At 69.3% G+C, this 49,260-nt stretch carries 51 protein-coding genes (1 of these 51 only partly in view); 34 read left to right on the top strand and 17 right to left on the bottom strand.

Annotated features, from left to right (window positions below; all coding sequences use genetic code 11):
- From ON19_RS18530 to ON19_RS18520, 3 genes are all read left to right on the top strand, one after another.
- The coding region (locus tag ON19_RS18530; protein WP_043693905.1) for an endolytic transglycosylase MltG at positions 1-1,217 on the top strand (1,217 nt) is incomplete at its 5' end.
- On the top strand, positions 1,207-2,034 hold the full coding sequence (locus ON19_RS18525) for a shikimate dehydrogenase (RefSeq protein WP_043693902.1): 828 nt from the start codon (positions 1,207-1,209) through the stop codon (positions 2,032-2,034). The genes ON19_RS18530 and ON19_RS18525, both read left to right, overlap by 11 nt.
- Positions 2,035-2,082: 48 nt before the next feature.
- On the top strand, positions 2,083-2,541 hold the full coding sequence (locus tag ON19_RS18520; RefSeq protein WP_043694037.1) for a B-4DMT family transporter: 459 nt from the start codon (positions 2,083-2,085) through the stop codon (positions 2,539-2,541).
- Positions 2,542-3,151: 610 nt separating this feature from the next.
- On the opposite strand, the gene aroB is transcribed toward ON19_RS18520, so the two are convergent.
- From aroB to ON19_RS18490, 5 genes are all read right to left on the bottom strand, one after another.
- Positions 3,152-4,273: a 3-dehydroquinate synthase gene (aroB, locus tag ON19_RS18510; protein ID WP_043693896.1), complete on the bottom strand. Its 1,122-nt coding sequence runs from the start codon at positions 4,271-4,273 to the stop codon at positions 3,152-3,154.
- A complete protein-coding gene (locus tag ON19_RS43850; RefSeq protein ID WP_043693893.1) occupies positions 4,270-5,151 on the bottom strand; it encodes a shikimate kinase in 882 nt (293 codons plus the stop codon). The genes aroB and ON19_RS43850 overlap by 4 nt, the downstream gene beginning before the upstream one ends.
- Positions 5,148-6,356: a chorismate synthase gene (aroC, locus tag ON19_RS18500; protein ID WP_043694034.1), complete on the bottom strand. Its 1,209-nt coding sequence runs from the start codon at positions 6,354-6,356 to the stop codon at positions 5,148-5,150. The genes ON19_RS43850 and aroC overlap by 4 nt, the downstream gene beginning before the upstream one ends.
- 97 nt (positions 6,357-6,453) lie before the next feature.
- Positions 6,454-7,335 (bottom strand): universal stress protein, encoded by an 882-nt coding sequence (locus ON19_RS18495; protein WP_043693890.1) that lies wholly within the window; start codon positions 7,333-7,335, stop codon positions 6,454-6,456.
- 207 nt (positions 7,336-7,542) lie between these two features.
- Positions 7,543-8,007: a prepilin peptidase gene (locus tag ON19_RS18490; protein ID WP_043694032.1), complete on the bottom strand. Its 465-nt coding sequence runs from the start codon at positions 8,005-8,007 to the stop codon at positions 7,543-7,545.
- Between the two features lie 223 nt (positions 8,008-8,230).
- On the opposite strand from ON19_RS18490, the gene ON19_RS18485 reads away from it, so the two are divergent.
- Genes ON19_RS18485 through ON19_RS18470 form a run of 4 tightly spaced genes read left to right on the top strand, consistent with a single transcriptional unit; the run spans position 8,231 to position 10,774 of the window.
- Positions 8,231-9,358, top strand: a complete 1,128-nt coding sequence (locus ON19_RS18485; protein ID WP_227954694.1) for a M24 family metallopeptidase — start codon at positions 8,231-8,233, stop codon at positions 9,356-9,358.
- A gap of 48 nt (positions 9,359-9,406) precedes the next feature.
- Positions 9,407-9,970: an elongation factor P gene (gene efp / locus ON19_RS18480; RefSeq protein WP_039798939.1), complete on the top strand. Its 564-nt coding sequence runs from the start codon at positions 9,407-9,409 to the stop codon at positions 9,968-9,970.
- A 34-nt stretch (positions 9,971-10,004) separates the two neighbouring features.
- The gene (gene nusB / locus ON19_RS18475; protein ID WP_043694029.1) at positions 10,005-10,514 is read left to right on the top strand and encodes a transcription antitermination factor NusB; all 510 of its coding nucleotides are present in this window, start codon (positions 10,005-10,007) and stop codon (positions 10,512-10,514) included.
- Positions 10,511-10,774, top strand: a complete 264-nt coding sequence (locus ON19_RS18470) for a YciI family protein (RefSeq protein WP_043693883.1) — start codon at positions 10,511-10,513, stop codon at positions 10,772-10,774. Before nusB ends, ON19_RS18470 begins: the two co-directional genes overlap by 4 nt.
- 327 nt (positions 10,775-11,101) lie before the next feature.
- Here the strand turns inward: ON19_RS18470 and ON19_RS18465 are convergent, their stop codons facing one another.
- Entirely contained in the window at positions 11,102-12,376 is a 1,275-nt protein-coding gene (locus ON19_RS18465) for an ArsB/NhaD family transporter (RefSeq protein ID WP_227954695.1), read from the bottom strand.
- A 190-nt stretch (positions 12,377-12,566) separates the two neighbouring features.
- Between ON19_RS18465 and ON19_RS18460 the strand changes: the two genes are divergently transcribed.
- From ON19_RS18460 to ON19_RS18445, 4 genes are all read left to right on the top strand, one after another.
- Positions 12,567-13,055, top strand: a complete 489-nt coding sequence (locus tag ON19_RS18460; protein ID WP_043693880.1) for a DMT family transporter — start codon at positions 12,567-12,569, stop codon at positions 13,053-13,055.
- A 63-nt stretch (positions 13,056-13,118) separates the two neighbouring features.
- Positions 13,119-13,622 carry a DMT family transporter gene (locus ON19_RS18455; protein ID WP_043693878.1) on the top strand — a complete coding sequence of 168 codons (504 nt, stop codon included), beginning with the start codon at positions 13,119-13,121 and terminating at the stop codon, positions 13,620-13,622.
- A 97-nt stretch (positions 13,623-13,719) separates the two neighbouring features.
- Positions 13,720-14,253, top strand: coding sequence for a DUF4334 domain-containing protein (locus tag ON19_RS18450; RefSeq protein ID WP_051169031.1), 534 nt, complete (start codon positions 13,720-13,722; stop codon positions 14,251-14,253).
- A gap of 120 nt (positions 14,254-14,373) precedes the next feature.
- A complete protein-coding gene (locus ON19_RS18445; RefSeq protein WP_043693875.1) occupies positions 14,374-15,606 on the top strand; it encodes an FAD-dependent oxidoreductase in 1,233 nt (410 codons plus the stop codon).
- A 193-nt stretch (positions 15,607-15,799) separates the two neighbouring features.
- Here the strand turns inward: ON19_RS18445 and ON19_RS18440 are convergent, their stop codons facing one another.
- Positions 15,800-16,966, bottom strand: a complete 1,167-nt coding sequence (locus ON19_RS18440) for a serpin family protein (protein ID WP_043693870.1) — start codon at positions 16,964-16,966, stop codon at positions 15,800-15,802.
- A 45-nt stretch (positions 16,967-17,011) separates the two neighbouring features.
- Positions 17,012-17,992, bottom strand: coding sequence for a quinone oxidoreductase family protein (locus ON19_RS18435; protein ID WP_043694020.1), 981 nt, complete (start codon positions 17,990-17,992; stop codon positions 17,012-17,014).
- Between the two features lie 84 nt (positions 17,993-18,076).
- Between ON19_RS18435 and ON19_RS18430 the strand changes: the two genes are divergently transcribed.
- On the top strand, positions 18,077-18,652 hold the full coding sequence (locus ON19_RS18430; RefSeq protein WP_043693867.1) for a TetR/AcrR family transcriptional regulator: 576 nt from the start codon (positions 18,077-18,079) through the stop codon (positions 18,650-18,652).
- A 206-nt stretch (positions 18,653-18,858) separates the two neighbouring features.
- On the opposite strand, the gene ON19_RS18425 is transcribed toward ON19_RS18430, so the two are convergent.
- From ON19_RS18425 to ON19_RS18415, 3 genes are all read right to left on the bottom strand, one after another.
- Positions 18,859-19,572 (bottom strand): HD domain-containing protein, encoded by a 714-nt coding sequence (locus tag ON19_RS18425; protein WP_043693864.1) that lies wholly within the window; start codon positions 19,570-19,572, stop codon positions 18,859-18,861.
- Between the two features lie 43 nt (positions 19,573-19,615).
- Positions 19,616-20,065 carry an SgcJ/EcaC family oxidoreductase gene (locus ON19_RS18420; RefSeq protein ID WP_043693861.1) on the bottom strand — a complete coding sequence of 150 codons (450 nt, stop codon included), beginning with the start codon at positions 20,063-20,065 and terminating at the stop codon, positions 19,616-19,618.
- Between the two features lie 76 nt (positions 20,066-20,141).
- Positions 20,142-20,768 carry an alpha-ketoglutarate-dependent dioxygenase AlkB gene (locus ON19_RS18415; protein ID WP_043693858.1) on the bottom strand — a complete coding sequence of 209 codons (627 nt, stop codon included), beginning with the start codon at positions 20,766-20,768 and terminating at the stop codon, positions 20,142-20,144.
- Positions 20,769-20,845: 77 nt separating this feature from the next.
- On the opposite strand from ON19_RS18415, the gene ON19_RS18410 reads away from it, so the two are divergent.
- The 14 genes from ON19_RS18410 (at position 20,846) to ON19_RS43845 (ending at position 37,501) form a co-directional block, all read left to right on the top strand.
- Entirely contained in the window at positions 20,846-21,373 is a 528-nt protein-coding gene (locus ON19_RS18410; RefSeq protein ID WP_051169030.1) for an SAM-dependent methyltransferase, read from the top strand.
- Between the two features lie 138 nt (positions 21,374-21,511).
- Positions 21,512-22,144 carry a bifunctional pyr operon transcriptional regulator/uracil phosphoribosyltransferase PyrR gene (gene pyrR / locus ON19_RS18405; RefSeq protein ID WP_043693855.1) on the top strand — a complete coding sequence of 211 codons (633 nt, stop codon included), beginning with the start codon at positions 21,512-21,514 and terminating at the stop codon, positions 22,142-22,144.
- 37 nt (positions 22,145-22,181) lie between these two features.
- Positions 22,182-23,141 (top strand): aspartate carbamoyltransferase catalytic subunit, encoded by a 960-nt coding sequence (locus tag ON19_RS18400; RefSeq protein ID WP_043693852.1) that lies wholly within the window; start codon positions 22,182-22,184, stop codon positions 23,139-23,141.
- Positions 23,138-24,466 carry a dihydroorotase gene (locus ON19_RS18395; protein WP_043693849.1) on the top strand — a complete coding sequence of 443 codons (1,329 nt, stop codon included), beginning with the start codon at positions 23,138-23,140 and terminating at the stop codon, positions 24,464-24,466. Before ON19_RS18400 ends, ON19_RS18395 begins: the two co-directional genes overlap by 4 nt.
- Before the next feature lie 39 nt (positions 24,467-24,505).
- Positions 24,506-25,027, top strand: a complete 522-nt coding sequence (locus ON19_RS18390; RefSeq protein ID WP_043693847.1) for a PH-like domain-containing protein — start codon at positions 24,506-24,508, stop codon at positions 25,025-25,027.
- Positions 25,024-26,163, top strand: a complete 1,140-nt coding sequence (gene carA / locus ON19_RS18385; protein ID WP_043693844.1) for a glutamine-hydrolyzing carbamoyl-phosphate synthase small subunit — start codon at positions 25,024-25,026, stop codon at positions 26,161-26,163. Before ON19_RS18390 ends, carA begins: the two co-directional genes overlap by 4 nt.
- The gene (gene carB / locus ON19_RS18380) at positions 26,163-29,471 is read left to right on the top strand and encodes a carbamoyl-phosphate synthase large subunit (RefSeq protein ID WP_043693840.1); all 3,309 of its coding nucleotides are present in this window, start codon (positions 26,163-26,165) and stop codon (positions 29,469-29,471) included. Before carA ends, carB begins: the two co-directional genes overlap by 1 nt.
- 25 nt (positions 29,472-29,496) lie before the next feature.
- Positions 29,497-30,321, top strand: a complete 825-nt coding sequence (pyrF, locus tag ON19_RS18375) for an orotidine-5'-phosphate decarboxylase (protein ID WP_043694015.1) — start codon at positions 29,497-29,499, stop codon at positions 30,319-30,321.
- Positions 30,322-30,889: 568 nt separating this feature from the next.
- Positions 30,890-31,210 carry an integration host factor, actinobacterial type gene (gene mihF / locus ON19_RS18370; protein ID WP_028476708.1) on the top strand — a complete coding sequence of 107 codons (321 nt, stop codon included), beginning with the start codon at positions 30,890-30,892 and terminating at the stop codon, positions 31,208-31,210.
- Between the two features lie 8 nt (positions 31,211-31,218).
- Positions 31,219-31,803 carry a guanylate kinase gene (gene gmk, locus ON19_RS18365; RefSeq protein WP_043693836.1) on the top strand — a complete coding sequence of 195 codons (585 nt, stop codon included), beginning with the start codon at positions 31,219-31,221 and terminating at the stop codon, positions 31,801-31,803.
- 26 nt (positions 31,804-31,829) lie between these two features.
- Positions 31,830-32,111, top strand: coding sequence for a DNA-directed RNA polymerase subunit omega (gene rpoZ, locus ON19_RS18360; protein ID WP_039798918.1), 282 nt, complete (start codon positions 31,830-31,832; stop codon positions 32,109-32,111).
- A 43-nt stretch (positions 32,112-32,154) separates the two neighbouring features.
- A complete protein-coding gene (coaBC, locus tag ON19_RS18355; protein ID WP_043693833.1) occupies positions 32,155-33,378 on the top strand; it encodes a bifunctional phosphopantothenoylcysteine decarboxylase/phosphopantothenate--cysteine ligase CoaBC in 1,224 nt (407 codons plus the stop codon).
- A gap of 228 nt (positions 33,379-33,606) precedes the next feature.
- Positions 33,607-34,818: a methionine adenosyltransferase gene (gene metK / locus ON19_RS18350; protein WP_043693830.1), complete on the top strand. Its 1,212-nt coding sequence runs from the start codon at positions 33,607-33,609 to the stop codon at positions 34,816-34,818.
- Positions 34,819-34,864: 46 nt separating this feature from the next.
- Positions 34,865-37,501, top strand: coding sequence for a primosomal protein N' (locus ON19_RS43845; protein WP_498043917.1), 2,637 nt, complete (start codon positions 34,865-34,867; stop codon positions 37,499-37,501).
- Between the two features lie 198 nt (positions 37,502-37,699).
- Here the strand turns inward: ON19_RS43845 and ON19_RS18340 are convergent, their stop codons facing one another.
- Positions 37,700-38,542, bottom strand: a complete 843-nt coding sequence (locus tag ON19_RS18340; protein WP_043693827.1) for an NAD(P)H-binding protein — start codon at positions 38,540-38,542, stop codon at positions 37,700-37,702.
- Between the two features lie 73 nt (positions 38,543-38,615).
- Between ON19_RS18340 and ON19_RS18335 the strand changes: the two genes are divergently transcribed.
- From ON19_RS18335 to ON19_RS18315, 5 genes are all read left to right on the top strand, one after another.
- Positions 38,616-39,194, top strand: coding sequence for a TetR/AcrR family transcriptional regulator (locus ON19_RS18335; RefSeq protein WP_083899459.1), 579 nt, complete (start codon positions 38,616-38,618; stop codon positions 39,192-39,194).
- 103 nt (positions 39,195-39,297) lie between these two features.
- The gene (locus tag ON19_RS18330; RefSeq protein WP_043693824.1) at positions 39,298-39,951 is read left to right on the top strand and encodes a PadR family transcriptional regulator; all 654 of its coding nucleotides are present in this window, start codon (positions 39,298-39,300) and stop codon (positions 39,949-39,951) included.
- Between the two features lie 60 nt (positions 39,952-40,011).
- Entirely contained in the window at positions 40,012-41,019 is a 1,008-nt protein-coding gene (locus ON19_RS18325) for an esterase/lipase family protein (RefSeq protein ID WP_051169029.1), read from the top strand.
- Between the two features lie 127 nt (positions 41,020-41,146).
- The gene (locus tag ON19_RS18320) at positions 41,147-41,725 is read left to right on the top strand and encodes a TetR/AcrR family transcriptional regulator (RefSeq protein ID WP_043693821.1); all 579 of its coding nucleotides are present in this window, start codon (positions 41,147-41,149) and stop codon (positions 41,723-41,725) included.
- Positions 41,722-42,945 (top strand): NADH:flavin oxidoreductase, encoded by a 1,224-nt coding sequence (locus tag ON19_RS18315; RefSeq protein ID WP_051169028.1) that lies wholly within the window; start codon positions 41,722-41,724, stop codon positions 42,943-42,945. Before ON19_RS18320 ends, ON19_RS18315 begins: the two co-directional genes overlap by 4 nt.
- A gap of 59 nt (positions 42,946-43,004) precedes the next feature.
- On the opposite strand, the gene ON19_RS18310 is transcribed toward ON19_RS18315, so the two are convergent.
- Complete coding sequence (locus tag ON19_RS18310; RefSeq protein ID WP_043693819.1) at positions 43,005-43,289, bottom strand: hypothetical protein; 285 nt, start codon at positions 43,287-43,289, stop codon at positions 43,005-43,007.
- Between the two features lie 162 nt (positions 43,290-43,451).
- A complete protein-coding gene (locus ON19_RS43840) occupies positions 43,452-43,574 on the bottom strand; it encodes a hypothetical protein (protein ID WP_255218397.1) in 123 nt (40 codons plus the stop codon).
- A gap of 169 nt (positions 43,575-43,743) precedes the next feature.
- Here ON19_RS43840 and mbp1 point away from each other — a divergent pair, with 169 nt between their 5' ends.
- A complete protein-coding gene (gene mbp1 / locus ON19_RS18305) occupies positions 43,744-43,989 on the top strand; it encodes a microaggregate-binding protein 1 (protein WP_043693815.1) in 246 nt (81 codons plus the stop codon).
- A gap of 111 nt (positions 43,990-44,100) precedes the next feature.
- Here the strand turns inward: mbp1 and ON19_RS18300 are convergent, their stop codons facing one another.
- Together ON19_RS18300 and ON19_RS18295 are read right to left on the bottom strand one after the other, a co-directional pair.
- The gene (locus ON19_RS18300) at positions 44,101-44,316 is read right to left on the bottom strand and encodes a hypothetical protein (protein ID WP_157229752.1); all 216 of its coding nucleotides are present in this window, start codon (positions 44,314-44,316) and stop codon (positions 44,101-44,103) included.
- 116 nt (positions 44,317-44,432) lie between these two features.
- Positions 44,433-45,635 (bottom strand): acyl-CoA dehydrogenase family protein, encoded by a 1,203-nt coding sequence (locus tag ON19_RS18295; RefSeq protein WP_043693809.1) that lies wholly within the window; start codon positions 45,633-45,635, stop codon positions 44,433-44,435.
- A gap of 158 nt (positions 45,636-45,793) precedes the next feature.
- Between ON19_RS18295 and ON19_RS18290 the strand changes: the two genes are divergently transcribed.
- Positions 45,794-46,678, top strand: a complete 885-nt coding sequence (locus tag ON19_RS18290) for a TetR-type transcription factor C-terminal domain-containing protein (RefSeq protein ID WP_051169027.1) — start codon at positions 45,794-45,796, stop codon at positions 46,676-46,678.
- Positions 46,679-46,788: 110 nt separating this feature from the next.
- Complete coding sequence (locus ON19_RS18285) at positions 46,789-47,745, top strand: alpha/beta fold hydrolase (RefSeq protein ID WP_051169026.1); 957 nt, start codon at positions 46,789-46,791, stop codon at positions 47,743-47,745.
- Between the two features lie 30 nt (positions 47,746-47,775).
- Here the strand turns inward: ON19_RS18285 and ON19_RS18280 are convergent, their stop codons facing one another.
- On the bottom strand, positions 47,776-49,260 hold the 3' portion of the coding sequence (locus ON19_RS18280) for an acyl-CoA synthetase (protein ID WP_043693806.1). It continues 48 nt past the right edge of the window; only the last 1,485 of its 1,533 coding nucleotides appear in the window; its start codon lies off the right edge, out of view — the gene reads right to left on this strand; the stop codon is at positions 47,776-47,778.

Below are 49,260 nucleotides of genomic sequence, written 5' to 3'. Positions count from 1 at the left end.
CCGGCCGCTCGCAGCGCGGCAAGCGATCCAGGGTCGCCTCGCGCAAAGCCGCCGAGCGCAAGCGGCGCCGCCGGACCCTATGGATCTTCGGGGGCGTCTTCGCGCTGCTGTTCACCGGCGCCGTGGTCTTCGCGGGCATGAAGCTGATCGCCAGTTTCGGCCCGCCGGAGGACTACGCGGGTCCGCCCGGACCGTTGGTGATCGTGCAAGTGCACGACGGCGACACCTCCACGCAGATCGCGGCGACCATGCACGAGAAGGGCGTCGTCAAGAGCACCGGTGCGTTCATCGAAGCGGCCGTGCGGAATTCGAACATGAGCGCGGTGCAGCCGGGCTTCTACGCGATCCCGAGCCGCAGTCCCGCCGTGGAGGCGGTGGCCGCGCTGGTCGGCAAGCAGTCCAGGGTCGGCAACCTGGTCGTCTCCGAGGGGCGGCTGCTGCACGACCAGCACGACATGAGCACCGGCGGGCGGTATGACGGCATCTACCGCAAGATCGCGGAGGCCAGCTGCATCGGCACCGGCCCCAGCCAGAAGTGCGTGACCTACGAACAGCTCGACGCCGCGGGCGCGAGCCTGGACCTGTCCGCGCTCGGGGTGCCCGCGTGGGCGATGCAGGGTGTCAAGGACTGCCCGGACCGGACGAGGCAGCTGGAAGGGCTCATCGCCGCGGGCACCTGGGATTTCGATCCCAGCGGCACCCCGGAACAGATCCTGCGGCAATTGGTGAGCGCGAGCGCGAAGAGCTATGAATCCACCGGACTGCTGCAGTCCGGCGCCGACACGAAGCTGACCCCGTACGAGACGCTGGTCGCCGCCTCGCTGGTGGAACGCGAGGCGAAACCCGAGGACATGGGCAAGGTGGCACGGGTGATCGTCAACCGGCTGCGGGTGGATCAGATGCTGCAATTCGACTCGACGGTGAACTACACCCTGGATCGCACCGAGGTGGCTACCACCGACGCCGACCGTGCCCAGGAAACCGCGTGGAACACCTATGCGATGCGCGGCCTGCCCAGGACCCCGATCGCCGCGCCGTCGTTGAACGCGTTGCGTGCCATGGAGAATCCGGAGGCGGGGCCGTGGCTGTACTTCGTCACCGTCGACAAGCAGGGCACCACCCTGTTCACCGACGACTATCAGGAGCACCTGCGCCTGATCGCACGGGCGCAGCGCAGCGGCATCCTCGACAGTTCCAAGGACAGCGGTGGCCGATAGTCGCAAGGCGGCGGTGCTCGGCAAGCCGATCGCGCACTCGCGATCGCCGCAGCTGCACCTGGCCGCGTATCGCGCACTCGGGCTGAACTGGAGCTACGAGCGCATCGAATGCTCGGCCGAGCAGCTGCCCGGGTTGGTCGACGGGCTCGGCCCGGAATGGGTCGGGCTCTCGGTGACCATGCCCGGCAAGGAAGCGGCACTGGCCTACGCGGACGAGCGCACCGACCGGGCCGTGCTGGTGGGATCGGCCAACACCTTGGTCCGCACCGACGCGGGCTGGCTGGCTGACTGCACCGACGTGGACGGAGTGCTCGGCGCGCTGCGCGGCGGTGGTGTCACCGACCTGACCGAGGGCGTGGTCTTGGGCGCGGGCGGAACCGCGCGGCCCGCCCTGCTGGCGTTGTCGGAGCTCGGCGCGAAGTCGGTCACCGTGGTGGCGCGGGACGCCGGGCGGGCGCGCGGCGCACTCGACCTCGCCGAGCGGCTCGGGATGATCCCGGCACTGGCCGGATTCGACGCCAGAACCCTTCAGGGGATCTGTGCGGCGGCAGGCGCAGTGGTGAGCACCGTTCCCGCCACGGCGGCCGCGGTCGTCGCCCCTTCGGTGGCAGCGGCCCCGGTGGTCCTCGACGCGATCTACAACCCCTGGCCCACCCCGCTGGCCGAGGCGGTGGCGCGGGCCGGGCACACGGTGGTGAGCGGTCTGGAGATGCTGCTGAACCAGGCGTACGGGCAGGTCGAGCTGTTCACCGGGCGGCAGGCGCCGCGCGCGGAGATGGCGGCCGCGCTGGACGAGGGACATCCACCCGAAAATTGATACAAGTTCTAGTTCGGTTCGGCGTGGCGCAGGGTTAGGGTGGTGCGCATGAATGCTTGGGTGTTGCGGGCCATCCTGCTCGGTGCGCTGGTCGTCTTCCTGCGCGCCGCGCTCGGGTTCGCGATGGTGTACTGGCCGACCCACGGGGCGTGGATGCGCGCGCTCGCACTGATCGTGCTCGTGGCGGCCATCCTGTCCTGGGGTTTCCTGGACGGGCGCAAGGACAGGACGGCCCACCCCGATCCCGAGCGCGGCACCGACCTGACAATGCTGTGGCTGAAGGCCGCCGTGGTGGCCGGTGTCGGCAGCGGCCTCGGCGCCTGGTTGCTCGACTGGCTGCCCAGGTTCGATCTCGGGGACAACGGCCTGCTCTTCGAACTCACCGGGGCCGCGTCGTTCATCGTCCTGCTGATCTTCATCCCCGCCCTCATCGGCGTCGGCATCGGCCGCGCCCTCGCCGACCGCGCCGCCACCAAACGGTCCGCCACCGCCCACACCCCCGCCTGACCCGAACTCGCGGCTCGCGCACTGACGAATGCCCGCCATGACCGGGCATATCCCGGTTCTCAGATCGTCCAGCACGCACGGTCTGCCGCACAGTCGGCAGTGGCCATCTGCCGACGTGTAGGTCCGGTCCGTCCATATGCTCTCCGCTAACGTGACCGCCGTATTATTCTGCTGTCCAATGTATTTCAAGGGAGGGGAGCATTATGTTCATCAGGATCGGGGTTACCGCGGTCATGGCTGTCGCCGCGTCCGTGTTCGTGTTCGGCGGACAGTCGGCGGCGAAAGCCGATGGCTGCGCATCGGCGCAGCCGACTTGGGGGTTCCAATGCGTGGGTTCGGCGTCGAACGTCTCGCTGGCGAGCTGCATGAAGGACGCGCCGCTGTGGAGCGATCGGGCGCAGTGCATTCCGCGAAACGACGGTAGTGGGAGGTACGACCTCTGGGTTCCGTCCAACTGAGACGTCTGTGCGAACCCGATGATCACCGGTCGGTTCGAGGTCGGTCGAACAAGCCGCCACGCCGGCCTGCCGTACCAGCGAAACGGCGCACCCTCCGAGAGGGTGCGCCGTTGTCGTTCGCTCGGAATCCCGGCGCTGGCCGGGCGGTGGCGCTACAGCAGGACCGCGCCGCCGCTCGGGCTGTCCTCCCGGGCGATCGCCGAGTAGGCGGCGGCCAGCAGGGTGGGATCGGGTCCTTCCAGGCGGCCGGGCTTGGCCAAGCCGTCGAGCACGACGAAGCGCAGTACGCCGGAGCGGGTCTTCTTGTCCGTCTGCATGGCGTCCAGCAGCTGGGGCAGCGCGTCGGCGTCGTAGCTGGTCGGCAATCCGACGGCGGACAGGATGGCGCGGTGGCGGTCGGCGGTGGCGTCGTCGAGACGGCCCGCGAGCCGACCCAATTCGGCGGCGAACACCAGTCCGACGGCGACCGCGGCGCCGTGCCGCCACCGGTAGCGCTCCCGCCGCTCGATGGCGTGGCCGAGGGTGTGGCCGTAGTTGAGGATCTCGCGCAGGCTCGACTCCTTCAGATCGGCGGCGACGACGTCGGCTTTCACCTGGATCGCGCGGCGGATCAGCTCGGGCAGCACGTCGCCGGACGGGTCGAGGGCGGCCTCCGGGTCACGCTCCACCAGGTCCAGGATCACCGGGTCGGCGATGAAGCCGGCCTTGATGATCTCGGCCATGCCCGCGACGATCTCGTTGCGCGGCACGGTTTCCAGGGTGGCCAGGTCGACCAGCACGGCGGCGGGCTCGTGGAAGCAGCCGACCAGGTTCTTGCCCGCCTCGGTGTTGATGCCGGTCTTGCCGCCGACCGCCGCGTCGACCATGGCGAGCAGCGTGGTGGGCACGTGCACGATGCGCACGCCGCGCATCCAGGTGGCGGCGACGAACCCGGCCAGGTCGGTCGCCGCGCCGCCGCCGAGGCTGACCACGACGTCGTTGCGGGTCAGACCGATGCGCCCGAGCACCTCCCAGCAGAACCCGGCGACGGCCAGGTCCTTGCCCGCTTCGGCGTCCGGGATCTCGACGCGGTGCGCGTCGATGCCGGTGTCGGCCAGCGCCTTCCGCACCACTTCGGCGGTCTCGGTGAGCGGCGGCTGGTGGAAGATGGCCACGGTGCGCACGCCTGTGGTCGCGCCGCTGACCGACTCGACCAGTTCACCGAGCAACCCGCGGCCGATGATCACCGGGTACGGGTCGGCGGTCCGGACTTCGAGACGACTCGGCTCTGTCACGTGGCTTGCTCCGATTCTGTTGGTGCTGTTGTCGACTGCTGACGTGCCCGGGAACGGGCACGGCGGGAGCGGGCGCGCCTGGATCGGCTGCCTGCGGTCTCGCCGCTGCCCGCTGCGGTCGCGGCTTCGGGTTCGCTCGTAACGCTCCTGCGGGTGCGGCGGGATCGAACGGCTGCGACCGCGGATTCCGGTGCGGGACCGGCGGCGGTGTCGTTGGGCTCGTCCTGATCGGCGTCCTTGCGCCGGGACGTGGCCCTGGCTCGGGCGCGACGGCGGGCCCGGGACCGGCTGCTGCCCTGCGGGATTCCGCTGGGCGGTGGCCGGAGGTCCGCCTCGGCGCGCTCCGCGGGCTCCATTCCGAGCCTGGTCATGATCATCCGCACCACCCGGCCCGGGCTGCGGCCGTCGGTGCGGACCCGGACGGTGGCCACCTCCCGGTAGAGCGGGCGGCGGGTGCGCATCAGCTCCCGGTACTTCGCGCCCGGGTCCGCGGCGTTGAGCAGGGGCCGCTGGGTGCTCGCTCCGGTGCGCCGAAGGCCCTCGGCCACACTGATCTCCAGGTAGACGACGGTGCGATTGCGCAGAAGGGCCCTGGTGTTCTCCGACAGCACGGCGCCGCCGCCGAGCGAGACGACGCCGCGCTCGGCGAGCACGGCGCGGCGCACCACCCGCTCCTCGATTCTGCGGAACTCGGGCTCACCGTCTTCGGCGAAGATCTCCGGGATCGTGCGACCGGTCTCCCGCTCGATGCCCGCATCGGTGTCGTACAGCTCGACACCGAGTTCCCTGGCGAGCTTGCGGCCGATCGTGGATTTCCCCGCCCCGGGCGGTCCGACCAGCACCACGCGCGGGGCGCGCGGATCGGTCTGCACGATCATTGCGACCGACTGTCCGCGGGCACGTGGGGACGGGTGCTGATGCGCTTGACGTAGCTGGTGATGTTCTCGACGGTCTCGGTGATCGAGTCGCCGCCGAACTTCTCCAGCGCGGCCTGCGCGACGACCAGCGCCACCATGGATTCGGCGACCACGCCGGCGGCGGGCACGGCGCACACGTCCGAGCGCTGGTGGATGGCCACGGCCTCGCCGCCGGTGGTCATGTCGACGGTGGACAGCGCGCGCGGCACGGTGGAGATCGGCTTCATCGCCGCACGCACACGCAGCGCCTCGCCGTTGGTCATGCCGCCCTCCAGGCCGCCTGCGCGGTTGGTGGAGCGCAGCACGCCGTCGGGGCCGGGCCGCATCTCGTCGTGCGCCTGGCTGCCGCGGCGTCGCGCGGTCTCGAAGCCGTCGCCGACCTCGACGCCCTTGATGGCCTGGATTCCCATGAGCGCGGCCGCGAGCCGGGAGTCCAGCCGGTTCTCGCCACTGGTGAACGAGCCGAGACCGACCGGAAGCCCATCGATGACCACCTCGACCACGCCACCGAGGGTGTCGCCGTCCTTCTTGGCCGCCTCGATCTCCGCGATCATCGCGGCTTCGGCGTCCTTGTCGAACGCGCGCACCGGGCTCTCGTCCACCACGGCGAGGTCGGCCGCGGTCGGCACGATGCCCGAGGTGTTCTGCGCCGTGCCGATCGAGACGACGTGCGAGACGACCTCCGCGCCGAACGCCTGGCGCAGGAAACTGCGCGCGACGGTGCCCGCCGCGACGCGGGCGGCGGTCTCCCTGGCGCTGGCCCGCTCGAGCACGTTGCGGGCGTCGTCGAAGTTGTACTTGAGCATGCCGGAGTAGTCCGCGTGCCCGGGCCGGGGCCGGGTCAGCGGGGCGTTGCGGGCCAGCTCGGCGAGTTCGGCCGGATCGACCGGGTCGGCGGACATCACGGTGGTCCATTTCGGCCACTCGGAGTTGGCCACCTCGATGGCGACCGGACCGCCCATGGTCCTTCCGTGCCGTACGCCACCGACGATGGTGACCTTGTCGGCCTCGAACTTCATCCGCGCGCCGCGGCCGTATCCCAGCCTGCGACGGGCCAGCTGCGTGGAGATCTCGTCCGACGTCACCTCGACGCCTGCCACCATCCCCTCCAGGATGGCGACGAGAGCGGGACCATGGGATTCTCCGGCAGTTATCCAACGCAGCACGTCGTTCATCTTCCCATGTCGACGCCGGTGCCCGGGAACGCGGCCCGCCGTGATCACGCGCACGCAGGGGGCGGACCGGATACCAGGGCCGAGGCGCTCAGCGTGCTATCACGATGGGGCGATCCACCGACCGCAGCAACGCGTCGCCGACCGACCCGAACAGCAGCCGGTCCAAAGTACCTCGGCCGCGGTTGCCCACCACGAGCAGCTGCCCGTCGCGGGAGCGCTCGAGCAGCCGCCGCTCCGGACGGTCCCGGACCACCTCGCGCCGGATGGTCACCTCGGGGTACTGCTCCTGCCAGCCGGCCAGGCTCGTGGCCAGCAGCGCTTCCTCGGTCCGGCGTAGCGCGGCCCAGTCGGTGCCGATCGCGGCCAGCGGCTCGATCTCGCCCCAGGTGTGCACGGCCACCAGCTCGACCCCGCGCAGCGACGCCTCGGTGGCAGCCACCTCGATGGCGGCTTGCTCGGCGGTGGAGCCGTCGACCCCGACGATCACCGGGCCGGTGCTCATCGGATCCCACAGCGGTGTCTCGGCGGGCACCACCGCGACGGGGCAGTCGGCCTCCCTGGCGACGACGGCGCTGACCGATCCGAGCAGGACACGCTGGACGCGGCCGATGCCACGGGTGCCCACCACGAGCATGGCCGCGCTGCGGGAGCGCTCGATCAGGGCGGTGGCGATGTGCGCGGTGCGGATCTCGGTGCCGATGGCAATGTCGCGCACCGCATGTGCGGCCGCTACGGCGGCCTCCGCGGCGCGCTCGATCGCCTCGTCCGCCTCGCGTACCCGCAGCAACGCCGCCGGACGCGGCGGATCGTCGTCGGCGGCGCCGAGCGAGGACTCGACGACGAGCGAGATGTGCAGGGGCGCGTCGTGCAGCGCGGCGGTCTGCGCCGCCCAGCGCACCGCGACGACCGACTGGGCGGAACCGTCGGTTCCCACGACGATCGGCTTCCGCGACGGTTGCCTCGGATTCACTCGGCGGCTCCTTCTCGACCTGCATCGCTGGCATGGCGCACTCGAGGGGGCAACTCACCGCGCGGCCACATTCCCGGTACAGAGCCAGGCGGCAGCTCGGCAGGTCGTTGCCCGCGGTAATGCTACCGATGGATTGCGGTTGATTTGCTGGCTTTGTGATCCAGTCCAGCCGCCCGCTGCGAGGTTCTCCGGCCCGGACCGGCGAACTCAAGTCGAGTCCAAGGCTGCCGGCAACAAGGCGAGCAGGGTCGCCGAGCACATCGCGGGCCCGTGCGGCACGGTAGTCGGGCAGTCGTCGCGGACGGCGGTGGACGCGCGGCGCCAGGCCAGAACGCCGACCGCGAGGCAGGCTGTGAGCGCTGGTGCCCCGATCGCCGCCCATACCCACGTCCGAGCGTCGCCGAGCGCGGCCGCCGCCCCCAGTGTGACCGCGAGCTTGACATCGCCCGCGCCCAGCGCGGCAGGCGCGAGGAGGTGCACCAGGAGGTACGGCGCGGACAGCAGCAGTGCGCCCAGGAGTGCCACAGTGAATTGCTCTGTGAACAGGGCATATCCGAGAACAGCCAGAACGCCCGAACCGGTCGATCTGTTCGGTAGGCGCCGTTCGCGCACGTCGGACACCGTCAGGAGCGCGCACCACACGGCGAGCGCAACGAACGCAAGAGGAGTCATGTCCCCACCTTCGCCCGGTCGCGGCGCGAAAAGGCCGCGCAGCCCGGGAATGTGCACAACATGGGGGAATGTGAACAGGTGCATGGTCATCTTTGGCATCAAGGACGATAAAGATTGGGCGACAACGGTTTTCGACTATTCGCAGGCGCATCGATCCGGGCCGACGGCATGCTGAACACGTGTTGCCCGACCGTTCGCGGTGCGTCGGCGGTAGTTTTGACACATGTGTGCTGATCACCAGGGTCATGTGCCGGACTACGCGGCGCGGCGTGGCGCGCTGCGCAGCCTGCTGGTGGAGAACAGGGTGGACGCCCTGCTGGTCACCGATCTGGTGAACATCAGATATCTGACCGGGTTCACCGGCTCCAACGCGGCGCTGCTGGTGCACTCCTGGGACACGCGCACCGCCGAGGACCGGACCGTGATCGGCACCGACGGCCGGTACCGGACCCAGATCGCCGAGCAGGCGCCCGACCTGCGGGCGGAGATCGCGCGGGCCACCACGCGGCGCATCGTGCAACTGGCCGGGGAATGGCAGCTCGGCCGGGTGGGCTTCGAAAGCCATGTCGTCACCGTCGACCAGCACCGCGGTTTCCTCGAACAGCGCACCGGCCTGGAGTTCGTCGCCTCTCCCGGGCTGGTCGAGCAGTTGCGCATGGTCAAGGACGCCTACGAAGTGGAGCGGTTGCGCGCGGCCTGCGTGGCGGGCGACGCGGGCCTGGCCGCGCTGCTGGAGCGGGGCGGACTGCGTCCCGGCCGCACCGAGCGTCAGGTGGCCAGGGATCTGGAATGGGCCATGTTCGAACACGGCGCCGAAGCGGTGTCGTTCGAGACCATCGTGGCGACCGGCGCGAATTCGGCTGTCCCGCATCATCGCCCCACCGACGCCGTGCTGGCCGCGGGCGATTTCGTCAAGCTGGACTTCGGCGCGGTGGTCGGCGGCTACCACTCCGACATGACCCGCACGTTCGTGCTCGGCACGCCGACGGACTGGCAGCGCGAGGTGTACGAGCTGGTCGCCACGGCGCAGCGAGCCGGGTGCGCGGCGCTGCGACCAGGGGTTCCGGTGGCCGACGTGGACGCCGCGTCGCGGGCGGTGATCGAGGCCGCCGGACACGGCAAATTGTTCGTGCACGGTCTCGGCCACGGGGTGGGTCTGCAGATCCACGAAGCGCCCGGAATCGCGAAAACCGGAACCGGTACACTTCTGACTGGCGTGGCGGTGACCGTCGAACCAGGTGTGTACTTTCCCGGCCGCGGCGGGGTCCGGATCGAGGACACGCTCGTGGTGCGCGAAGGGGGCCCGGAGCTGCTCACCCACACCAGCAAAGACCTGACCGTCGTCGACTGACGCCGGTCTACCCGAGACCAAGCGGTAGAACGAGGAGATCCGAAGACAGTGGCGGACACCAGCGACTTCAAGAACGGCCTTGTGCTGAAGATCGACGGTCAGCTCCAGCAGATCATCGAGTTCCAGCACGTCAAGCCGGGCAAGGGCCCCGCGTTCGTGCGGACCAAGCTGAAGAACGTCGTGTCCGGCAAGGTGGTCGACAAGACCTTCAACGCCGGTGTGAAGGTGGAGACCGCCACCGTCGACCGCCGCGACATGACCTACCTCTACCACGACGGCTCGGACTACGTCTTCATGGACGGCGAGACCTTCGACCAGATCTCCATCTCCGAGGCCACCATCGGCGACGGCGCCCGCTTCCTGCTGGAGAACATGACCGTACAGGTCTCGATGCACGAGGGCGCGCCGCTGTACGTCGAGCTCCCGGTCTCGATCGAGCTCGTGGTCCAGCACACCGACATCGGCCTGCAGGGCGACCGCTCCACCGGTGGCACCAAGCCCGCCACCCTGGAGACCGGCGCCGAGGTGCAGGTCCCGCTGTTCATCAACACGGGCGACAAGCTGCGCATCGACTCGCGCGATGGCAGCTACCTCGGCCGGGTCAACGCCTGATCCGGCCGACCGGCCGATTCGGGATGATGTGACCGTGGCTGAACAGCCCGTGGACAAGAAGTCCACGTACAAGAAGCTCGGTGCGCGGCACAAGGCCCGCCGCCGTGCGGTCGACCTACTGTTCGAGGCGGAGGCGCGGGACGTCGACGCCGCCGAACTGCTCGACGAGCGCGCCGAGCTGGCCACCCGCGACCAGTCGGTCGCGCCGGTGCACCCCTACACCCGCACCTTGGTCTCGGGCGTAGCCGACGACCTCGACCGGGTGGACGGCACCATCGAGTCCTACCTGCAGGACTGGACCCTCTCGCGTCTCCCCGCCGTGGATCGCGCGATCCTGCGCATCGCGGTCTGGGAGCTGTTCCACGCCGCCGACGTCCCCCCGGTCGTCGCCGTGGACGAGGCGGTGGAGCTGGCCAAGGAGCTGTCCACCGACGACTCGCCGTCCTTCCTCAACGGTGTGCTCGGTCAGGTCGTCCTGGTGGCACCGCAGGTGCGCGCCGCGGCGGCCGCGACGAGGGCTCCGCGCCCGGAAGCCGAGTCGTGAACAAGTACCTCGTCCTGGTGATGCGCACCCCGCGCTTCGACTCCGCCGTGATCGAGCCGCACCGGCTGTTCCTGCGGTCCCTGCACGACCGCGGGCAATTGCAGGAGAGCGGGCGTTTCACCGACGGCACGGGCGGTGCGTACGTCATCTACGCCGAAAGCCTCGATGCCGCACGGGAAATCGCGTTCACCGACCCCGTGCACACCACGGGCGCTTCGGAACTCACCGTCTACGAGTGGGAAATCACGGCGGTGAACTGAGTTCGGTTCCGCCCTGAACTCCGCTTCTTTTTTGGTCTGTGCGATAGCAGGGTCCGGCGAGGCTCACGGACCGGCGCGGTCGTTCGCGCGGCTTCGGCTGTACGGGCATGCGGCAGCACGATTCGGAACTCGGGACTCCCGCTGGTGGGTGTACGGATGACCAGCGGGAGCCCCGGGGAGCCGGGTGACTCCAGACGTGAGGTCGAATCGCCTCGATCCGGCCTCGGTGCGATCCTCCAACCTCGACCGCGCTCGAGGTCAAGGCAGCAGATCCGCGCCACCCGCACTCGACCGGCTCTGCTCGACGTGCACGCTCAGCGGTTGCGACTACTGACCCAGGACCAACAGCGCGGCCACCGCGCCCGCGGTGGCGATCATCGCGAGGACGAAACCGGTCAGAACGAAACGCGTCATGGGGACGCGTACGTCGTGGCTGCGGCAGAATTCCAAGCACAGCAGCGTGGCGAGCGAGCCCCACGGCGTGACGATCGGGCCGACATTGGTGCCGATCAGCAGGGCGAGCAGCTGGTCGCCGTTCTGTGCGGGGATCACCGCCTCGCCCGCGGTGTAGGCCGGCAAGTTGTTCGCGATATTGGACAATCCCGCGCCCGCAGCGGCGGCGCGGAACGCGCCGGACGTGCCCGGGTCGGTGCCGATCACGGTGTGCATCACATCGCCGAGGCCGAATCGGGTCAGGGTGGGCACGACAAGGAACAAGCCGACTACGAAGACGAGCAGTTGCCACGGGATGAGCGACAGTCGCAGTGCACTGCGGTCGAAGACCGCGAACGCCGCCGTCGCGATCAGCGCCGCCAGCGTCGCCGCGACACCGATCCGGTCGCCGACGAGCGGGATCGCGACGATGAACAGCAGACAGGCCCCCGCCGTCGTGTAGAACAGCGAGCGCTCCCGGAAGTTCGCGGGGCGGATCGGTTCGGGCGGCACATAGCGGTCGTTTTCGCGGAGTCCGCGCCGCCAGTACCACAACCACAGGCACGCCGTCGTGGCGGCAATCGAAACCAGTTGCGGCGCCCACATCCTCGCGGCGAATTCGGGGGCGGTCAGTGCGACCCGATCGGCGGCGAGCAGGTTCGTGAGATTGGAGACCGGGAGCAGCAGACTCGCGGTGTTCGCCAGCCAAAGAGTGGTCATGGCCAACGGCAGCGGAGGAATCCGGGCAGGCGCCGCCAGCGCCAGCATGACCGGGGCGATGAGAACGGCTGTGGTGTCGAGGTTCAGCAGGATCGTCGTTGCCGAGGCGAACAGTACGCAGAGGCCGAACAGCGCAGGGTAGTAGCCGCGACCGAGGATCGCGACACGATGGGCGATGGCGTCGAAGACCTTGGCCTGCTTGGTGAGTTCGGCCAGCACGATCACGCTCGCGAGGAACAGCAGGAGCGGGCCGATGCGGCGCATGTTGTCGGCGGCCTCGTCGCGGGGTAGGAGCCCGGTGACCACGCACAGCAGACCGGCGCCCAGCAAGGCGAACCGCACCCAGTCCAGGACGCCGAGCCGCGGTTTCGGGCCGGACGCGGGCACCGTGGCATGCGAGGGCGGTTTCCGCGTGGAGGAGTCGACCAGTTCGCGCACGAGGGCCATCATGGCAGCCTTTCCCCGGGGACAGGAGATTTATGTGACCCGTTGATCGTGCCGTTGGACAATGGTACGTTATCTGGGTCACAACGGTCGCGCGTCGACTCGGACGGCGATCGGCCCTTTCCATGGGAGCCGATTCGGTTGCGTCCGAGGTGATCTCGGTGCTCGTCCGCCTCGAGCCAAGGATGTGTTGCCCATGACCATCGTCGTCGGATTGGTATTCCTGTTCATCCTGGTCGGCGGCGGCTTACGCTCCGCCGAAGCCGGCTGCCAGAACACCCTGATGAACCACATGAAAAATATGTGGCTCTGCGCGGTGATCTCGTACGCCGTTGCGCTGACCGGATTCCTGATCTTCCTCGCCCTGTCGTCGAAGACGCCGTGGCCGACGCTCGACGACGTGCGGAACATGCCGTGGTGGGCGCCGTTCGGTGGCCTGCTCGGCGGGGCCGCGGTGATGGGCATGATCGCCGTCGCCCGCCATGTCGGCGTGGCGACGTTCAGTGCCCTCGTGATCATCGGCGAAATGGTGGTCGCGGTGATCATGGACAACTTCGGCCTCATGGGATTCGAAGAGCGGTCCGCCAGCCTTCCCCGTTTGGTGGCATGCGGATTGATCACGCTCGCGATCTACCTGATGGCCGACGACTCCGAAGCGGGTGCGCGCACGGCCAGCGTCACCTGACGACAAGTTCCACCCAGCTGCCGGTCAGCCATCCAACCTTCGCACCCATCCCGAGGATTCTCGATGACGGTCAAGACCGCCGAAACCCGTGCCGCACTGCCTCGTGTCACGACGGCACTCATCTTCGCGTTCATCCTGGTCGGCGGCGCGCTGCGCTCCGTGGAAGCCGGTTGTCAGAACTCGCTGAAGCTCGCATTGAAGAATGTCTGGCTGTGCGGCGTGATCTCTTACGCGGTGGCATTCACCGGCTTCGCTATCTTTCTCACGGTCGCGCTGCTGGTTTCAACCAACCGGCCGTGGCCGACGAGGGCCGACATCCGGAGCATGCCCCGGTGGGCGCCGTTCGGTGGTCTGCTCGGCGGGGCCGCGATCCTGGCGATGATCTCGGTGGCTTCCGATGTGGGAGCGGGTACCTTCAATGCCCTGATCATCGCCGGTCAGATGTTCGGCGCCCTCGCGATCGACCACTTCGGGCTGATGGGGTTCCCGCGGCGCGCGGTGAGCCCGAAACGTGTCGCCGCCTGCGCGTTGATCATCATCGGCATTTATCTCATGGCCACCTACTGAACTTCGAAGCGGCCAGGGTAGCTGCCGATGAGCGCGCCGCGCTGATAGACGGATAGGGTATCTGTCGCAACGTTGCGTCGCTGAGGAAGTAGGAGACATGGCCGCGAACGAGCTGACCGTGACGGACGTCCACAACGCGCAGGAGGCGTGGGCGCTGTTCGACCGCCTCCCGGCGGCGCGAGTCGAGGACATCACGACGGGGCGCTGGCGGGGTGAGGAACTGCGGACCGGGCATCCGATGGATGGCGTGCTGGTCGCTTCGGGCTGGTACGGCAAGCAGTTCGACGGCCCCGACAGTGTGCATCCGCTGCTGTTCACCTCCGGCGGCACGGTGTTTCCGATCGATCCGCGCCGGGTCCCGCTCTCGCTCGCCGGGCGGGTGCCGCTCTCCGGTGTGCGCGCGGTGCGCAAGATACTGCCGGCCCTGAGCCCCGCGCTGCGCACGAGCAAGCCCACCGCGCGTCTGCGCGAGGTGGAATACCGCGGCGTGACGAGTGCCGCGATGGTCTACGACCACCTGCCGATCATCGATCACTTCCGCGCCGCCGACGAGCACACCCTGTTCGGCGTGATGGATCTGCGCGGCATGCCGGAACCGTATTTCTTCGTCCTGCGCAGGGACATCGGCTGAAGTCGCACCGGATCCGGTCGGCCGTCGCCGATCGGGTCCGGTGCCGCGCCCGCCGCACTAGGATTTTGCGCAAACAGGCGACACCTTGCGGCGATGCGGCGACCGAGGGAGGGACAGTCGATGGAACGCACGACATGCCTGGTGGTCGGTGGGGGACCGGCCGGGATGTTCCTCGGGTTGCTGCTCGCGCGAGCCGGCGTCGCCGTCACGGTGCTGGAGAAACACAAGGACTTCCTACGCGACTTCCGCGGGGACACCGTGCATCCCACCACCCTCGACCTGCTCGATGAACTGGGGCTCGGCGCGGAATTCGCGAAACTGCCCGCGCGCAAGGTGGATCAGGTGCAACTGCCGATCGCCGGTGGTCTGCAGACCCTCGCGACGCTGAAGAACTTGCCGGGCAAGCACAAATACGTCGCGATGGTGCCGCAGTGGGATCTGCTGGATCTGCTCGCGCGGGCCGCGGCCGAGGAGCCGAGCTTCCGCCTGCGGATGAATACCGAGGCCACCGATCTGGTCTGGATCGACGGCAGGGTCGGCGGCGTCGCCTACCGGACCGCCGACGGCGCGACCGGCGCGATCGAAGCCGACGTCACCGTGGCATGTGACGGGCGCGGTTCGCTGTTGCGGTCAGCCGCGGGGCTGCCGATCCGCACATGGCCGACGCCGATGGACGTCTGGTGGTTCCGCCTGCCGCGCACCGAGATCGACCCCGCGGGTGCGCTGCCGATCGTCACCGCCCGGCGGGTGGCGGTTCTACTCGACCGCGGCGACTACTGGCAGTGCGCGACATTGATCGCCAAGGGCGCCGACGAGTCCGCCCGCCGCGGGCCGGTCCGGGACATCGTGCGCGGCCTGGCCGAGGCCGCGCCTTGGCTGCGCGACCGGGTCGACGCCTTGACCAGCTGGGACGAGGTCAAGCTGCTGGAAGTGAAACTCGACCGGCTGACCAAGTGGTACACCAACGGCCTGCTGTGTCTCGGCGACGCCGCGCACGCCATGTCCCCGGCCGGCGGCGTCGGCATCAACTTGGCCGTCCAGGACGCCGTCGCCGCGGCGAGAATCCTTGCTCCGCCGCTGCTCTCGGGCACACTGGGCACCCGGGACCTGGCCAAGGTGCAGCGCCGACGCAGATTCCCGACCGTTGTGACCCAGGGAATCCAGCGAGTCCTGCACGCCACCGCGATCGCTCCCGCCCTCGACGGACGAATCGACATCGCGAGCGCCCCTCGCGCACCGCTGCCGATCCGGATCCTGCGCCGCATCCCCGTCCTCCGCAGCGTTCCCCCGTTCTTGCTCGCCCGCGGCGTCTTACCGGAACACGCTCCCTACTTCGCCCGGCGAGGTGTTTGATTTTCAGCGGCTTCGTCGTGGCGAACGGACAATGCTCGGTCTCGCGTCGCTCGAAACCCGTGGTCGGGCCGGTGCCGGACGCGTAGGGCGGTAGCCGCGCGGTTTGTTCAACGGTGCTCGGTACCTCGCACGCACGCTGCGGGGGTCGGGCGAGGGACGGTTGGTGTGCGAGGACGGCTCGGCTCGCGGGTGGTCAGGCGAGGGTGTCGGGGGAGGAGGTGGGTGGGGTGGCGATCCAGCCCGCTACCACCGCCAGGCGGGTCGGGCGGTGGACGGCGAGGAAGCCGAACGGGCGGTCGAACGTCACCGAGATCACGGGTGCGCTGGCGGGGCGCAGTGCCGCCGCTGCCGCGCGCAATGCGAAGGCCGTCACGGCGGCGGCCTCGAAACCCTCGTGACTGAAACGGGCGAGGACCTCCTGTGCTCCCTGGCCGACACACAGCGGGGAAGGGGAGATCGCGGGGAAATGGCCGCGCGTGCAATCGGTCGCGGCGGCCAGGCCGAACAAGTCGGAGGCGGTGAGTAGATCGTGGGTGGAACGGACCTCGAAGGGTGGCAGCCGGATTCGCAGCCGACCGGTGCTGGACAGCACCTGCTCGGTGCGCACGCTGAGCCCCGGTCCCTCGGTCCCGACCGGTAGGTCCGAGCGGATCGGCGTGCCGCCGGACAACGCCGTCAGGCCTGTGCCGAGCACGGCGGCGGGTGTTCCGGCGCCGAGCAGAAGGTGGACGTCGAGGTCGGCGACGCCTTCGATGACGACGCGGGTGACCGGTTGCGGCGCTTCCAGAATCGCGGCGCTACCGACATCGGTGCTGGTGCGCGACAACCCGGGTCCGCGATGTCCCCGCCACGGACCGTCGTTCGACGTCAGCGTCCCGACTTCGAAGGGAACCTGCCACCGAGTCTTCGCCACCAGCGCCGTGGCGAGCACCAGGAGGGTGTCGGGATCGACCGTGAGCGGGAACCGCTCGATGAGTCCGTCGGTGTGCCGGGCCGCCCAGCCGTCGAGCTCGGATTGCCCGGTCAACCGTGCGAGGACTCCCTCGGGGAGTGCCCGCGACCACGTCTCGTGCAGCGGAAGATCGCGGTGCACCCACACGCCCAGTGCCGCCGACACCGCTTCCGCGCGCTCGAGGTCGCGCAGCAACCGCAGCGCGCCGTCTCGCCCGTTCGCGGCGGGCACCCCTATCGCCGTCGTCAGTTCCTCCCGCGCCGCACCGTCCGCGGCGGAGGCGAGCAAAGCCAGCAGCGGCCACACCCCGGCACCGGACACCACGAAGTCTCGCTCACCCGCCGCCGCACACCACCGTGCGGTGAGCGCGTTGGCGGCGTCGACGTGAGATTCCAGTGAAGTCCGCACGACCCCCACCCTAGCCACGGTCGCGCCGGCTTCGCGCCGTTCACACTATGCGACGGACCCCGGACGCAGCACGATCTTGCCCAGCGGCGCTCTGTCCTCCAGCAGTCGGTGCGCGTGGCTTGCCTGATCCAGTGGCAGCACCGCCTCCACCAGCGGATCGAGTCCACCCGCCGCCGCACGGGCCAGCACGGTGGTGCGCGCGGCGGCGACTCGGTTCAACCATTCCGGCCCCGCGCAGCCGGTATAGGTGAGGCCGCGCATGATCAGGTCGGTCGCCGTTATCTGCGCGGGCGCGCCGGACAGCCACCCGTAGCCGAGCATCCGGCCGCGCAAAGGGGTCATGAGGTCGAGCAGACCGGAAGCGCTTTCGCCACCGATCGAATCGAACACCACGTCCACCGTTGCGCCGCCGAGCGTTTCGCGCAGCCGGGTGGTCCACGCCGGGTCGTTGTGGTCGATCACCTGGTCGGCGCCGAGTTCGCGGGCGCGGGCGGCCTTCTCGGGTCCACCGGCGGTGCCGATGACGCGAGCCGCCCCGAATTCCTTGGCGAGTTGCGTCAGAGCGCTTCCGACGCCCGTCGCGGCCGCTTCGATCAGTACGGTCTCGTCCCCGGTCAGCGCGGCGGTCTCCAGCAGTGGGATAGCCACCGTGCCGTTCATCAGCACCGCTGCCGCGTCCACCGCGGACAGTCCGTCCGGAACGGACGCCACGGAATCCGCGGGTGCGGCGACGAATTCGGCGTACGCGCCGAAACCTCTGGTCGACACGACGACCCGCTGCCCGATCAGCGCCGGATCGACCTGCGTGCCGACCTCGGTGACGATGCCCGCCGCCTGGAAACCGAAGACCAGCGGGAGCGGCGCACCGAGGGGGAACTCGCCGGAGCGCAGCTTGGTCTCCGGGAACAGCACCGGGATCGCCTCGGCGCGGATCACCACCTCGTCCGCGGCCGCCCGTGGCGCCGGGACCTCGCGCGGTACCAGCACGTCCGGGCTTCCCGGCGTCGTCATTACGATTGCCTGCATCGAGAACTCCATAAGTTGACTGACGGTCCAATTGACTCACTGATCATATGGACCGCCGGTCAACTTGTCTAGAAAGCGGGTGCGATGGGCGACGAACGGCCCAGGGAACGGGCGGACGCGGCGCGCAACCGGCGCGCCATTCTGGACGCCACCTTCGCGCTGCTCGCCGAGCACGGCGCCGAGGCGATCACCATGGATCGCGTGGCGGCGGCCGCCGGGGTGGGCAAGGGCACGATCTTCCATCGTTTCGGCAACCGCGCGGGGCTTCTGCACGAGATGGTCGCCGAGAGCGCGCTCACGCTCATGGAGGCGGTCACCAGCGGCCCACCGCCCTTGGGGCCCGGCGCGCCCGCGGGCGCCCGCTTGATCGCCTACTTCGACGCGATGACGCGACTGGTGATCGACAATTCCGAATTGATGGTCGCCTACCGCACCGAACCGCCCCATCCACGCACCGCGGAATTCCACGCATTCTGGGACAACCACATCACCACGTTGCTGCGCGAAGCGCGTCCCGACCTGGATGCCGAAGCGGTCGGGCGGCTGCTGCTCGGCGCACTGAGCACCGAGGTGGTGCCCGCCATGGTTCGGTCGGGCCAGACGGATCGGTTGCTGGCGGCGGTGCGCGAGCTGGTGGAGTCGGTGCTGCGGGCGCCGTGACGAGTTAGCGCAGATTGGCCAGCGCAACGAAGTCGCCGCCGCCGAGGGCCCCGCAACCACCGCACTCGGGTGCCGACGCGATACGACTCGCGCCTCGATGCGAGCCGGAACAGCGGGGGTATAGCAAGCAGAAGAAGTCGTTTCAGGCCGACGAACCCTGGATTCTGTGGTGAGCAGGTTCTCCGTTTCGGTGAACCGCTGACTGCTCAGTCCCGCGACAGAATCGCGTCGAAGCGCTCGTCCGCCCGGTCGAGCTGATCGAGGATGTGCCGGCGGACGTGCTCGGCCAGCGGTGTGTCCGGCCGGGTGACCAAGTCACGGTATACGGCGGTGAGCGGGCGGTATTTGGCGGCGAGTTTGGCCATCGTGGGACCGGTGGCGTAGAGGATGCCGACGCCGTTGTCGGTGAAGTCGGAGAGCTTGATGACGCGTGCCCATGGGTCTCGGTCCAGATTGGCCGCGACATGCTCGCGGTACTGTGCCTGCCGGTCGCGCGCCGGATCCGGTTCGGGATTGGTCACCGCGGCGACGAGGTCGGCCACGCGCACGCCGAACCGGTCGCTGAGCGCGCCCAGCGCGGCGTCGACGGCCGGGCCCGGGCGGTCGGCGGCCAGTTCGTCGGCGTGGTCCTCGACCGAGTCGTGCAACAGGCCGGCCGCGACCACGTCGGGATCCCGGACCTCGTAGTGGCTGATGATCCGAATCGTCACGCGCAGTAGGTGACTGAGGTAGGGTTCACGGCCGTACCGATCGTCGCGATGCAGGTCGGCCGCGAGATCGAGCGCCGCGGCCAGGCGCTGCGTGTCCGGCAGCTCGGCGATTTCCAGCAGTAGTCGTTCCCGCAGCCCGGCCTCGCCGTAGACCTCGCTGATCGTGTGCAGCGGCATCACGGCCAAGACCCCCGCCCCTGGATTGCTCATGTTGCCAGGCTAACCGGAGCTGGTGACACGCGACGGGCGACGATTACTCGTCCCTGGGTACCAGGGTGTTCTGCCTGGCCGCGATGTGCCAGCGATCGCCCTGCTTCACGAAGACGTAGAGCGCGATCATGGCGTGATCGCTGTCGAGGAGCTCGCCGTCGGCAGTGGCCGCCCACGCCCGCTTGTGCCCGATCGCGACATCGTGGCGAAGGAACGTGATGTCGGCGAGCTCGTAGCGGGCGTATTGATCCTTCAGGAATCCGGCCAGACCGCTGCGGTTCGCGTCGAGCAGTGCGTCGAATCCGGTGATCAACGTGCCCATCGCGTTGACGACGGCGGCGTTGGCGGTGAAATCCGCCGAGAGCAGCTGCGCGTCGTTGGTGTTGAAACCGGCCTGCGCGTTGGCCACGATCCGGCGGATCGCGACGATGTCGTCGGTGTGGTCCACCGTCGTGTCTCGGACCAGGGGCGGTGTGGATGCTGTCGTACTCATGCCGACGAGCTTCCGACCTCAACGGCGGTTCAGGTCAAGCCGGTCGCGGTGTTCCCCGGGGCACACCCTGCGCGGGTCAGCGGACGCCTCGCGGCCGGTACTGGATGCTGATCCGCGGACCGGCGGGTTTGCGCGTCTTCGGCACGGCGTGCTCCCACGTGCGTTGACAGGAGCCGCCCATGACCAGCAGATCACCGTGCCCCACAAGGTATTTCAGGCTCGCACCGCCGCCGCGCGGCCGGAGCAGCAATGCTCTCGGCGCCCCGATCGACACGATCGCGACCATGGTGTCGTGCGTGGCGCCGCGGCCGATGTTGTCACCGTGCCAGGCGACGCTGTCGCGCCCGTCCCGGTAGTAGCACAGGCCCGCAGTGCGAAACGGTTCGCCGAGTTCGTGCCGATAGTGTTCGCTCAGCGCCGTGCGGGCGTCGGCCAGCGCCTGGTCCGGCAGCGGTTCGTGCTCCGCGTAGAACCGCAGCAGCCGGGGCACGTCGACCACGCGGTCGTACATCGGCCTGCGCTCGGCTTTCCACGGCACGCTGTCGACCAGCCGGTCGAACAGTGCGTCCGCCCCCGAAAGCCAACCGGGCAGCAGATCCACCCAGGCACCGTGGTCCAGCACGGTGCGGCGCGCATCGCGCAGCGGCGCGAATTCGGTGTCGCCGAATCCGTCGAGCAGCGACCCCTGCAGTGGTGTGGACATGCGGCCGAGCGTACCGCTGATCGAACATATGTGCTAGCGGTCGCGCGGCGCCTGCTCGGCATGGAACACAGCGTCGGTTGTCGCTGCCGGGGGAGGTCGACGTCTTCGAGATCGACCTGCCGGAACTGTTCGCATTCAAGGAGCCGGTGCTGGCCGCCGCGAACGCGAGACCGGTCTGCGGGCGTCACGTGGTGGCCGCCGATCTGCGCGAAGACTGGGCGGGCGCGCTGCGCGCGAACGGATTTCGCGGCGATGTCCCGACGCATTGGGTCGACGAGGGTGTGCTGGGCTACCTGCGGCGCGAGGACGCGATGCGGGTGGCGCGCACGCTGACCGATCTCTCCGTGCCGGGAAGCCACTTCGGCCTCGCCGAGTTCGACACCGCTCAGCACAGCGAGCGGTACACCGAACTACGGCGGTTGGTGCGGGGCGGGGGCGACGGGCCGCGGGAACCCAGTGGGCTCGGACCCGACGCCGAACGGTGGCTCGCCGAGAACGGATGGCGGACCGCGTTCCGGCAATGGGACGATCTGGTGGCGCCGCTCGATCGTCCGGCCGTCCTGGGTAGCCGGGATCTCGGACTGATTCTCGCGGTACGCGAGTAGCGGCGCGGCCGGAGGCGGCCAGTGGCCCCGCTCACAGCGCGATATGCCTGGTGAAAGCGGGGGTCGGGGCGCTGCTACGCTGCTTGCCGTAAGACATCCTTTAACGGACCGTCCGGTGAGGCGGGGAAGGAGGTCGGCATGGCCGTGCCCGAAGAACGGGCCGCCAAGTCCGGCGCTGCCGAGACATCGCAGCGACATACCCCGGAGTGGGTGGCGGCGGGGCGAGAGCTGTTGTCGGCTTCGGATGTCGGGCGGACCGTCGCGCGCATCGCGCACCAGATCATCGAGAAGACCGCGCTGGACGCGGGCGAGCCGGACGCGCCACGGGTGGTGCTGATCGGCATCCCCACCCGGGGCACCACCCTGGCCGCGCGGCTCACCGAGAAGATCGAGGAATTCTCCGGCGTCCGCCCGGCTCTGGGCTCACTCGACATCACCCTCTACCGCGACGATCTGCGCAGCCGTCCGCACCGGCCGCTGGAACGCACCTCCGTCCCGGAAGGCGGCATCGAGGACGCGCTGGTGGTCCTGGTCGACGACGTCCTGTTCTCCGGCCGCACCGTCCGCTCCGCGCTCGACGGCCTGCGCGATCTGGGCCGCCCGCGCGCGGTGCAGCTCGCGGTGCTCATCGACCGCGGCCATCGGGAACTGCCGATCCGCGCCGACTATGTGGGCAAGAACGTGCCGACCAGCCGGTTCGAGGACATTTCGGTCCTGCTCACCGAGCACGACGGCCGCGACGGCGTCTACCTGCACCAGGAGGAGGCGTGAGGTATCCGCACGCCGGCTCGCGGCAGGAGGCGGGCGTATGAGGCATCTGCTGTCGGTCGCCGCGCTCGATCGCGCCGCCGCCACCGAGCTGCTCGACGAGGCCGAACGGTTCGAGCAGGCCCTGCTCGGCCGCGAGGTGCACAAGCTGCCCACGCTGCGCGGCCGCACCGTGATGACGGTGTTCTACGAGAACTCCACCCGTACCAGGGTCTCGTTCGAGGTAGCGGGCAAGTGGATGAGCGCGGACGTGATCAACGTCAGCGCGACCAGTTCCTCGGTCGCCAAGGGCGAGTCACTGCGCGATACCGCGCTGACCTTGCACGCCGCGGGCGCGGATGCGCTGATCGTGCGGCATCCGGCCTCCGGAGCCGCGCATCAGATCGCACGCTGGATGGACGACTGGGCGGTCGCCGCGGGACGGGTCTCCGGCCCGGCGGTCGTCAACGCGGGCGACGGAACCCACGAGCACCCGACCCAAGCCCTGCTGGACGCGCTGACCCTGCGGCAGCGCCTCGGCGACATCGAGGGCAAGCGGGTCGTCATCGTCGGCGACATCCTGCACAGCCGGGTCGCGCGGTCCAACGTCTTCCTGCTGGCCACCCTCGGCGCGGAGGTCGTGCTGGTCGCACCGCGCACGCTGCTGCCGGTCGGCGTCGAGACCTGGCCCGCCCGCGTCTCACACCACCTGGACGCCGAGCTGATCGGCGCCGACGCGGTACTGATGCTGCGCGTGCAGGCCGAGCGGATGAACGGCGGGTTCTTCCCGTCGGCGCGGGAGTACTCGATCACCTACGGACTGTCCGAGCGCAGGCTCGCCCTGCTGGAGGACCACGCCGTCGTGCTGCACCCCGGCCCGATGCTGCGTGGCATGGAGATCGCGTCCTCGGTCGCGGACTCCCCGAAGGCCGCGGTGCTGCAACAGGTCACCAACGGCGTGCACATGCGCATGGCGGTCCTGTTCCGCCTGCTCGTCGGGACACAGGAGGCAGTGGCATGAGCGCTCGGACGAGTGCGAACACCCCCGTACTGATCAAGGGCGCGTTGCTCTACGGCGAGGGCGAGCCGGTCGACGTGCTCGTCGCCGACGGTGAGATCCGTCGGATCGGCACCGATCCGGTCGTGGTCGACGCGGAGATCATCGACGCACAGGGACAGATCCTGCTGCCCGGCTTCGTCGACCTGCACACCCACCTGCGTGAGCCGGGCCGCGAGGACACCGAGACCATCGAGACCGGCTCCGCCGCGGCGGCGCTGGGCGGCTACACCGCGGTGTTCGCGATGGCCAACACCAACCCGGTCGCCGACTCGGTGGTCGTCACCGACCATGTGTGGCGGCGCGGCCGGGAGGTCGGCCTGGTCGACGTGTATCCGGTCGGCGCGGTCACCGTCGGCCTGGCGGGCAAGCAGCTCGCCGAGATGGGAACCATGGCCGCGGGCCTCGGTGCGGTGCGCATGTTCTCCGACGACGGACACTGCGTCTACGACCCGTTGATCATGCGCCGCGCACTGGAGTACGCGAATTCGCTCGGCGTGCTGATCGCCCAGCACGCCGAGGAGCCGAGACTGACCGAAGGCGCGATCGCGCACGAGGGACCGACCGCGGCCCGGCTGGGTCTGGCCGGCTGGCCGCGCGCGGCCGAGGAGTCCATCGTGGCGCGCGACGCTCTGCTGGCGCGCGACGCCGGCGCCCGGGTGCACATCTGCCACGCCTCTACCGCGGGCACCGTGGAGCTGGTGAAATGGGCCAAGTCCCAAGGCATAGCGATCACCGCCGAGGTCACCCCGCACCACCTGCTGCTGGACGACTCCCGGCTGGAGACCTACGACGCGGTCAACAAGGTCAACCCGCCGCTGCGCGAGGCCTCCGACGCCGCCGCGCTGCGGCAGGCGCTGGCCGAGGGGATCGTCGACTGCGTGGCCACCGATCACGCTCCGCACGCCGAGCAGGACAAATGCTGCGAGTTCGCCGCGGCTCGCCCCGGCATGCTCGGCTTGGAGACGGCGCTGTCGATCATCGTGCAAACCATGGTCGAGCCGGGACTGCTGGACTGGCGCGGCGTCGCCCGCGTGATGAGCGAGCGCCCGGCCGCGATCGTCGGACTGGACGACCACGGCAGGCCGCTCGAGGTCGGTGAGCCGGCCAACCTGACGCTGGTGGATCCGAAGGCGAGCTGGACGGTGCGCGGGAATGAACTGGCCAGCATCTCGAACAACACGCCGTTCGAGGCGATGACCTTCCCGGCACGGGTGACGGCGACGCTGCTGCGCGGCCGGGTCACCGCCAGGGACGGCAAAGCGCTGGGGAACCGTGCGGAGGCGTAGATGAGCGATCGAGGCGCAGCCGTTCAAGGAGGTCCGTAAGTGGAAAGAACACTCTGGGTTGTCGGGCTGCTGGTCCTGTTCGCGGTATGCCTCTGGCTGATGTACCGGGGCTGGCGCAACCGCGCGGCTCGTCAGGCGGAGCGCATCGGCGCGCTGCCCGCCGTGCCCGCCGAACTCGGCGCGCAGGTGCTGGAGCCGACCACCGGCCTGTACCTGGGCAGCACCATCGCGCCGAGCTGGCAGGACCGGATCACGGTGGGCGACCTGGGTTTCCGGGCCACCGCGGAACTGACGCGGTTCGAACGGGGAATTCTGCTCGAACGCGACGGCGCGACGGTGATCTGGATTCCGCAGGAATCCATCACCGCGGTGCGCACCGAACGTGGCCATGCGGGCAAAGTGATGACAGAAGATGGTGTGCTGGTGATTCGCTGGAAGCTGCCTACCGGAACCGAGATCGATACGGGTTTCCGCGGCGACGACAAGTCGGTCTACCCGGCTTGGCGCCGGCTTCCTGCGGCGGATCAGAGCGGGACGATGACGGGAGATGACGAGGGATGACAGGAGACACGGGCGGGAGCAGGGCGGGGGCGGACGCAGCGCTCGTGCTGGAGGACGGCCGGGTGTTTCGCGGCCGGGCCTACGGCGCCGTGGGCCAGACGCTCGGTGAGGCGGTGTTCTGCACCGCGATGACCGGGTATCAGGAGACCCTCACCGATCCGTCCTACCACCGCCAGATCGTGGTGGCCGCCGCCCCGCAGATCGGCAACACCGGCTGGAACGACGAGGACGACGAGTCCGCGAAGATCTGGGTCGCCGGGTACGTGGTGCGCGATCCCGCGCGGCGCGCGTCGAACTGGCGCGCCACCACCACGCTGCCCGACGAACTGGAGCGCCAGCGGATCGTCGGCATCGCGGGCATCGACACCCGCGCGCTGGTGCGCCACCTGCGCACCCGGGGTTCGATGAAGGCGGGCATCTTCTCCGGTGACGCGCTCGCCGACCCCGACGAGCTGGTGGCCAGGGTGAACGGTCAGCCGTCCATGCTCGGCGCCGACCTCGCGGGCGAGGTCAGCACCGACGCGCTCTACACGATCGAGCCGGACGGCGAACACCGGTGCACCGTCGTCGCGGTCGACCTCGGCATCAAGACCAACACCCCGCGCATGTTCGCCCAGCGCGGCATGCGGGTGCACGTCGTGTCGTCGGCCACGCCGCTGGAACAGATCCTCGAACTGAAGCCGGACGGGGTCTTCCTGTCCAACGGCCCCGGCGACCCGGCCACCGCCGATACGGCGGTCGAGCTGACCCGTGGCGTGCTCGGCAAAGGCCTGCCGCTGTTCGGCATCTGCTTCGGCAACCAGATCCTCGGCCGCGCGCTCGGCCGGGACACCTACAAGATGAAATTCGGCCACCGCGGCATCAACATCCCGGTGGTGGAGCACGAGACCGGCCGGATCTCGATCACGGCGCAGAACCACGGGTTCGCGCTGGAAGGCGAGCGGGGCGAGCGGTTCGAGACTCCCTTCGGCACGGCCGAGGTGAGTCACGTCTGCGCGAACGACGGCACGGTCGAAGGCGTCCGGCTGGTCGACGGCCGCGCCTTCTCGGTGCAGTACCACCCGGAGGCCGCCGCCGGACCCCACGACGCCGCATATCTGTTCGACCGTTTCGCCGGTCTCATGGAAGGAGCCTGATGCCTCGCCGCGAGGATCTCGAGCACATCCTGGTGATCGGTTCTGGCCCGATCGTCATCGGCCAGGCGTGCGAATTCGACTACTCCGGCACGCAGGCGTGCCGGGTGCTGCGGGCCGAGGGCCTGCGTGTGTCGCTGGTCAACTCGAACCCGGCGACGATCATGACCGACCCGGAGTTCGCCGACTCCACCTATGTGGAGCCGATCACGCCGGAGTTCGTGGAAAAGGTCATCGAGAAGGAGCGTCCCGACGCCATCCTGGCCACCCTCGGTGGCCAGACCGCGCTGAACACCGCAGTCGCGCTGCACGAGCGCGGTGTGCTGGCGAAGTACGGCGTAGAGCTGATCGGCGCCGACTTCGACGCCATCCAGCGTGGTGAGGACCGGCAGAAGTTCAAGGACATCGTCGCCAAGGTGGGCGGCGAGAGCGCGCGCTCGCGGGTCTGCTTCACCATGGACGAGGTGCGCGAGACGGTCGCCGAACTCGGCTTCCCCGTGGTGGTGCGCCCGTCGTTCACCATGGGCGGGCTCGGTTCCGGTATGGCCTACAACGACCAGGACCTCGACCGCATCGCCGGTGGCGGCCTGGCCGCATCGCCCACCGCGAACGTCCTCATCGAGGAGTCCATCCTCGGCTGGAAGGAATACGAGCTCGAGCTGATGCGCGACGGCCGCGACAACGTCGTGGTGGTCTGCTCGATCGAGAACGTCGACCCGATGGGCGTGCACACCGGTGACTCGATGACCGTCGCCCCGGCGATGACGCTCACCGACCGGGAATACCAGAAGCTGCGCGACCTCGGCATCGCCATCCTGCGCGAGGTCGGCGTCGACACCGGCGGCTGCAACATCCAGTTCGCGGTGAACCCGCTGGACGGCCGCCTGATCGTCATCGAGATGAACCCGCGCGTCTCGCGCTCGTCCGCGCTGGCCTCCAAGGCGACCGGCTTCCCGATCGCGAAGATCGCCGCCAAACTGGCCATCGGCTACACGCTCGACGAGATCGTCAACGACATCACCAAGGAAACCCCGGCCTGCTTCGAGCCGACCCTGGACTACGTGGTGGTCAAGGCGCCGCGGTTCGCGTTCGAGAAGTTCCCCGGCGCCGACGGCACCCTGACCACCACCATGAAGTCGGTGGGCGAGGCGATGTCGCTCGGCCGCAACTTCGCCGAGGCGCTGGGCAAGGTGCTGCGTTCGCTGGAGACCAAGGCCGCGGGTTTCTGGACCCAGGAAGACGGCGCGTGGACCGACGCCGAAGCGATCCTGGATGACCTGCGCACTCCCACCGAAGGGCGCATCTACCAGGTGGAGCGGGCGCTGCGCCTGGGCGCGAGTATCGAGGACGTGGCCGCCGCCTCTGGCATCGACCCGTGGTTCGTCGCGGAAGTGGCCGGCCTGGTCGAGCTGCGCCAGGAGATTCTCGACGCGCCCGTGCTGGACGAGTCGCTGCTGCGGCTGGCCAAACACTACGGTCTGTCCGATCGTCAGCTGGCCGCGCTGCGGCCGGAACTGGCGGGGGAGACCGGGGTGCGTGCGCTACGGCACCGGCTCGGCGTCCGGCCGGTCTTCAAGACCGTCGACACCTGCGCCGCCGAGTTCGAGGCCAAGACGCCGTACCACTACTCGGCCTACGAGCTCGATCCCGCCGCCGAATCCGAGGTGGCGCCGCAGCGCGAGCGCGCGAAGGTGATCATTCTCGGGTCCGGGCCGAACCGGATCGGCCAGGGCATCGAGTTCGACTACTCGTGTGTGCACGCGGCGCAGACGCTGTCGCGGGCCGGATACGAGACGGTGATGGTCAACTGCAACCCCGAGACCGTCTCCACCGACTACGACACCGCCGATCGTCTCTACTTCGAGCCGCTGACCTTCGAGGACGTGCTCGAGGTCTATCACGCCGAATGCGAGTCCGGCACCGTCGAGGGCGTCATCGTGCAGCTGGGCGGGCAGACCCCGCTCGGTCTCGCGCAGCGCCTCACCGATGCGGGCGTGCCGGTGGTGGGCACCAGCGCGGCCGCCATCGACCTGGCCGAGGACCGCGGCGAGTTCGGCGACGTGCTGGTCGCGGCCGGACTGCCCGCGCCGAAGTACGGCACCGCGACCACGTTCGCGCAGGCGCGCAGGATCGCCGCCGACATCGGCTACCCGGTGCTGGTGCGCCCGTCCTACGTGCTCGGTGGCCGCGGCATGGAGATCGTGTACGACGAGCAGTCGCTGGAGGGCTACATCTCCCGCGCGACCGAGCTGAGCCCGGAGCATCCGGTGCTGGTCGACCGTTTCCTGGAGGATGCGATCGAGATCGACGTCGACGCGCTGTGCGACGGCGAGGAGGTCTACCTCGGCGGCGTGATGGAGCACATCGAGGAGGCGGGCATCCACTCCGGCGACTCCGCCTGCGCGCTGCCGCCGATCACGCTGGGCCGCAGCGACATCGAGGCGGTGCGCCGCTCCACCGTCGCGCTGGCCAAGGGTATCGGCGTACGCGGCCTGCTCAACGTGCAGTACGCGCTCAAGGACGACGTGCTCTACGTGCTGGAGGCCAATCCGCGCGCGAGCCGGACGGTTCCGTTCGTGTCGAAGGCGACCGCGGTGCCGCTGGCCAAGGCCGCCGCGCGGATCATGCTCGGCGCCACGATCGCCGAGCTGCGCAAGGAGGGCATGCTGCCGAGCGAGGGCGACGGCGGGCACGTCGCGCTGGACGCTCCGGTCGCGGTCAAGGAGGCTGTGCTGCCGTTCCACCGCTTCCGGCGCGCCGACGGCAGCGGCGTGGATTCGCTGCTGTCGCCGGAGATGAAGTCCACCGGCGAAGTGATGGGCATCGACGCCGATTTCGGCACCGCCTTCGCCAAGAGCCAGACCGCCGCCTACGGCTCGCTGCCCACCGAGGGCACCGTGTTCGTCTCGATCGCCAACCGGGACAAGCGCGCGATGGTCTTCCCGGTGAAGCGCCTGCACGACCTCGGCTTCCGTATCCTCGCCACCGAGGGCACGGCGGAAATGCTGCGCCGCAACGGGATTCCGTGCGAGCAGGTGCGCAAGCACTCCGAGGTGGGCCCGGGCGACGAGCCGACGATCGTGGAGCAGATCCGCGACGGCGAAGTCGACATGGTGTTCAACACGCCATACGGCAACTCCGGTCCGCGGGTGGACGGCTACGAGATCCGCAGCGCGGCGGTCGGGGTGAACATCCCGTGCATCACCACCGTGCAGGGCGCCGCGGCCGCGGTGCAAGGCATCGAGGCCAGCATCAACGGCGGGATCGGTGTGCGGTCGCTGCAGGAACTGCACTCGGTGCTGCGTGGGTGAGCCGCGGCAGGACGGAGCGGGCGAGATGAAGACCTTCGGCGACCGGTTGCGCCACGCCATGGGGCAGTTCGGGCCGGTGTGTGTCGGCATCGACCCGCACCCGGCACTGCTGCGCTCCTGGGGCCTCACCGAGGACGTCGAGGGGCTGGAGCGGTTCGCCGAGATCTGCGTGGAGGCTTTCGACGGCCTGGTCGCGCTGGTCAAGCCGCAGGTCGCGTTCTTCGAGGCCTACGGCTCCGGCGGCATCGCGGTCCTGGAGCGCACCATCGAGGTGTTGCGCGCCTCGGGGACCTTGGTGCTCGCCGACGCCAAGCGCGGCGACATCGGGTCCACCATGGATGCCTACGCCCGGACCTGGCTGGCCGACGGCCCGCTCGGGTCCGACGCGGTGACCGTCTCGCCGTATCTCGGATTCGGTTCGCTGGCGCCTGCGCTGACGCTGGCGCAGGCCAACCATCGGGGCGTCTTCGTGCTCGCGGCGACTTCGAATCCCGAAGGAGCGCAGGTGCAACAGGCGGTGGCCGCGGACGGTCGCGTCGTGGCGCAGACGATGGTCGACGAGGCCGCGGCCCGCAACGCGGGCGAAGCGTTCGGTTCGGTGGGCGTCGTGGTCGGAGCCACCCTGAGCGAGGCCCCGGACCTCGCCGCGCTGAACGGACCGATCCTCATGCCGGGGGTCGGTGCGCAGGGCGGCGGCCCGGAAACGATCCGGAACCTGGTCCCCGAGCCGATGCTCGGGGCCGTCGTCCCGAATGTCTCGCGGGAGGTGCTCGGGGACGGGCCGACCGTCCCGGCACTGCGTGCCAGCGTGCACGCTCTCCAGGACGCGTTCGCGTTTCTGCGGAAATGACCACGAAGGCCGGCGCACCCGCGCCGGCCTTCGGTCGTTTTCGCCGCCCGTGCATGCAGGTGCACGTACAGAGGCGGCCTTTAGCGGGGCCTGTGCGCGCTCCTGGATCGATTTCGGGTGCGGTTGGTGTACGGGGAGGCACTTCGCACCTGGACCGGCGTACAGGGCCAGGATCCGGCATCGAATGCCGCGCATGACGGCCGGAATTACCCGGATGTGACGCCCGACACGCGGTAAGAACGCGCGACACGCGGAAATTTTCGAGAAAGTTCCTGGTAGGGCGGTCGAGGGGTTGCTGGAGCGATGCGCCGCGGTGTCGCAACCCTTCCGCAAACCACTCGGTCTGTCGAAAACTCCCTGCTGACGGCACATTTCGCGAGTTCGCCAGGGTGAGCCGCGCGGTGGCGCGGGCGGACCGCCGCCGACGCCGCCCCGGTGTACTCGGTATTCGGAATCATGCGCTGACCTGGGGGGTGGGTTCGCAATCGGCGGACGTCGTGGGTACGGTCGCTGAGACTGCCGGGTTACCGGCAGGAGTTGATGCAATGAACGATGAGACGGAGGAACCGTGGCCCTTCCCCAGCTGACTGACGAGCAGCGCGCCGCTGCTTTGGAGAAGGCGGCTGCCGCTCGCCGCGCTCGGGCGGAGCTCAAGGAGCGCTTGAAGCGTGGCGGCACCAACCTGAAGCAGGTCCTCACCGACGCCGAGACCGACGAGATCCTCGGCAAGATGAAGGTGTCGGCGCTGCTGGAGGCCCTGCCGAAGGTGGGCAAGGTCAAGGCGGCGGAAATCATGAGCGAGCTGGAGATCGCCCCCACCCGGCGGCTGCGCGGACTCGGCGACCGGCAGCGTAAGGCGCTGCTGGCCCGGTTCGACTTCGACGCCTGACGACGAGGGTGATCGAACACACGCGGAAGGGTCGGCTGGTAGTACTGGTCGGCCCCTCGGCCGTGGGCAAGTCCACCGTGGTCCGCTGTGTCCGCGAACGACTGCCCGACCTGGTCTTCAGCGTGTCGGCAACGACCCGGGCCCCGCGGCCCGGGGAGGTCGACGGCCTCGACTATCGCTTCGTCTCCCGAGCGGAGTTCGACGCGATGATCGAGGCGGGTGAGCTGCTCGAATGGGCGGACATCCACGGCGGGCTGCAGCGTTCGGGCACGCCCGCCGGACCGGTCCGCGCCGCTCTGGCGGAGGGCCTTCCGGTGCTGGTCGAAGTGGATCTCGAGGGCGCGCGGTCGGTGCGCCGGGCGATCCCGGAAGCGATCCTGGTGTTCCTGGCCCCGCCGAGCTGGGAGGAGTTGGTGGCGCGGCTGACCTCGCGCGGCACCGAGTCGCCCGAGGTGATCGAGCGCCGCCTGGAAACCGCCAGGATCGAGCTGGCGGCCTGTGACGAGTTCGACATCGTTATCGTGAACGACGAGGTGACCAGCGCCTGTGAGCAGTTGGTATCGTTGTTCGTTAGCACAAATTCGAGTTCGTGACCTCCCAAACACCAGGAGTCCCCCTAGTGAGCAGTACGGACACCAAGACCGCGCCCGCCTACGACACGCCGGTCGGCCTCACCAACCCGCCGATCGACGAGTTGCTCGAGCGCACGTCGTCCAAGTACGCCCTGGTCATCTACGCGGCCAAGCGGGCCCGCCAGATCAACGACTACTACAACCAGCTCGGCGACGGCATCCTCGAGTACGTCGGCCCGCTGGTCGAGCCGGGTCTGCAGGAGAAGCCGCTGTCGGTCGCGCTGCGCGAGATCCACTCCGACCTGCTCGAGCACTCCGAAGGCGAGTGAGGCGAACCGAGTTCGCCGTGACCACTACTAGGCCGGAGGCGTAGTGACCACAAGGATCGTCGTCGGCGTAGCCGGAGGGATCGCCGCCTACAAGGCATGCTCTCTGGTCCGGCGGTTCACCGAGACCGGACATGACGTCCGGGTGATCCCCACCCACTCGGCGCTGGAGTTCGTCGGCAAGGCGACCTTCGAAGCACTGTCCGGGAACCCGGTGCACACCGGCGTGTTCTCCGACGTGCCGGAGGTCCCGCACGTTCGGCTGGGCCAGGAGGCGGACCTGGTGGTCATCGCCCCGGCGACCGCCGACCTGATGGCGCGCGCCGCGTCCGGCCGTGCCGACGACCTGCTCACCGCCACGCTGCTGACGGCCCGATGTCCGATCTTGTTCGCGCCCGCGATGCACACCGAGATGTGGGAGCATCCGGCGACCGTCGCCAACGTCGCGACGCTGCGTGCCCACGGTGCGATCGTCATGGAACCCGCGGCGGGCCGCCTCACCGGCGCCGACACCGGTCCCGGACGGCTGCCCGAGCCCGAGGAGATCTTCGGCCTCGCGTCGCTGCTCATGGAGCGCGCCGACGCGATCCCGCGTGATCTGGAGGGCCGCCGGGTCGTCATCACCGCGGGCGGCACCAGGGAACCGCTGGATCCGGTGCGTTTCCTCGGTAACCGCAGCTCCGGCAAGCAGGGCTACGCGCTCGCGCGGGTCGCCGCCCAGCGCGGCGCCCACGTCACGCTCATCGCGGGCAACACGATCGAGATGGCGGCGCCCGCCGCCGTCGACCTGGTGCACATCACCACCGCCGAACAGCTGAAGACCGCCGTCGACAAGCACGCCGTCGGCGCCGACGCGGTGATCATGGCCGCTGCCGTCGCCGATTTCCGGCCGACCAACGTCGCCGCTGCCAAGATCAAGAAGGGCGTGGGGGAGCCGGACGTCATTCCGCTGACCAAGACCGACGACATCCTCGCCGGGCTCGTGCAGGCGCGACGCGACGGACAGTTGCCCGGCACCGCGATCGTCGGCTTCGCCGCCGAGACCGGTGACGAGCACGGCGACGTCCTCACCCACGCGCGGGCCAAGCTCGCGCGCAAGGGCTGCGACCTGCTCGTGGTCAACGCCGTCGGCGAGGGCAAGGCGTTCGAGGTGGACACCAACGACGGCTGGCTGCTCGGCGCGGACGGCACCGAGCAGGCGCTCGATCACGGGTCGAAGGCGTTGCTGGCCAGCCGGGTGCTCGACGCGCTGAGCGTGTTGCTGCGCTGAGCCGGGCCGCGTGCCTGCCGGGATCGACGGCGATCGGTCGTTCGCGCCGCCGTCATCATTTCGGCATCGCCGGGACACCGCCGGTTCAGCTGTTCGGAATGGCTTCGGGGTAGCTCCCCGCCGTGTCGGTGATTTGGAATAGTCTGGGATATAAGGGTTGCGCAGTAGCGACATCGCGTTACTGTCGCAACCCGATACGAGTAACCCGTTGAGGGAGAGGGAAGAACTGTGCGCACGTCCGGGAGCCGGCTTTTCACCAGTGAGTCCGTGACCGAAGGTCATCCGGATAAAATCTGTGATGCCATCAGCGATTCCATTCTCGACGCATTGCTCGCGGAAGACCCGCGCAGCCGGGTCGCGGTGGAAACCCTCGTGACGACGGGCCAGGTCCATGTCGCCGGCGAGGTCACCACGTCGGCGTATGCCGATATTCCGCGAATTGTCCGGGAAAAGGTCCTGGAAATCGGATATGACTCTTCCGCAAAGGGATTCGACGGAAATTCGTGCGGTGTTAATATCGCGATCGGCGCGCAGTCGCCGGATATCGCGCAGGGTGTGGACACCTCGCACGAGGCGCGCGTCGGCGGCTCCGACGACGAGATCGAGCGCCAGGGCGCGGGTGATCAGGGCTTGATGTTCGGCTACGCCACCAAGGACACCCCTGAACTGATGCCGCTGCCGATCGCGCTCGCGCACCGGCTGTCGCGCCGCTTGACCGAGGTGCGCAAGTCCGGTGTGCTGCCCTACCTGCGCCCGGACGGCAAGACCCAGGTCACCATCGAGTACGAGGGCGACCGCCCGGTCCGGCTCGACACGGTCGTCATCTCCACCCAGCACGCCGCCGACATCGACCTGGACAACCTGCTCGCGCCCGACATCCGCGAAAAGGTTCTCGACGCGGTGCTCGCCGACCTGGAGGTGCCCACGCTGGACACCTCGAACATCCGCCTGCTGGTCAACCCCACCGGCAAGTTCGTGCTCGGCGGCCCGATGGGCGACGCGGGCCTCACCGGCCGCAAGATCATCGTCGACACCTACGGCGGCATGGCCCGCCACGGTGGCGGCGCGTTCTCCGGCAAGGACCCGTCGAAGGTGGACCGTTCGGCCGCCTACGCCATGCGCTGGGTCGCGAAGAACGTGGTCGCGGCCGATCTGGCCGAGCGGGTAGAGGTCCAGGTGGCCTACGCGATCGGCAAGGCCGCCCCGGTCGGCTTGTTCGTCGAGACCTTCGGCACCGAGAAGGTCGACCCGGCGCGTATCTCCACCGCGATCGCCGAGGTCTTCGACCTGCGTCCCGGCGCGATCATCCGCGACCTGGACCTGCTGCGCCCGATCTACGCGCCGACCGCCGCGTACGGCCACTTCGGCCGGACCGACGTCGACCTGCCCTGGGAGCACACCGACCGCGCGGACAAGTTGCGCGCGGCCGTCGGACTCTGATCTCGATCAGGTCCGAGTGAACGAACCCGCGGCGCACACCCCCGCCATCGAGGCGGACGGTCCGTCCGCGGGTCCCGCGGCTGTGCGGTTGCCGATCGCCCGGGTGCTCCCGTTGCTGTCGCCTGCGCATCTCGACCGCGACTTCGACTATGTGGTGCCCCCCGAGCTGGACGACATCGCCCAGCCCGGGGTCCGGGTACGGGTCCGTTTCGCGGGCCGCCTGGTCGACGGTTATCTGCTCGCGCGATCGGCGCACACCGACCACGGGGGCAAGCTGGTCAAACTCGAACGGGTCGTCTCCGGCGAACGAGTGCTGACGCCCGAGATCCTCGAGCTGGCCGGCGCGGTGGCCGATCGTTACGCGGGCACCCGCGCCGATGTCCTGCGCCTGGCGATCCCCCCGCGCCATGCCCGCACCGAAACCGGCGGCGGTAAGAAATCCACTGCCGCCCAGGCTGTTTCCGCCGAGTCCGTGGTTCCGGCCGATGTTTCCTCGGTGCTGTATGAGGGGTGCGCGGACGACATCACGATCGAACGCGTCGGCGATGCAACGTCTTTCAATTCGCCACTCTCGGATTCCATTGCTATGGGAACCGAGTCGGCGGAAGGCGGCGGTGGACCGGTGCCGACGAATGGCGGAGCCGCCGGAGCGAGGGAACCGAGTGATAGCCCCGCGAGCAGGCAGTCGCACACGCTGGATAACGGAGCCGCCGGAGCGGGGACCCCGAGTGCTGGGAGCCCTGCGAGTGGGCGATCGCACAAGCCGGATGATGGAGCCGCCGGAGCGCGGGAACCAAGTGATAGCCCGGCGAGCAGGCAGCCGTACACGCCGGATGACGGAGTCGTCGGAGCGAGGGAACCGAGTGCTGCGAGCCGGGCGAACGGGCAGCCGCACACTTCGGAATCGGGCCGCGACGAGCCCGATGCCGGGTTGCCCTCGGAGCCGGGGGAAGCACGCCCGGTCGGCGAACGAATCGACAACGAGCAGGAGGCGGACGCCGCCGCGGACCGGGCGGCCGGTGGCGACTCGCCGGTTCCGCAGGAACTTTCAGCCCTGGACGTGGATATCGCTGCCTGGGAGCGCTATGTGCACGGCGCGGCCTTCGTCGGTGCGCTCGCACAGGGGAAGGGGGCTCGCGCGGCCTGGCAGGCACTGCCCGGCGAGGACTGGCCCCGGCGGTTGGCCGAACTCGCTGCCGTGGTGGCCGGGCAAGGGCGCAGCGCGATCCTCATGGTGCCCGACCAACGCGATCTCGACCGGGTACTGGCGGAATGTGTACGGCTGGTAGGGGACTCGGCCGTCGGACTCGCCGCCGGTCTGGGGCCCGCCGCCAGATACCGCCGCTGGCTCGCGGTGCTGCGCGGATCGGCGCGGGTGGTGGTCGGCACGCGCAGCGCGGTGTTCGCCCCGGCGGTGAATCTCGGCCTGATCGCGCTCTGGGACGACGGCGACGACACCTACGCCGAACCCCGCGCACCGTATCCGCACACCCGTGAGGTCGCGATGTTGCGTGCCCACGAGACGGGCGCGGCGTTCGTCGCGGCCGGCTTCGCGCGCACCGCCGAGATCCAGGCCGTGGTCGATTCCGGCTGGGCGCACGACCTGGTGGCCGACCGCGCCGTACTGCGCAAGGCCGCGCCCCGGATCAGTGCCCCCGGCGACAGCGACATCGCCCTGGAACGGGATCCGGTCGCGCGCGCCGTGCGGATTCCCGGCGTCGCCTTCGCTGCCGCTCGTGCCGCCCTGAAAGAGGGGGCGCCGGTACTGGTGCAGGTGCCGCGCCGCGGCTACATTCCCGCGCTGGCTTGCGGGAAATGCCGCACTCCGGCCCGATGCAGGCACTGCAACGGACCTCTCGCGCTGCCGGAAGCCCACGGATCGCGAGGATCGGCCACCGAATCCGGCGCGGCAGCGCAGAGTCCCGCTTGTCGCTGGTGCGGGATCACCGAAGCCGCGTTCCGCTGCACCACCTGTGGGTCGCGCGCGCTGCGTGCCGTGGTGATCGGTGCGGCGCGCACGGCGGAGGAGCTGGGGCGCGCCTTCCCCGGCGTACCGATCCGTGGTTCCGGCGGCGGCGCGGTGCTCGACACCGTGGAGCCGGGCCCCCAAGTGGTCGTCTCCACGGTCGGCGCCGAACCTGTGGTTCCCGGCGGCTACGGCGTCGCGCTATTGCTCGACGGCTGGGCGCTGCTCGGTCGTGCCGACCTGCGGGCCGCCGAGGACGCGCTGCGCCGCTGGATGGCGGCCGCGGCACTGGTCCGTGCGCACGGCCAGGTCATCGTGGTGGCCGAGCCGTCGATTCCCACCGTGCAGGCGCTGGTCCGGTGGGATCCGGTGGGCGCGGCGCGTGCCGAGGTGGCGGCTCGCGCCGAGGTCGGGTTCCCGCCCGCGGTCCGCCTCGCCGCGATCGACGGCACCGCCGACACCATCGCCGAACTGCTCTCGGCGGCGGACCTGCCCGATACCGTCGACCGCCTCGGACCGGTGCCGCTGCCCGACGGCGCCCGCAAGCCGTTCTCCTCCGGGGATTCGCCCGCCGAAGTCGAACGTCTGCTGCTGCGGGTCGAGCGCCGCTCCGGAGCGGCGCTCGCCCGTGCCCTGCGCGCGGCCCAAGCGGTCCGCAGCACACACCGCTCCGATGCCCCGCTTCGCGTCCAGATCGACCCGGTCGACATCGGCTGACAGGCCCGGCGGGACGCGCGAGCTTCGATGGTGCACTCTCGCCGAGAAGGCGAGTACCGTTCCGGCCGCGGTTCGCCGACGAGCGGGTCGGTGGCCGCTCACGGGTGGATAGCGTGCCACTGTCGGCGGCTGTCGATGCCACCGGGAGACGATGAAATCGCCGACCACTCCACCCGCGGTCCGGCGCTCTCGCGAGTGTCAGGCGAAGGCCGCTCGATTGCGGACGGCCCAATCGGCGTACTTCGTGGCGGGCCGCCCGAGTACGCGGGGCACATCGGGGCTGATCAGCTGTTCGGCGGGTGTCGGCTCGCCGAGGATGGTCAGCGTATGCTCGACCACCGGCTCGGGCATGAACTGGGTCATCGCCGAATGGGCTTGTGCCCGAGTCAGTTCCACGAATCGCAGCGGCTCGCCGAGTGCCGTGCCGAGTGCCTGGGCTTGCGCTCGTGGCGTGGCGAGTTCGGGACCGGTCAGGGTGTAGACCTGTCCGGCGTGCCGGTCGTCGCGCAACGCGGTCGCCGCGACGGCGGCGATGTCGGCCGGATCGATCGAGGGGAGACCGATGTCGCCGAACGGCGCGGCGACCGTACGCTGCGTGCGCACCGACTCCGTCCACGCGTAGGTGTTGGAGAAGAAACCGGCAGGCCGAAGGAAGGTCCAGCCCAGCCCGGAGTCCCTGATCGCCAGCTCGTAGGCGATGAGCCGGGCGTAGCCCGCCGCGTCGGGGCGCGTTGCCACGCCTTGCGAGGACACGAAGACCACTCGGCGTATGCCCCCCGCGGCCGCGGTCTTCAGTACCCGCTCGGGTTCCGGGCCCGCCACCAACTGCTCGCCGGTGATCAAGAGAAACAGCGTGTCGGCGCCCGCGAAGGCGGGGGAGAGGCTTTCGGGCTCGCCCAGATCGGCCCGGACCGATCGGACTCGCTCGGGCAAGGAGAGATCCGCATGCCGGGCGACAGCCGTCACCTCCTCGCCGGCGTCCGCCAGCAAGCGCACGAGCGGTGCGCCGATATTTCCGGTGGCTCCGGTGACCACGATCATTGGTGCTCCTCAGTTAGTTGGCTGACTAAATAGAATCTAGCCGTTGGTGGGTCCGCTGTCTACAGTTAGTTGTGTGACTGACTCAGAGGCGGGGACCAAGGCGGGCAAACGGGAGCGGTTGATCGAAGCCGCCGTGCGGGTGTTCTACCAACAGGGCGTGGAGAAGACGACGATTGCCGACATCGCTCGTGCCGCAGACGTTCCGGTCGGCAACGTCTACTACTACTTCAAGACGAAAGACCAGCTCATCGAGGCGGCGATCGGCTCGCACGCGCGCATCCTCGAGGCGGTGATCATGGCGAGCGACCGGCACGAGACGCCCGCGCAGCGACTGAAGGCGCTCATCGCCGGGTGGGTCGCCGACCGCGACCAGACCGTGCGTTACGGCTGCCCGTTCGGCACCTTGTCCTCGGAACTGGACAAGCGAGGTGACGGGTTGGACACCGCGGCCGCCGATGTGATGCGCGTTCTGGTGAACTGGGCCGAACGGCAGTTCGCTGCGATGGGACGTGCCGACGCCCGGGAACTCGCGGTCGCCTACGTTGCTGCGTATCAGGGAATCTCGTTGCTCACCAACACTTTTCGCGATCCAGAGCTCATGGTCGCCGAGGGTGCGAGGCTGGCACGCTGGATCGACTCGCTGGCGAGCTGATCTCCCCCGTGGGTCCGGACCGCCGAACCGGGCCTTGCATTAGATGCATTGACGATATATCGTCGATAATGTGAATAGAACACGAGAGCCTTGGGAGGCTGAGATGGAACACCGAGAAGAACGAGAATTCGGCCGGCGTGGTCGTGGACCACAGCCCGGTCACGAGGGCTTCGAACGGGGGCTGCGCTTCCGCCGGGGCGGACGTCACGGCTTCGGTCCGGAATTCGGGCCGGGCTTCGGCCCCGGTTTCGGACCCGGCTTCGGCCCGCACTTCGGTCGCGGACGCGGCCGGGGCGGCCGTGGCAGGCGCGGCGACGTCCGGGCGGCCGTGCTGCTGCTGCTCACCGAGCGGCCCATGCACGGATACGAACTGATCCAGCAGATCCGGGAACGCAGCGACGACATCTGGCGGCCGAGCCCGGGGTCGATCTACCCGGCGCTGGCGCAGCTGGAGGACGAGGGTCTGGTCCTCATCGAGAAGGTAGCCGGACGCAAAACCGCGAAGCTCACCGAGACCGGCACCGAGTACGTCACGGCGCACCGGGACGAGCTGGGCGATCCGTGGGCGGACGTACAGCAGGATGTCGGGGCGCAGGCGATGGATCTGCGCGGACTCGTCGGGCAGTTGATGGGCGCGGTCGCTCAGGTCGCGGCGGCGGGCACCCCGCAGCAGGCGGCGCGTGCGGCGGAGTTGCTCACCGAGACCCGCAAGTCCCTTTACCGCATCCTCGCCGAGGATGAGACCCCCGAGAAGTAGGGGAGGCGAAACACCCCGATAGCGCGGGCATTTCGAGCCGATCGGAGCGATCATTGTGATATGCGACAGTCGACTGGGTCGGGAGCCTGGGGTATTTCACACTTGCGTGGCGCTGTGCTGGCCATCGTGGTCGCCGGCGCCACCGCGCTGGGCTCGGGCGTGGTCTCGGCCGAGCCCGTCGACTTCCGGCCGCCCGACGTGCCGATGTACGCCGCGCCGCCGCAACCCGATCACCTGGCCGCGGCGTGGTATCAGAAGAGCCACCCGAACGCGGTTCCGGGCGGGACCAATGATTTCACCTGCGTGCCGAGCGCCGCGCATCCCCATCCGGTCGTGCTCGCGCACGGGACCGATTCCTCGGCCTATTCCGACTGGTCGGGGATCGCGCCGCGGCTGACCGCGGCCGGATTCTGCGTTTTCGCGCTGAACTACGGCGGCAAGCCCGGCGCGCAGAGCTACGGTACCGAGGATCTGGTGCTCAGCGCCTACCAGGTCGGCGCGTTCGTCGATCAGGTGCTCGCGGCGACCCGGGCGGACAAGGTCGACCTGGTCGGGTTCTCGCAGGGTGCCAACGTGACCCGGTACTACGTCAACAAGCTGGGCGGTGCGCCCAAGGTCGACCAGTGGGTCGGCCTCGCTTCGCCCACTTACGGGGGTGTGATGTACGGGCTGGTGCCGGTCGCCCAGGCGATCCCCGGCGCCCTGCAGGCATTCGCCGCGGTGACCTCGCTCGCCGCGGTGCAGCAGGCCGAGGGGTCGCCGATCATGCTGGACCTCAACGCGGGCGGCGACACGGTGCCCGGCGTGCGGTACGTGACCATCGGCAGCCGGGTCGACGAGATGATCCAGCCGTTCGAGAACATCGCGCTGCGCGGGCCGGGCGCGCGGAACATCGCCCTGCAGGACCTGTGTGCCGTCGATCTCACCGGGCACTTCCACATGGTGTACGACCCGTTCGTGCAGGAGTTGCTGCTCACCGTGCTCGATCCGGGCAGCCCGGCACCGGTGTGCCGGGAGGTCCCGTTGGGCACCGGCATCCCCGAAGTGATCATCGCGGGCAACTCCTGACTCGGGTGATCACGCCGCGCCTGAAGCCTGTCGCGCTCGGGTGATGCGACAGGCGATGTCGACGTAAGCACCATCAATGGTTCAATCAATGATTGAACCATTGATGGGAACGTGGTTGACTGAGCGCATGCCGAAACAGGTCTCCGACTCCACGAACACCCGTGATCGTCTGCTCACGGCTGCCGAACGGCTGCTTCTCGAAGGGCGGTACGACGAGGTGTCGGTGCGCGGGATCTGCGCCGAGGCCAACGCGAATCCGGCGGCGGTGCACTATCACTTCGGGTCGAAGGACGCCCTTGTCGCGGCTCTGCTCGAGGAGCGGCTGGGGCCCGTGTGGGAGAGCCGGCTGTCCGCTGTCACCGGCGGGCACGGCTCGATCACCGAGGTGGTCGATGCGGTGATCGAGCCCTTCGTCGCGTTGTCGGCCGATCCGATGGGGCGGTTGCACCTGCGGTTACTGGCGCAATTCGTGCTCGGCAGGCAGGTGACCGAATGGCGTCAGCCCTGGTTCCTGATCGACTCGTGGGTGAGTCTCTTGCCCGGGGTTGGCGAGCGCGAGAGCCGGCGGCGGTGGATGTTGGCGTTCGACCTCGTCATCATGCGATTCGGTAGTGCGGAGCAACGAGAGATGTCGCACGAGGCGGTGGCCACCCTCCGGGACTTCGTGGTGGCCGGCTTGACCGCGCCGACAGGAGAGAAACGATGAACGACGTATTCGCACCGGCCCAACTCGGGCCGATCACCCTCCGCAACCGGGTGATCAAAGCCGCGACATTCGAAGGCCGCACGCCGGACGCTCTGGTGACCGACGAACTGATCGAGTTCCATCGCGAGGTCGCCGCCGGTGGCGTCGGGATGACGACCGTGGCCTACTGCGCGGTCGCTCCCGGCGGCCGGACCGACCGGCACCAGATCTGGATGCGCCCGGATGCCGTGCCGGGACTGCGGCGGCTCACCGACGCGGTCCACCGGGAGGGCGCCGCGGTGAGTGCGCAGATCGGTCATGCCGGCCCGGTGGCCAACGCGGCCTCCAACCGGGCTCCGGCGCTCGCGCCGAGCCGGATGCTCAGCCCCCTCTCGATGCGCATGATGCAAACTCCCGACGACAACGGGATCCGCGCACTCATGGCCGCTCATGCCGACGCGGCGAAGCTGGCCGAACAGGCCGGCTTCGATGCGGTCGAGATCCACTTCGGGCACAACTACCTGGTCAGCTCCTTTCTGAGTCCCAAACTGAACCGCCGCAAAGACCGGTTCGGCGGCACCTTGGCCAACCGGGCACGGTTGGCGCGGGAGATCGCCGCGGCCGTGCGCCGAGCCGTGGGTGGCCGTCTGGCGGTGACCGCCAAGCTGAACATGGAAGACGGCGTGCGCGGCGGGCTCACGGTGCCCGAGTCGCTGCAGGTCGCCGCCTGGTTGGAAGCCGACGGCACGCTGGACGCGCTGGAGCTGACGGCGGGTAGTTCACTGCTCAACCCGATGCTGCTGTTCCATGGCGACGCACCGCGGAAGTCGTTCGCCGACGTTCTTCCGGTACCGGCGCGCTGGGGTTTTCGCGTGGTGGGCAAGGCGTTCCTGAAGGAGTATCCGTACCGGGAGGCGTATCTGCTCGAGCGGGCGCGCCACTTCCGGCGGGAACTGTCGATGCCGCTGATTCTGCTCGGCGGCATCACCAACCTGGACACCATGCGGCTCGCGATGGCGGAAGGCTTCGAGTTCGTCGCGATGGGCCGTGCGCTGCTGCGGGAGCCGAATCTCCTGCAGCGCATCCGATCCGACGCCTCCACCCGTTCGGCCTGCGTGCACTGCAACGAATGCATGCCCACGATCTACACCTGTACCCGCTGCGTGTTCCGTCCCGGTAAGCCGCGCGAACCCGTGGAGCTCACATTGTCGGCTGCGGGCGGCGCCGACGAAAAGGCATGATCGGCCCGGCGATCGAGCCGGGAAACCTGTGAGCGGCTGGGGCCGCGCTTCTGCCGCGATCAGCGGCGGACCGCACGCAGGATGGCGCCGTCCCGGGTGAGGACGAAGCGGATCGCCTCGTGGTCATTCGGGGTCAGGGAAGCCCGGCGCTGCTTCCACGAGGACAGGCTCGCCGCCAACCCGGGATCCGCCGTGGCGTGCGCGCGGCAGTACTCGGCCAAGGTCACCCGCAGGCGCGGGGAGGTCGCGGGGTGCCCGGCGAGCTCGATCAGGCTGGTCAGCGTCTGGCAGGCGGACACGAACTCGCGCGCCGCGGCGGTCGGGCTTTTCGTGGACAGTCTCATCTTCCCCTGGTCGTTGTCGTGTGCGTCCGCGCATCGTGTCGCTGTCGAAACCACAAGTGGCAGAGGATATTCAGACACGCACAGGGCTCCGGTGCCAGAAGACGGGAGTCGGATCTTGCGTGCGATCGGACTTTTCTATCGGCGATCGGCGACGCCCGAGATTCAGCGTGACGTCAGACTCGCGACGAGCATCGCCGTCATCGCGATATCCATGGCCAGGTGCGGGAACACCGCGACAACGAGGCGGCGGCGGGTCGACTCGACGCCGCCGGGCGGGCGGATCACGGCCGCGAGAAGCCAGGAGCATCGGGTACGGCAGATCCGCAAGGTCCGAGCGAGAGCACCCCGCTGCGCTGAGCCCCGGATCCGAACTTTCTCGCCGGGGACGGTTCGAGGCCGGTCTCCCGGGTATGCGACCAGATGTCAGCTTGTTCCGATATTCCAGGAGGTTGTTATGGCTGAACATGGAAGCGGTGCCCGGGAAGGCGTCGAGGGCGTCGTCGAAGATGCCAAGGGCAAGGTGAAGGAAGCGGCCGGTACCCTGACCGGTAAAGAGGGCCTGAAGGACGAGGGCCGCGCGCAGCAGGACAAGGCGGAATCGCAGCGCGAGGCGGCCGGTAAGGAAGCCGCGGCCGAGAAGGCCAGGGCCGAGGCGGACGTCGACGAGGCCCGCCAGTCCGCGCATCAGCAAGGACGGTAACACCACGCGCCCGGTTCGCCCGGGCCACCGACACCGCCGTCGTCAGCCGAGCTGACGGCGGCGGATCGTCATGGTCGGGAATCACTCCTTTGCCCCGGAGGCGCAGCGCGGCTAGGCGTACGGCTCGACGGTGCGGACGTAGTCGAGGCCTGTGAGCCGTTCGGCGACCTCCGGCGCCGAAGTGATGACTACTCGATTGGCGCCGCCGTCTTGGACGACTCTGCCGTCGGTTGTCCGCAGCCATTCGAAGAACTCGCTCCGAACGGCGTCGCCGCCGAGGTTTCCCGGATCCAAAAGGATGAGGTATTGGCGATCATGCGCTGACATACGACTCTCCTTTCCCTCTTCACCATCGTGGACCCATCAGCTTCGGTAACGAAGAGGCATGCTTGCCGAATCTTGGCAATGGCGGAGGCCGGGGTGGGCGCGAAGTCCGAGGCCGGTCAGTCCCGGGTCGCCCGGCGGGCGGCGCTCACCGCACGTTTGGCGATGGCCCAACGGTGCACCTCGGAGGGGCCGTCGTAGATGCGGAACGGCCGCACTTCACGGGAAAGTCGAGCCAGCGGGAGGTCGTCGGAGACGCCGAGCCCGCCGCACAGCTGAATGCCGCGGTCGACGATGCGGAAGATCGCCTCGGCGGCGAATGTCTTCGCGATGGACGTGGCGTTGCCCGCGTGCTCCCCGTTGTCCAGTTCCCAGCAGGCGCGCACCAGCAGCGCCCGGGTGGCGGCGATGTCGATCTCGTTGTCGGCGATCATCTTCTGCGCCATGCCCAGATCGCCGATGCGCGCACCGAAGCCTTCGCGCTGGGCGACCCGCTCGACGGCGATGTCGTGCCCGCGTCGCGCCGCGCCCAGCCACCGCATCACGTGCGTCATCCGGGCCGGGCCCAGCCGGACCTGGGCGTAGTCGAAACCGCGATCGACGGCGCCGAGCACCGCCTCGTCGGGGACGAACATGTCCTCGAAGAAGACCTCGCAGTGGCCGCCGATCATGGCCCGGTCCAACGTGGTGATGTGCCTGCCCACGCGCAGGCCGGGCGTGTCGGCGGGTGTCAGGAACATGGTCGCGCCGCCGCGCTGGCCCGGTTCGCCGGAGGTTCGGGCCATCACGATGAAGAAGCCCGCGCCCTCGGCGCCGGTGATGAAGTGCTTGTGGCCGTTGATCCGCCAGCCGCCGTCCACCCGGGCGGCGCGGGTGGCCAGCGCCGCCGGGTCGGAGCCGGCGCCGGGCGCGGGCTCGGTCATCGCGAAGGCCGAACGCACCTCGCCACGGGCGAGCGGCTCCAGATAGCGGGATTTCTGCTCCGGGTCGGCGATGTGGGCGAGCATGTGGACGTTGCCCTCGTCCGGCGCCGCGATATTGAGCGCCGTCGGCCCGAACAGTGAGTAGCCCGCCTCCTCGAACACCGGCGCGCGATCCGACATCGACAGTCCGTGACCGCCGTACTCCACGGGCGCGTGCGGCGCGAAGACTCCGGCATCGCGCGCCTGCTTGTTCAGGGCGGCACGCAGTCCGTCGCCACCCGCGGCGGTGATATCGCCGTGGTATTCGTCCTCGATCGGCAGCACCGTCTCCCGCACGAATGCGCGGGTGCGGTCGGTCAGCGCCCGGACTTCCTCGGAATAGGTCAGATCGATCGGCATCGCGTAGTCCTCCTCGACATCCGGAGCCCGTTCGCCTGACCGAACGATCGCTCCATCTGAACACTGTCTCACCGGGGTCACCGGGTGTCAAAAGGCGTGTACACAGTGGTCCCTGTCGGTCTGCCGCAGTGCCACGTTGTTCAGCTATTCTGAACGCTATGCGAAATGAGGCCGAAAACGCCGCACCCCACGCGGCGATCCGCCGTGCGCGCCGGGCGACCGGCCTGTCGCTGCGCGAAGTAGCCCGGCGGCTCGAGGTGAGCCCCGCGACCCTCAGCGCCGTGGAGACCGGAAAGACCGGAATCTCGATCGCCCGCCTCACCCGCCTGTCCGATGTCCTCGGCGTGCCCGTCGCCCAGTTGCTCGGCGTCACTTCTTCCACGGCCGGCCCGATCTCCCGCCCGGTCGACGCCGTTCCCGGCGCGCAGGGCGCTTGGCGCGAATTCGCGCCGTTGAATGTCGATCCGGTGCTGGCGGCCGCCCTCGCCTCTTTCGTCGAGATCGGCTATCACGGGACGACCGTGCGCGCCCTCGCCCGGCGGGCGGGCACCAGCGTGCCCGGCCTCTACCACCACTACCGCGACAAGCACGACCTGCTGGTCCGCATCCTCGACCTGACCATGGACGAACTGCACTGGCGCGTGCGGGCTGCCCGCGCCGAGGGCCGCGACAGCATCCATCGGGTGCGCCTGATCGTCGAAGCCCTTGCCCTGTTCCATACCCACCGCCGCGAGCTCGGTTTCATCGGCGCCAGCGAGATGCGCAGCCTCTCCCCGGGCGAACGCGCGCGCATCGCCCGCTCCCGCCGCGATATCCAGGCCATCCTCGACGACGCGATCGCGGAGGCAAGTGCCGACGGCCGCGTCGCCACCGGCAACACCCGCGCCGCGGGGCGCGCCATAGCCACGATGTGCACCGCCATCCCCCAGTGGTTCCGCGAATCCGGCCCGGCGACCCCGGAGGAAGTGGCCGCTCAGTACGGCGATTTCGCTCTTGGTGTGCTCGGGGTCGATTCGGCGCGTCGGCTCACGCTGCCACCCTAGGTGGTGATCGGCTCCACCTTGGGGAAGGGACCCACACTCTCGGGGGCCTGCTGCCGGTGGCGAACAAGGCGCAAGGTTGAACACATCACCCCAGCGATCCGGAGCCGCTCATGTCGATCCTCACCACCATCCCCACCGTGGCGGAACGGCGTGCCACGGTCTCGACCGAAGACGGCGTCGCTCTGGCGGTACGCGAATACGGTCCGCGCGATGCCGACCTCACCGTCGTCCTCTTGCACGGCCACTGCCTGCGCACCGAGTCCTGGACCTACGTTCGTGACGCGCTGCTGCGCCGATACCCGGGCGCCCGGGTGGTCTGCTACGACCACCGCGGCCACGGCGATTCCGCCGCGGCGTCCCGGCGAACCTACCACCTCGAGCAGTTGGGCAGCGACCTGCGCGACGTGCTCGACGCGGTCGCCCCGACCGGACCGGTCGTCCTCGTCGGCCACTCGATGGGCGGCATGACCGTGCTGACCTACGCCGCTCGGCATCCGCACGAGATCGGCACTCGCGTCGTCGGCGTCGCACTCCTCGCCACCGCCGCGAGCGGGCTCGCCGACGCGGGCTTCGGCCGACTCCTGCGTAACCCGGTCGTTTCCGCGTTCCAGGCGGCCGTCCGCCGTGCTCCGAGCCTGATGCACCACGCGAAGCTCGTGGCGTGCAGACTCTTCGCCCCGGTCATCCGTACGGCGGAATTCGGCGATCGCAAGGTCAGCGCGCGGGTGCTCGCGCTGGCCAACGCGATGCGCAACGAGACGCCGATCGTCACCATGGCGACCTTCCTGAGCGACTTCATGGTCTACGACCGGACCGACGCGCTCGCCGTTCTTTCGCGGATCCCCACCCTGGTGCTGTGCGGCTCCGGTGACCTGATGACGCCGCCGTCGCATTCCGTCGCCATGGCCGCGGCCGTCGAGTACTCCGACTTCGTGATGGTCGACGGCGCCGGTCACTCGGTGATTCTCGAGCAGCCGGGCCAGGTGGCCGACGCCATCGTCCGCCTGATGACGCGAGCGGCCGATACCGGTCGGGTCGGAGCCGTGCACCTCACCCTCGTCGCCTAGCCCGTTCGGACACAGCCGCCGACCTCGCGGTCACACGTAACGTGGGCGGAGTTTGCCCTTGACCAGTTTGCCGGTGGGGGTTCGCGGCAGGTCGTCGGCGAAGTCGAAACTCCTGGGCACCTTGTAGTGCGCGATACGGTCGCGCAGATAGTCGCGCAGCTCCCCGGCGAGCGCGGGGCCGGGCTCGGCGCCCGGCGCAGGCTGGACGACGGCCTTGACGGACTCACCCATCTCCTCGTCGGGCACGCCGATCACGGCCACGTCCAGCACCTTCGGGTGCAGGGCGAGCGCGTCCTCGACCTCCTGCGGATAGATGTTCACGCCACCGGAGATGATCATGAAGGCTTTGCGGTCGGTGAGGAACAGGTAGCCCTCTTCGTCGACATAGCCGATGTCGCCGGTGGTGGTCCAGGTCGAGTGGTCGGGGTGGACCGCATCGGCGGTCTTCGCGGGATCGTTGTGATAGGCGAACGGAACCTCGTCGCGTTCGAAGTAGATGGTGCCGATCTCGCCGGTGGGAAGTTCCGCGCCGTCGTCGCCGCACACCCGGATCGTTCCCAGACCGGCCTTGCCGACCGAGCCCGGCTTGCGCAACCACTGGTCGCTGTCGATGAAGGTCGCGCCGTTGGCCTCGGTCGAGGCGTAGTACTCGTGCAGGATCGGGCCCCACCAGTCGATCATCGCCCGCTTCACGTCGACGGGGCATGGGGCGGCCGCGTGCACGGCGACCCGCAGGCTGGACACGTCGTAGCGGGCGCGCACGGCCTCGTCGAGTTTCAGCATCCGGACGAACATGGTCGGCACCCACTGGCTGTGCGTCACGCGGTAGCGCTCGATCGCGGCCAAGGCCTGTTCGGCGTCGAACTTCTCCATCACCACGAGCGTTCCGCCGAGCGCGTGGACCACGCCGCCGAAGCGCAGCGGCGCGGCGTGATAGAGCGGGGCGGGAGACAGATAGACGGTCTCGGTGTCGAATCCGTAGAGCGGGCCGAAGATTTCGGTGTAGGTGTCGCCGGGTGCGTCGCCCACCTGGCGGTCCGGCAGCGGCTGCTTGATGCCTTTGGGGCGCCCGGTGGTACCGGAGGAGTAGAGCATGTCCGCACCGCGCGGCTGGTCCGGCAGGGGTTCGGGAGACGCTGCCGCCTGGGTGTCCTCGTACGACTTGTATCCCGGCACGTGGCCGCCGAAGGCCAGCCGGATGTCGACCGCCGGGGTGTGCGCGACGATCTGCTCCGCGGCGTCGGCGAGACCGGCCGACGCGATCAATGCCCGCGCTCCGCAGTCGTTCACGATGTAGCTGATCTCGCTCGGCGACAGGTGCCGGTTGACCGCGGTGATGTAAAGCCCGGTTCGCAACGCCGCCCAATAGATCTCGTAGACCTTCGGGTCGTTTCCGGACAGCAGCGCGACGTGATCACCCTTGCGCAGCCCCGCGTCGTGCAGGTGCCGGGCGAGCCGAACCGAATTCTCCTCCAGCTCCCGGTAGGTCAGCACTTCGCCGCTCTCGGCGAGGAC

The organism is Nocardia abscessus NBRC 100374, from assembly GCF_000308455.1.
GTDB lineage: Bacteria > Actinomycetota > Actinomycetes > Mycobacteriales > Mycobacteriaceae > Nocardia > Nocardia abscessus.
Note: the sequence above shows the minus strand (reverse complement) of the source record. Positions and strands in the feature narration are given on the sequence as shown.

Coding starts and splice junctions, on each gene's coding strand:
- ON19_RS18415 (WP_043693858.1), bottom strand. CDS start 20,768: ATGTCCACACCACTGCAGGGGTCGCTGCTCGACGGATTCGGCGACACC.
- ON19_RS18435 (WP_043694020.1), bottom strand. CDS start 17,992: ATGCAGGCAATCGTAATGACGACGCCGGGAAGCCCGGACGTGCTGGTA.
- ON19_RS18325 (WP_051169029.1), top strand. CDS start 40,012: ATGCGACAGTCGACTGGGTCGGGAGCCTGGGGTATTTCACACTTGCGT.
- ON19_RS18310 (WP_043693819.1), bottom strand. CDS start 43,289: ATGAGACTGTCCACGAAAAGCCCGACCGCCGCGGCGCGCGAGTTCGTG.
- ON19_RS18455 (WP_043693878.1), top strand. CDS start 13,119: ATGACGGTCAAGACCGCCGAAACCCGTGCCGCACTGCCTCGTGTCACG.
- pyrR (WP_043693855.1), top strand. CDS start 21,512: ATGGCCGTGCCCGAAGAACGGGCCGCCAAGTCCGGCGCTGCCGAGACA.
- ON19_RS18300 (WP_157229752.1), bottom strand. CDS start 44,316: ATGTCAGCGCATGATCGCCAATACCTCATCCTTTTGGATCCGGGAAAC.
- ON19_RS18460 (WP_043693880.1), top strand. CDS start 12,567: ATGACCATCGTCGTCGGATTGGTATTCCTGTTCATCCTGGTCGGCGGC.
- ON19_RS18490 (WP_043694032.1), bottom strand. CDS start 8,007: ATGACTCCTCTTGCGTTCGTTGCGCTCGCCGTGTGGTGCGCGCTCCTG.
- ON19_RS18425 (WP_043693864.1), bottom strand. CDS start 19,572: ATGAGCAATCCAGGGGCGGGGGTCTTGGCCGTGATGCCGCTGCACACG.
- ON19_RS18340 (WP_043693827.1), bottom strand. CDS start 38,542: ATGATCGTGGTCACCGGAGCCACCGGAAATATCGGCGCACCGCTCGTG.
- ON19_RS18445 (WP_043693875.1), top strand. CDS start 14,374: ATGGAACGCACGACATGCCTGGTGGTCGGTGGGGGACCGGCCGGGATG.
- ON19_RS18395 (WP_043693849.1), top strand. CDS start 23,138: ATGAGCGCTCGGACGAGTGCGAACACCCCCGTACTGATCAAGGGCGCG.
- ON19_RS18330 (WP_043693824.1), top strand. CDS start 39,298: ATGGAACACCGAGAAGAACGAGAATTCGGCCGGCGTGGTCGTGGACCA.
- ON19_RS18400 (WP_043693852.1), top strand. CDS start 22,182: ATGAGGCATCTGCTGTCGGTCGCCGCGCTCGATCGCGCCGCCGCCACC.
- mbp1 (WP_043693815.1), top strand. CDS start 43,744: ATGGCTGAACATGGAAGCGGTGCCCGGGAAGGCGTCGAGGGCGTCGTC.
- ON19_RS43850 (WP_043693893.1), bottom strand. CDS start 5,151: ATGATCGTGCAGACCGATCCGCGCGCCCCGCGCGTGGTGCTGGTCGGA.
- ON19_RS18315 (WP_051169028.1), top strand. CDS start 41,722: ATGAACGACGTATTCGCACCGGCCCAACTCGGGCCGATCACCCTCCGC.
- ON19_RS18450 (WP_051169031.1), top strand. CDS start 13,720: ATGGCCGCGAACGAGCTGACCGTGACGGACGTCCACAACGCGCAGGAG.
- ON19_RS18295 (WP_043693809.1), bottom strand. CDS start 45,635: ATGCCGATCGATCTGACCTATTCCGAGGAAGTCCGGGCGCTGACCGAC.
- carA (WP_043693844.1), top strand. CDS start 25,024: ATGACAGGAGACACGGGCGGGAGCAGGGCGGGGGCGGACGCAGCGCTC.
- pyrF (WP_043694015.1), top strand. CDS start 29,497: ATGAAGACCTTCGGCGACCGGTTGCGCCACGCCATGGGGCAGTTCGGG.
- ON19_RS18420 (WP_043693861.1), bottom strand. CDS start 20,065: ATGAGTACGACAGCATCCACACCGCCCCTGGTCCGAGACACGACGGTG.
- ON19_RS18430 (WP_043693867.1), top strand. CDS start 18,077: ATGGGCGACGAACGGCCCAGGGAACGGGCGGACGCGGCGCGCAACCGG.
- ON19_RS18320 (WP_043693821.1), top strand. CDS start 41,147: ATGCCGAAACAGGTCTCCGACTCCACGAACACCCGTGATCGTCTGCTC.
- ON19_RS18485 (WP_227954694.1), top strand. CDS start 8,231: ATGTGTGCTGATCACCAGGGTCATGTGCCGGACTACGCGGCGCGGCGT.
- ON19_RS18290 (WP_051169027.1), top strand. CDS start 45,794: ATGCGAAATGAGGCCGAAAACGCCGCACCCCACGCGGCGATCCGCCGT.
- ON19_RS18285 (WP_051169026.1), top strand. CDS start 46,789: ATGTCGATCCTCACCACCATCCCCACCGTGGCGGAACGGCGTGCCACG.
- carB (WP_043693840.1), top strand. CDS start 26,163: ATGCCTCGCCGCGAGGATCTCGAGCACATCCTGGTGATCGGTTCTGGC.
- ON19_RS18520 (WP_043694037.1), top strand. CDS start 2,083: ATGAATGCTTGGGTGTTGCGGGCCATCCTGCTCGGTGCGCTGGTCGTC.
- ON19_RS18465 (WP_227954695.1), bottom strand. CDS start 12,376: ATGATGGCCCTCGTGCGCGAACTGGTCGACTCCTCCACGCGGAAACCG.